Annotated in this window: 51 protein-coding genes; 34 read left to right on the top strand and 17 right to left on the bottom strand. The window is 60.5% G+C overall.

Annotation, left to right across the window (positions count from 1 at the left end; all coding sequences use genetic code 11):
* Window positions 1–335: 335 nt before the first annotated feature.
* From GPA21_RS02535 to GPA21_RS02525, 3 genes are read right to left on the bottom strand one after another with little or no spacing between them, the layout of a single operon-like run.
* Window positions 336–2,840 (bottom strand): S8 family peptidase, encoded by a 2,505-nt coding sequence (locus GPA21_RS02535; protein ID WP_168986642.1) that lies wholly within the window; start codon window positions 2,838–2,840, stop codon window positions 336–338.
* Window positions 2,818–3,876, bottom strand: a complete 1,059-nt coding sequence (locus tag GPA21_RS02530) for an AAA family ATPase (RefSeq protein ID WP_246261708.1) — start codon at window positions 3,874–3,876, stop codon at window positions 2,818–2,820. Before GPA21_RS02530 ends, GPA21_RS02535 begins: the two co-directional genes overlap by 23 nt.
* A gap of 48 nt (window positions 3,877–3,924) precedes the next feature.
* The gene (locus tag GPA21_RS02525; RefSeq protein ID WP_168986641.1) at window positions 3,925–4,227 is read right to left on the bottom strand and encodes a helix-turn-helix domain-containing protein; all 303 of its coding nucleotides are present in this window, start codon (window positions 4,225–4,227) and stop codon (window positions 3,925–3,927) included.
* 474 nt (window positions 4,228–4,701) lie between these two features.
* Here GPA21_RS02525 and GPA21_RS02520 point away from each other — a divergent pair, with 474 nt between their 5' ends.
* Together GPA21_RS02520 and GPA21_RS02515 are read left to right on the top strand one after the other, a co-directional pair.
* Window positions 4,702–5,736: an HD domain-containing phosphohydrolase gene (locus GPA21_RS02520; protein WP_168986640.1), complete on the top strand. Its 1,035-nt coding sequence runs from the start codon at window positions 4,702–4,704 to the stop codon at window positions 5,734–5,736.
* 54 nt (window positions 5,737–5,790) lie between these two features.
* Entirely contained in the window at window positions 5,791–6,405 is a 615-nt protein-coding gene (locus tag GPA21_RS02515) for a hypothetical protein (protein ID WP_168986639.1), read from the top strand.
* Here the strand turns inward: GPA21_RS02515 and gloA are convergent.
* Genes gloA through ffh form a run of 4 tightly spaced genes read right to left on the bottom strand, consistent with a single transcriptional unit; the run spans window position 6,389 to window position 9,685 of the window.
* On the bottom strand, window positions 6,389–6,772 hold the full coding sequence (gene gloA, locus GPA21_RS02510; protein WP_168986638.1) for a lactoylglutathione lyase: 384 nt from the start codon (window positions 6,770–6,772) through the stop codon (window positions 6,389–6,391). The genes GPA21_RS02515 and gloA overlap by 17 nt on opposite strands.
* Before the next feature lie 32 nt (window positions 6,773–6,804).
* Entirely contained in the window at window positions 6,805–7,566 is a 762-nt protein-coding gene (locus GPA21_RS02505) for a M48 family metallopeptidase (RefSeq protein ID WP_211163385.1), read from the bottom strand.
* Entirely contained in the window at window positions 7,563–8,312 is a 750-nt protein-coding gene (locus GPA21_RS02500; RefSeq protein ID WP_168986637.1) for a competence/damage-inducible protein A, read from the bottom strand. Before GPA21_RS02500 ends, GPA21_RS02505 begins: the two co-directional genes overlap by 4 nt.
* A gap of 14 nt (window positions 8,313–8,326) precedes the next feature.
* A complete protein-coding gene (gene ffh, locus GPA21_RS02495) occupies window positions 8,327–9,685 on the bottom strand; it encodes a signal recognition particle protein (protein WP_168986636.1) in 1,359 nt (452 codons plus the stop codon).
* A 143-nt stretch (window positions 9,686–9,828) separates the two neighbouring features.
* Here ffh and GPA21_RS02490 point away from each other — a divergent pair, with 143 nt between their 5' ends.
* The 12 genes from GPA21_RS02490 (at window position 9,829) to GPA21_RS02435 (ending at window position 22,172) form a co-directional block, all read left to right on the top strand.
* The gene (locus GPA21_RS02490) at window positions 9,829–10,662 is read left to right on the top strand and encodes a cytochrome C assembly family protein (protein ID WP_168986635.1); all 834 of its coding nucleotides are present in this window, start codon (window positions 9,829–9,831) and stop codon (window positions 10,660–10,662) included.
* Between the two features lie 19 nt (window positions 10,663–10,681).
* On the top strand, window positions 10,682–11,971 hold the full coding sequence (locus tag GPA21_RS02485) for a CNNM domain-containing protein (RefSeq protein WP_168986634.1): 1,290 nt from the start codon (window positions 10,682–10,684) through the stop codon (window positions 11,969–11,971).
* Between the two features lie 83 nt (window positions 11,972–12,054).
* Window positions 12,055–13,776: a type IV-A pilus assembly ATPase PilB gene (gene pilB, locus GPA21_RS02480; protein ID WP_168986633.1), complete on the top strand. Its 1,722-nt coding sequence runs from the start codon at window positions 12,055–12,057 to the stop codon at window positions 13,774–13,776.
* Between the two features lie 16 nt (window positions 13,777–13,792).
* Window positions 13,793–15,028: a type II secretion system F family protein gene (locus tag GPA21_RS02475; protein ID WP_168986632.1), complete on the top strand. Its 1,236-nt coding sequence runs from the start codon at window positions 13,793–13,795 to the stop codon at window positions 15,026–15,028.
* 67 nt (window positions 15,029–15,095) lie between these two features.
* On the top strand, window positions 15,096–15,950 hold the full coding sequence (locus GPA21_RS02470) for a prepilin peptidase (RefSeq protein ID WP_168986631.1): 855 nt from the start codon (window positions 15,096–15,098) through the stop codon (window positions 15,948–15,950).
* A gap of 351 nt (window positions 15,951–16,301) precedes the next feature.
* A complete protein-coding gene (locus GPA21_RS02465; protein ID WP_168986630.1) occupies window positions 16,302–16,583 on the top strand; it encodes an FmdB family zinc ribbon protein in 282 nt (93 codons plus the stop codon).
* Window positions 16,584–16,646: 63 nt separating this feature from the next.
* Window positions 16,647–18,446 (top strand): aspartate--tRNA ligase, encoded by a 1,800-nt coding sequence (gene aspS, locus GPA21_RS02460; RefSeq protein ID WP_168986629.1) that lies wholly within the window; start codon window positions 16,647–16,649, stop codon window positions 18,444–18,446.
* 182 nt (window positions 18,447–18,628) lie between these two features.
* Entirely contained in the window at window positions 18,629–20,311 is a 1,683-nt protein-coding gene (locus GPA21_RS02455) for a tetratricopeptide repeat-containing response regulator (protein ID WP_168986628.1), read from the top strand.
* Between the two features lie 39 nt (window positions 20,312–20,350).
* Window positions 20,351–20,782 carry a guanyl-specific ribonuclease gene (locus tag GPA21_RS02450; protein ID WP_168986627.1) on the top strand — a complete coding sequence of 144 codons (432 nt, stop codon included), beginning with the start codon at window positions 20,351–20,353 and terminating at the stop codon, window positions 20,780–20,782.
* On the top strand, window positions 20,779–21,192 hold the full coding sequence (locus tag GPA21_RS02445; protein WP_168986626.1) for a barstar family protein: 414 nt from the start codon (window positions 20,779–20,781) through the stop codon (window positions 21,190–21,192). The genes GPA21_RS02450 and GPA21_RS02445 overlap by 4 nt, the downstream gene beginning before the upstream one ends.
* On the top strand, window positions 21,189–21,653 hold the full coding sequence (nudB, locus tag GPA21_RS02440; RefSeq protein ID WP_168986625.1) for a dihydroneopterin triphosphate diphosphatase: 465 nt from the start codon (window positions 21,189–21,191) through the stop codon (window positions 21,651–21,653). Before GPA21_RS02445 ends, nudB begins: the two co-directional genes overlap by 4 nt.
* A gap of 99 nt (window positions 21,654–21,752) precedes the next feature.
* Complete coding sequence (locus tag GPA21_RS02435) at window positions 21,753–22,172, top strand: Hsp20/alpha crystallin family protein (protein ID WP_211163384.1); 420 nt, start codon at window positions 21,753–21,755, stop codon at window positions 22,170–22,172.
* A 211-nt stretch (window positions 22,173–22,383) separates the two neighbouring features.
* Here GPA21_RS02435 and GPA21_RS02430 read toward each other — a convergent pair whose 3' ends face one another.
* Window positions 22,384–23,727 (bottom strand): UDP-glucose dehydrogenase family protein, encoded by a 1,344-nt coding sequence (locus GPA21_RS02430; RefSeq protein WP_168986624.1) that lies wholly within the window; start codon window positions 23,725–23,727, stop codon window positions 22,384–22,386.
* A gap of 209 nt (window positions 23,728–23,936) precedes the next feature.
* Here GPA21_RS02430 and argB point away from each other — a divergent pair, with 209 nt between their 5' ends.
* The 4 genes from argB (at window position 23,937) to GPA21_RS02410 (ending at window position 28,840) form a co-directional block, all read left to right on the top strand.
* On the top strand, window positions 23,937–24,845 hold the full coding sequence (gene argB / locus GPA21_RS02425) for an acetylglutamate kinase (protein WP_168986623.1): 909 nt from the start codon (window positions 23,937–23,939) through the stop codon (window positions 24,843–24,845).
* A gap of 262 nt (window positions 24,846–25,107) precedes the next feature.
* Window positions 25,108–25,797, top strand: coding sequence for a GNAT family N-acetyltransferase (locus GPA21_RS02420; RefSeq protein WP_168986622.1), 690 nt, complete (start codon window positions 25,108–25,110; stop codon window positions 25,795–25,797).
* 204 nt (window positions 25,798–26,001) lie between these two features.
* Window positions 26,002–27,621, top strand: a complete 1,620-nt coding sequence (locus GPA21_RS02415) for an acyl-CoA ligase (AMP-forming), exosortase A system-associated (RefSeq protein ID WP_168986621.1) — start codon at window positions 26,002–26,004, stop codon at window positions 27,619–27,621.
* On the top strand, window positions 27,599–28,840 hold the full coding sequence (locus GPA21_RS02410; protein WP_168986620.1) for a pyridoxal-dependent decarboxylase, exosortase A system-associated: 1,242 nt from the start codon (window positions 27,599–27,601) through the stop codon (window positions 28,838–28,840). Before GPA21_RS02415 ends, GPA21_RS02410 begins: the two co-directional genes overlap by 23 nt.
* Before the next feature lie 104 nt (window positions 28,841–28,944).
* Here GPA21_RS02410 and GPA21_RS02405 read toward each other — a convergent pair whose 3' ends face one another.
* Window positions 28,945–29,400 (bottom strand): REP-associated tyrosine transposase, encoded by a 456-nt coding sequence (locus tag GPA21_RS02405; protein ID WP_168986619.1) that lies wholly within the window; start codon window positions 29,398–29,400, stop codon window positions 28,945–28,947.
* Between the two features lie 231 nt (window positions 29,401–29,631).
* Here GPA21_RS02405 and GPA21_RS02400 point away from each other — a divergent pair, with 231 nt between their 5' ends.
* Window positions 29,632–31,446, top strand: coding sequence for an asparagine synthetase B family protein (locus GPA21_RS02400; protein WP_246261706.1), 1,815 nt, complete (start codon window positions 29,632–29,634; stop codon window positions 31,444–31,446).
* Window positions 31,447–31,477: 31 nt separating this feature from the next.
* On the opposite strand, the gene GPA21_RS02395 is transcribed toward GPA21_RS02400, so the two are convergent.
* Window positions 31,478–31,726 carry an acyl carrier protein gene (locus tag GPA21_RS02395; protein ID WP_168986618.1) on the bottom strand — a complete coding sequence of 83 codons (249 nt, stop codon included), beginning with the start codon at window positions 31,724–31,726 and terminating at the stop codon, window positions 31,478–31,480.
* Between the two features lie 234 nt (window positions 31,727–31,960).
* On the opposite strand from GPA21_RS02395, the gene GPA21_RS02390 reads away from it, so the two are divergent.
* The 11 genes from GPA21_RS02390 to GPA21_RS02340 all read left to right on the top strand — a co-directional run bounded on the left by GPA21_RS02390 (window position 31,961) and on the right by GPA21_RS02340 (window position 46,386).
* Window positions 31,961–32,680 carry a class I SAM-dependent methyltransferase gene (locus GPA21_RS02390; protein ID WP_168986617.1) on the top strand — a complete coding sequence of 240 codons (720 nt, stop codon included), beginning with the start codon at window positions 31,961–31,963 and terminating at the stop codon, window positions 32,678–32,680.
* 43 nt (window positions 32,681–32,723) lie between these two features.
* The gene (locus GPA21_RS02385) at window positions 32,724–33,866 is read left to right on the top strand and encodes a VanZ family protein (RefSeq protein WP_168986616.1); all 1,143 of its coding nucleotides are present in this window, start codon (window positions 32,724–32,726) and stop codon (window positions 33,864–33,866) included.
* Window positions 33,863–34,978 carry a right-handed parallel beta-helix repeat-containing protein gene (locus tag GPA21_RS02380; RefSeq protein ID WP_168986615.1) on the top strand — a complete coding sequence of 372 codons (1,116 nt, stop codon included), beginning with the start codon at window positions 33,863–33,865 and terminating at the stop codon, window positions 34,976–34,978. Before GPA21_RS02385 ends, GPA21_RS02380 begins: the two co-directional genes overlap by 4 nt.
* A 300-nt stretch (window positions 34,979–35,278) precedes the next feature.
* On the top strand, window positions 35,279–35,419 hold the full coding sequence (locus GPA21_RS02375; protein ID WP_168986614.1) for a hypothetical protein: 141 nt from the start codon (window positions 35,279–35,281) through the stop codon (window positions 35,417–35,419).
* Window positions 35,416–36,360 carry a GNAT family N-acetyltransferase gene (locus GPA21_RS02370; RefSeq protein ID WP_168986613.1) on the top strand — a complete coding sequence of 315 codons (945 nt, stop codon included), beginning with the start codon at window positions 35,416–35,418 and terminating at the stop codon, window positions 36,358–36,360. The genes GPA21_RS02375 and GPA21_RS02370 overlap by 4 nt, the downstream gene beginning before the upstream one ends.
* Window positions 36,361–36,442: 82 nt before the next feature.
* Window positions 36,443–37,042 carry a hypothetical protein gene (locus tag GPA21_RS02365; protein WP_168986612.1) on the top strand — a complete coding sequence of 200 codons (600 nt, stop codon included), beginning with the start codon at window positions 36,443–36,445 and terminating at the stop codon, window positions 37,040–37,042.
* A gap of 876 nt (window positions 37,043–37,918) precedes the next feature.
* Entirely contained in the window at window positions 37,919–40,162 is a 2,244-nt protein-coding gene (locus tag GPA21_RS02360; protein ID WP_168986611.1) for a hypothetical protein, read from the top strand.
* Window positions 40,163–40,408: 246 nt separating this feature from the next.
* The gene (locus tag GPA21_RS02355) at window positions 40,409–42,250 is read left to right on the top strand and encodes an ABC transporter ATP-binding protein (RefSeq protein WP_168986610.1); all 1,842 of its coding nucleotides are present in this window, start codon (window positions 40,409–40,411) and stop codon (window positions 42,248–42,250) included.
* Between the two features lie 64 nt (window positions 42,251–42,314).
* A complete protein-coding gene (locus GPA21_RS02350) occupies window positions 42,315–43,409 on the top strand; it encodes a sugar-transfer associated ATP-grasp domain-containing protein (protein WP_168986609.1) in 1,095 nt (364 codons plus the stop codon).
* A 266-nt stretch (window positions 43,410–43,675) separates the two neighbouring features.
* Window positions 43,676–44,611, top strand: a complete 936-nt coding sequence (locus GPA21_RS02345; RefSeq protein ID WP_168986608.1) for a sugar-transfer associated ATP-grasp domain-containing protein — start codon at window positions 43,676–43,678, stop codon at window positions 44,609–44,611.
* Window positions 44,612–44,724: 113 nt separating this feature from the next.
* Entirely contained in the window at window positions 44,725–46,386 is a 1,662-nt protein-coding gene (locus tag GPA21_RS02340) for an asparagine synthetase B family protein (RefSeq protein WP_211163383.1), read from the top strand.
* Window positions 46,387–46,392: 6 nt separating this feature from the next.
* Here the strand turns inward: GPA21_RS02340 and GPA21_RS02335 are convergent, their stop codons facing one another.
* Entirely contained in the window at window positions 46,393–47,358 is a 966-nt protein-coding gene (locus GPA21_RS02335) for a glycosyltransferase family 2 protein (RefSeq protein WP_168986606.1), read from the bottom strand.
* A gap of 117 nt (window positions 47,359–47,475) precedes the next feature.
* Between GPA21_RS02335 and GPA21_RS02330 the strand changes: the two genes are divergently transcribed.
* Entirely contained in the window at window positions 47,476–48,435 is a 960-nt protein-coding gene (locus GPA21_RS02330; RefSeq protein ID WP_168986605.1) for a hypothetical protein, read from the top strand.
* Window positions 48,428–49,498 carry a polysaccharide deacetylase family protein gene (locus GPA21_RS02325; RefSeq protein ID WP_168986604.1) on the top strand — a complete coding sequence of 357 codons (1,071 nt, stop codon included), beginning with the start codon at window positions 48,428–48,430 and terminating at the stop codon, window positions 49,496–49,498. The genes GPA21_RS02330 and GPA21_RS02325 overlap by 8 nt, the downstream gene beginning before the upstream one ends.
* 11 nt (window positions 49,499–49,509) lie before the next feature.
* Here the strand turns inward: GPA21_RS02325 and GPA21_RS02320 are convergent, their stop codons facing one another.
* Genes GPA21_RS02320 through GPA21_RS02295 form a run of 6 tightly spaced genes read right to left on the bottom strand, consistent with a single transcriptional unit; the run spans window position 49,510 to window position 55,543 of the window.
* Window positions 49,510–50,916, bottom strand: coding sequence for a putative O-glycosylation ligase, exosortase A system-associated (locus tag GPA21_RS02320; protein WP_168986603.1), 1,407 nt, complete (start codon window positions 50,914–50,916; stop codon window positions 49,510–49,512).
* A 6-nt stretch (window positions 50,917–50,922) separates the two neighbouring features.
* The gene (locus GPA21_RS02315) at window positions 50,923–51,609 is read right to left on the bottom strand and encodes a tetratricopeptide repeat protein (RefSeq protein ID WP_168986602.1); all 687 of its coding nucleotides are present in this window, start codon (window positions 51,607–51,609) and stop codon (window positions 50,923–50,925) included.
* A 26-nt stretch (window positions 51,610–51,635) separates the two neighbouring features.
* Window positions 51,636–52,631: a polysaccharide deacetylase family protein gene (locus GPA21_RS02310; RefSeq protein WP_168986601.1), complete on the bottom strand. Its 996-nt coding sequence runs from the start codon at window positions 52,629–52,631 to the stop codon at window positions 51,636–51,638.
* A 28-nt stretch (window positions 52,632–52,659) separates the two neighbouring features.
* Entirely contained in the window at window positions 52,660–53,613 is a 954-nt protein-coding gene (locus GPA21_RS02305; protein WP_168986600.1) for a hydrolase 1, exosortase A system-associated, read from the bottom strand.
* Window positions 53,610–54,440 carry a hydrolase 2, exosortase A system-associated gene (locus GPA21_RS02300; RefSeq protein WP_211163382.1) on the bottom strand — a complete coding sequence of 277 codons (831 nt, stop codon included), beginning with the start codon at window positions 54,438–54,440 and terminating at the stop codon, window positions 53,610–53,612. The genes GPA21_RS02305 and GPA21_RS02300 overlap by 4 nt, the downstream gene beginning before the upstream one ends.
* The gene (locus tag GPA21_RS02295) at window positions 54,437–55,543 is read right to left on the bottom strand and encodes a glycosyltransferase family 4 protein (protein WP_168986599.1); all 1,107 of its coding nucleotides are present in this window, start codon (window positions 55,541–55,543) and stop codon (window positions 54,437–54,439) included. Before GPA21_RS02295 ends, GPA21_RS02300 begins: the two co-directional genes overlap by 4 nt.
* Before the next feature lie 341 nt (window positions 55,544–55,884).
* Here GPA21_RS02295 and GPA21_RS02290 point away from each other — a divergent pair, with 341 nt between their 5' ends.
* Both GPA21_RS02290 and GPA21_RS02285 read left to right on the top strand, forming a co-directional pair.
* Window positions 55,885–57,282, top strand: coding sequence for a phenylacetate--CoA ligase family protein (locus GPA21_RS02290; RefSeq protein ID WP_168986598.1), 1,398 nt, complete (start codon window positions 55,885–55,887; stop codon window positions 57,280–57,282).
* 5 nt (window positions 57,283–57,287) lie between these two features.
* Window positions 57,288–57,671 (top strand): polysaccharide deacetylase family protein (locus GPA21_RS02285; RefSeq protein ID WP_168986597.1); only part of this gene is annotated, 384 nt, incomplete at its 3' end.

Genomic DNA, 57,671 nt, shown 5'->3' with positions numbered 1-57,671 from the left:
TCTATGGGATTGACGTGAAACCACAGCATCGCCGAAAGGGCTACGCTTTGGGCTTTCTTGTATGGTTAAGCGAGGAATACAACCTGCCAATTACCCCTGTGCACATTGTTGGCAGCGCCAACAGCTTTTGGCATGCGGCACGCCAGCTTGGAGGAGGCAACCTAATAGTAAGAGATGAGCTTCGAGTCAGTGAGATGGATGAAGAAAAAGCTCGTTGGGCTCACTTAATCCCGGAACCAGAGCATATACGCCTCCAACGATTATGCGAGGCATCGCCGGACTGGAAGCCCTTGAAATAAACTTATTTCTGGCAGAAAAACCGACGCGCCAGCTCCTTACACAACGACAGCGACCTTGTTAGCTATGGCGTTATACAGATCCACCTCGGTCTGTTCAGTCCGGATGGACACGACAAGGCTGTATCGCGCTGGCAAGCTATAGCGCTCTAGTGCTGGACGTGTTCGCCACCACCCTGCCGCCGGGTACACCGCAAGAAAACCGCGACTAGCTAAATCGGCGGCCGTACCCTCCCATACATCCTGGTGCAGTGAGCCTCGATGTCGCTGCCTGTCGCCCAAGTACCAGTTAGGGTCGGCAGGATTGACCGGATCACCTTCATCCTCTCGCTGGGCAGCTGCATTGATGCGTGCAACAAAATCCTCTGTGGAAGCATCGAGGGGGCGCTGGACATCAAAGCGCAAACGATGGGATGGATAGTGATACTTGGATGCACTACCTCGCGTGGAGGGGTTAGGCTCAATGAAGTACGACAGCGTGACTCTCATCTGAACCTGTGCATCCTGCAACGCTTCCAATTCTGCGCGCGGCCACGGCAGCTCATGCAGGTTCATGTCACGACTCTTGACGGATTCACCCTTCTCTTTTTTGTATGGATGAAGCTCATCCTCAATTACAAGCGTCAGCGAATTATTTGCGCTCCATAACGCACGCTCTAAGTTGGGCTCTCCCCAGCCGCAATGCCTGATCAGTTGGGCATAGGATGCTTTATTAGCAGCACCTTCCGGCAGGTACATTGCTAGCATGCCATCGCTCCATTCAGCAGAGTGCACAATCAGGGCTCGGATCGTCTCAGGGCGCAGTGCTGGATACGCTACCGCAATTTCAGAGGCAATTTTGGCGCACAACGCCGAAGCGGCGCTGGTAGCATTGAAGGCTCGAAACAAACGCTCTTGCGGCCGATTGTTGGTTGATAGGAGTTGCAAGCTGTTCATCCCAATCGGTCCGAAGCCGTCATCCCCCAAATTACCACCTTCCAGAACAATATCGGGTTTTAGTGGCCAGGCCCTATCCCAAGAAGCTGATGTTGTCGTATAAGGACTAAGCCCGCCCTCTGGGGCCACCGCCTGATAATTCCGATGCTGAGTGTTCGTCTTACTTGTGCAAGCTCCGACGGTCAATGCGTTCCAAGCTTGACCGGGATCATGAACGAGATTGGTAGACAGGCTGGCCGGGTATTCAGCCCACGCCGCAGGGTCATCAGTATTACCTGCGGAAAGAATAAACAGCCGAGGAAACTGCCCCGCACCGTCTGGATCAGCCGCGAGACTATCGACCATGGCAGACCATGATGATGGGCGCCCCCTGTCTCGGTAATCGGATGCTGTCACAGCGGAGCAAAAGACCCGTTTACGGTGGGCGTGGGTGATTTCAGGTCGTGCCACTGCATCACTAAACAGTTGGGCATGCAGTGTGGCCGAACCTACGTTGGCACCTCCAGCAGCAACGAGCCGCACAGATTCCAGACGGTGTTCAATGCTGATCAAAGCTGACGATGCAACCGCCTCGGTCAAGTCACCATAGGCCGACAAGCCCGCCATCCCCGTACCGTGGTTAGCAGTGTCGTCCGTCAGCCCAGTTCGGTCGACAGTGTGCATGTCACCCGGCGCCATCAATGGCGAGAGCAATGGATGCCCACGGTTCACTCCCGAGTCGAGCAGACAGATACGAGGAACGGCATCACTATCGGAGGGGAAGCGCACCCGCTGTAACAATTCATCCTGCCACTCCCGCTGCTCGCCGACACCCATCTCATCGAAAAATTCTGCTGTTTCCTTAGCCCGCCTCAACTCAGCCACGCAATTGAGCGTCATAACCGAACCGGAGAACTGCCGTTGCGATGCATGCATCAGCACAACTGTTCTTTCAGGAAAGTGAACCTCTTGATCACTGACACGACATTCTGCAAGTCCGGCAAGTTTCCGAAAGTCCGCCAGAACAGCCTGCCGGTTTCCTCGAACTGGCAACCAAACTTCCCACCAGAAAGCTTCATCTGGATCGACCGGAAGTAACGTAGCGTCATCAGTCCACAACGCGCGCAACTCTGCTGCTCGTATTGCCTCAATTGTGTTCAGCAACGGCTTGTGGTCACGCGCGTTGCCGTTCCTGTCCTTCTTTTCCTCAAGATACTCAGTCACATACTTTTCAAAGTGAGCAAGCTTTCCATCTGGAACAAATACGTTGGCATAAGTGTACTCACCGTCCTGCCGCACACTCAGCAATTCAATTTTCTTGCTGTCATCCTTTCCGCGCTCCTCGGCCAAACTCTGGAAGGCGAGCTCCACATTGGGTTGACTAACAAACTGGATTTGAAGACCTATCCCGCTTTCAACCTCTTGCTGCCGCTGGTAAGCCGCAGCCGAGGTAGCCAGCGGCTTTAACGTGGCAAGCTGACGTTGAAGTGCTTGCCCATGCTGTTGACGCGGAAGCTCTGGAAGCGCCGGCTTTGAGCCTCCATTAGAAGAGTGTGCTGTGAATGGCTTGGAGGTGGATGTATCGCGCAGCAATAAATGAGGAAGCTTATCGCGAGGGGGTACCGGCATGAGCTGAAGAATCCCTGTTGGTTATTTTTTTACTGAGTTGCCGGCGCTCGGTCAATGCAACGCCTAGAGCCTCCGCCTTGACGCGATCTTCATCATGCATCAACGCTTCCTTGATAGCCTCGTCCACAGCTCGACGGATTTCCGCATAGCTCAAACCATCAGCTTTCTCAGTAACCTTCTTCATAGGAAATGGCTTAGGCACGAAGCGCCCCAAGCGTGAACGGATAAGGCTAGCCGCTTGATCTGCAGTTGGTAAGTGATACTCAATTACATCATCAAAACGTCTAAATAGGGCATAGTCCAGAATTTCAGGATGATTGGTCGCAGCCACAATCAGACTGTTTGATTGATCTTGCTCAATCATCTGCAGAAAGCTGTTAAGCACACGGCGGATTTCGCCGACATCGTTGGCAAGCCCACGCTGCGAGCCGATTGCATCGAACTCGTCAAAAAAGTAAACACCACGTACTTCCGTAACGGCATCGAAGACTTGGCGCAATTTGGCGGCAGTCTCGCCCATGAACTTGGTGATAAGTGCGTCCAGACGCACCAAGAAGAGAGGCAGACCGAGCTCACCTGCAAGTACCGATGCAGTCATTGTCTTGCCTGTTCCAGGAGGCCCCACCAACAGCAGTTTGCGACGCGGCGAGAGACCATGCTCCCGAATGCGGGCGAACATACGCTGCTCCTTCAAAATGCGCTCTAGCCGGGCATGGATACCAGCATCGAGCACCATATCCGCCAAGCGGTTCTCGGGATGACTGACATGCAGCAGATTCGCAACTTCACCCCGCGGGCGGGCCAATGGCACAGGTTGGCCTGCCCCCACCCCCAGGACACGACTCTTCGCTGCGTCGATCATGTCACGCAGTTCGACTGCTAGCTTGCCGTGCCCCACTTTCGCCTCATGCGCTGCCACCTGCATGGCGACGGAATAAAACTTTCCGTCATCCCGGTCGATGTGGGACTTCACAAGCGCCTTGAGTTGATCCGCGCTAGCCATGCTGTCCACCCGTATATTGTTTGCGGCGCCCATTGAGTATCACTCAGCCGGACACCGCACTCTAGACCTCTGGTCCAAGATTCAATCATTTGCGGCCTGCTCGGCAGGCATTGTCAGGGCTGCCATTGCAGACCTCGCCAGTTCACCGGACAGATGTTCATCAATTGCACCCATCTCCGACTTGTCCGACGCCAGAACAAAAAGCACACCGACTGGGACGTGCAATGCCTGGGCGATCCTGGTAATGGTCGACAACGTTGGATCTCGCTTGTTGTTCTCAAGCATCGAGAGGTACGACACAGAGCAGTTCGCCCGCTGGGCTACTTCGTTCTGCGAGGCACCTCGCTGCCTCCGACACAGGCGAATTGCACGCCCCACGTTCATTTCCGTTCGCCTCACGCCTCGTGACCAGCCAAATGCTAGCTAAATTTTACCACCAGTGAACCCTAAATGCAGCCTCAGCCGACTTACAACGGCTTGATCCCGGTACTTCTGCGGTACAGTGCTCAAGTCTGTCCTATTTCGCAAAACTGCGCTAAACTACTGACGCGCAAGTACTTTGTACTTGTTTGGATTACGCTCGCCTACGCTTGATTTTTCTAGGCATAGCGCGTTGGCGGCAAACTCATAATCGCTTGGTCGCGGGTTCAAGTCCTGCTGGGCCCACCATCCCCACCCCCGGTCCCTTCGACCGGGGGTTTCTTTTGTGCGATTGCGCCGCCCGGAATGGCCAGACTCGACAATTACCGCCTTCCAGAAATCGTCAGCGAATGAAAACCTTCTCGCGCGTGAACTCTGTTACGTTGACGATGCCGCTACACTGTCATTATGACGCTGTACCCGGCCAAGCAAACATCCATGCAAATCGCCATCATCGACGACATGCCGCTCAACCTTCTCCTGATGGAGAAGCTGGTCGCCCATGAAGCTGGCGCAATCCCGCACACTTTCGTAGACGCCTCGGAAGGCCTCAAGTGGTGTCTGGATAACGAGCCTGATCTCATCATCGTCGATTACATGATGCCAGGCCTCGACGGCCTCGAATTCATCAGTCGAGTCCGCGAACGTCACCCTCGCGAGGAAGTGCCGATTCTCATGGTGACCGCCAACAGCGAACGGACCACGCGTTACGAGGCGCTCTCTCGCGGGGCAAACGACTTTCTCACCAAGCCCATCGACAAACACGAGTTCGCGCCGCGCGTGCACAACATGCTCAAGCTGCGACAGGCGCACAAGCTCACCCGTGACCGGGCCGACATCCTCGCCGAGGAGGTCAGAAAAGCCACTGCCGACATTCTGCAGCGCGAACGAGAGACCATCGTACGCCTGGCACGCGCAGCCGAGTTCCGCGACCCCGAGACCGGTGCCCACATCCAGCGTATGGCCCGGTATTCGGCGCTGATCGCCGAACACCTGTCGCAACCGGGGAGCTTCGTTTCCGACCTCCTGCTCGCCGCGCCGATGCACGACGTCGGCAAACTGGGCATTCCGGATCACATCCTGCTCAAGACCGGCGCGCTCTCTCCCGATGAACGCGAGATCATGAAGCGACATACGACGATCGGTTACGACATCCTGAAGGACTCCGCATCGCGCGTCGTGCAACTCGGTGCCTCCATTGCACTGTCGCACCATGAAAAGTTCGATGGCACCGGCTACCCGAACCGCCTGAGCGGAAGGGACATCCCCCTCGAAGGACGCATCGTTGCAGTAGCCGACGTGTTCGATGCGATCAGCTCCAGCCGACCCTACAAGCAGGCGTGGCCAATAGAAAAGGCCGTCGACCTGCTTCTCGATGGTCGTGGCCGACACTTCGACCCGGACTGTGTCGACGTCTTCCTCGACAATCTCGACGACGTCATCGCCATACGCGACGAGTGTGCGGACGACTGAGACGCACCAAGCACGCGCCTACCCGCGTCCCGGTCGAGTGTAGTAGATTGACGCATGCGCTTTTCTTCGCAACCTACTCAAACACCGTTCGCAGGCACCGGCAGGCGGCGCGTCGTCAGCCCGACCATCATCGCGATCACCACCCTGCTGATCGTTGCGTACATGCTGATCGTGTCGATGGTTTATCGACATGTCGAGGAGACCCACCGGCTCATCCGCGCACAGGCAACCGAAATCGCTGCAACGGCCGCCGAGCTTGCCCGCTTCGAGGTCGCAGCCAACGACAGAGTCGCACTCGCCTTCCGCCTGGAAGCCTTCACCCGGTTTTCCCAAGTGCATGCGATGGTAATCATGGACCGCCGGGAACAACCTCTGGCTGCCGTGCAGCGAAACTCCGCCGGAAATCTGAGTGCTTCTCCGCATGCCACAATCGCACTCGAACGCCTGAATACTGGCGAATCGAGCCAGTCTGCACTGTCAAAACTCGATGACAGCTTCGTTGTCCGCGCCGCGATCGGCGAAATCGCGCCGATCGGCTGGGTCTATCTCGAGCACGACAATCGCTGGCTCCTGGCCGCACGAAAAGCCCTCGCGGCGGGAGTTGGCGGCGGCGCTGTATTACTCGCTGTGGCGATAATGCTGCTGTTGCGTCTCAGGCGCGCTCGATGAGTTCGATCTTGTAGCCGTCCGGATCCTCGACGAAAGCGATCACCGTAGTGCCGTGCTTCATCGGCCCGGCTTCGCGCACGACCTTGCCACCTCGGGTGCGAACATCCTCACAGGCCTGGGCAGCATCGGGCACCGCCAGTGCAATATGCCCGTAACCGTTGCCGAGCTCATACGCGTTGGTATCCCAATTGTGGGTCAGCTCCAGCACGGCGCCGTCGGCCTCGTCCTGATAGCCAACGAAGGCCAGCGTAAACCGCCCCTCGGGATAGTCCTGACGCCTCAGCAGGCGCATGCCCATCACCGTGGTGTAGAAGTCGATCGAGCGATCGAGATCGCCGACCCGGATCATCGTGTGGAGAATTCTCATTTTCTTACCGTTCGTGTTGTCAGGGAAAAGCCTCAGGCGTCGCCAGCGGGCGCCTCGGAGCCTGTATCGATCATGGGCAACTCCCGGCCTGCCTCGCGCAACTCGGCGCGCAGCGTACGCCAACCAGGACACAAGGCTTGAACCACGGACCAGAAACGCGGCGAGTGGTTCATCTCCACGAGATGCGCCACCTCGTGCGCGACGACGTAATCCGACAGTTCCGGCCGCAGGTGGATCAGGCGCCAGTGAAGGCGGATACCGCTCGAACTGCTGCAACTGCCCCAGCGGGTCCGCGCCGAGGACACGCGCACTGCAGGCATTGGCACGCCAAGTCGCAGGCAATACTCCTCCACCCGCCCGGTAAAGCGGGTAATCGCCCTCGCCTTGAGCGCGGCCACCAGCCGCTTGGGCACGTCGCCCGAAGACGGCAGCTTCAGCAGCTCGGCACCGTCGACATCCCCGGACCATTCGCTCCGACGCACGCCGGCAACCAGACGCAGGCGACAGGGCCTGCCCAGCACAGGCAGGGTGGCGCCATCGACCGGCTCGAAACGCACCCGATGTGCGAGCTGCGCGTGCCGTTCCAGCCGCTCCACCAGCCAGGCCTCATGCTGACGCATGAATCCCTCGATCTCGCCCAAGGGCGCCGCCACAGGCGCATTGACTCTTACGCCGCGCTCATCGACGTGAAGCGAGAACGTGCGTCGATGGGAGCGGCGAAGCAGATAATCAAGCTCACGCCCTTCAAGCGCAATGCAACGCGACTCGGGCGCGGACGGGCTGCGTCGGGTCAATCGAGCTCTCGCCAGGTGTAACCGCGGGCTGCGACCTCACGCCGGATCTCGGCCATCGCCGCCTCGACGCGCGCGCTCGGTCCTTTCATCCCCAGCTCGACCGAGCGACGCAACCCATCGCCGGCCACGGTCGGCAAGCTGAACAGGGTGGCGTCCGGGTACTCGATGGTGAGCCGCTCCATGAGATCGATCAACCGTCCCTCGTAGGCGTCTTCGACCGTGATTGCCCGCTCAATGTAGTCTTCGACGTGGTGATGATCCGAGTAGCAAGTATCGAGCACCCACTCCACCATCGGCCAGGCCATGACCGGGAAGCCGGGCACGAAATAGTGCTCGCGGATCGAGAAACCGGGAATCTGGTTATAGGGATTGGGGATAATCTCGCTGCCAACCGGGAACACCCCCATCTGCAGCCGATGCGGTGTGATCTCACCGCCAAAACGCTCGCGAATCGCCACCTCGGCCTCTGGGTGCAGGGCCAGTTCGACGCCGAGGGCGGCGGCCGCGCTCTGTCGTGTACGGTCGTCCGGCGTCGCACCTATGCCGCCAAAGCTGAACACCGGGTCCCCGGTGGCGAAGCTCTCGCGCAGCGTCTGCAGCAACATGCCCGGCTCGTCGCCCACATAGCGTGCCCAGGCAAGCCGCAGGCCACGCGCGCCGAGCAACTCGACGACCTTGGCGAGATGCTTGTCGGCACGGCGGCCGGACAGGATCTCGTCTCCAATGATGATGGCGCCGAACTTCATTGCAGTCCTCCGGCTCAGCGCGGCAAACCGGGCATCATGCCCTTGAGCCCACGCATCATCTTCTGCATGCCGCCCTTGGAGAACTGCTTCATGACCTTTTGCGTCTGCTCGAACTGTTTGAGCAGGCGATTGACCTCCTGCACCGACACCCCGGCACCGGTCGCGATACGCCGCTTGCGGCTGGCCTTGAGAATCTCCGGCTTGCTCCGCTCGGCAGGGGTCATCGAGTTGATGATGCCCTCGATGCGGCCGATCTGCTTCTCCTCGGCCCCTCCCTGGATCTGGCCGGCCATCTGCGCGAACTGGGCTGGAAGCTTGTCCATCATCGACGACAGGCCGCCCATCTTGCGCATCTGGGCGATCTGCTCCTTGAAGTCGTTCAGATCGAAGCCCTTGCCGGTCTTGAGCTTCTTGGCGAAATCGCGCGCCTTATCCTCGTCGACGCCGCGCCGCGCCTCCTCGACGAGACCGAGAATATCGCCCATGCCGAGAATCCGGCTCGCCATGCGCTCCGGATGAAACTCCTCGAGCCCGGAGAGCTTCTCGCCGACACCGGCAAACTTGAGCGGCTTGCCGGTGACATGGCGCACCGACAACGCCGCACCACCGCGCGAATCGCCATCGAGCTTGGTCAGCACTACCCCGGTGAGCGGCAAGGCTTCGTTGAAGGCCCGCGCGGTATTGACTGCATCCTGACCGAGCATGGCATCGACCACGAACAAGGTTTCCACCGGCTTGACGGCGGCATGAAGATCCTTGATCTCGGCCATCATCGCTTCGTCGATGGCAAGACGGCCAGCAGTATCGAGAAGCACCACATCGTAGTAATGGGTTCGCGCGTACTCCAGCGCCTTGCGGGCGATATCCACGGGTTTCTGATCTGCCGTCGACGGGAAAAAATCAATCCCGGCCTGGCCCGCCACAGTGCGCAGCTGCTCAATTGCCGCCGGACGATAGACGTCGGCCGACACCGCCAGCACCTTCTTTCTCATCCGGTCGCGCAGCAGTTTGCCGAGCTTACCGGTGGTGGTCGTCTTGCCCGCACCCTGCAGGCCTGCCATCAGGACCACGGCCGGGGGCTGGGCCGAGAGATCAAGCCCGGTGTGGGCGCCACCCATCAAAGCCTTCAGCTCGTCATGCACGACACCGACCAGCGCCTGACCAGGTGTCAGCGAACCAATGACCTCCTGGCCCACCGCCTTTTCCTTGATCCTGGCGATGAGATCCTTGACCACCGGTAGGGCGACATCGGCCTCGAGCAGCGCCATCCGCACTTCGCGCAGCGCGTCCTGGATGTTGTCCTCGGTGAGACGAGCCTGACCACGAAGGGTCTTGACGACTTTCGAGAGGCGTTGGGTAAGGTTGTCGAGCATGGTATCCGCTTGCTTGTATGGGGCCGAACAGACGTCGTCCATCGAGTCCCGACGTGACGACGAGGGTACGCGGACCGACACCCGCGCACTCGAGCATTCAAATTATCCAGATGAGCCCAGCCTGGAGTACACTTGGCTGATCTATGTACGTCATTCTACTTCATCTGGCTGCGGCCCTGCTCTATGGGACGCTCGGGTTCTGGTTCTGGCGCTCCTGCATGCGTGACCCTGCAGCTGGGCGGGTCCAGTGCATGTCGACCAACGAGCGCGCCATACTTCTTGGCGCACTCATCGTGCATGGGCTCGCGATTCACGCTGCGATGTTCCCCGGGGACGACATGCGTTTCGGCTTCGGGCTGGCGGTATCGCTCATCGTCTGGTTGGCGGTGTGCTTCTACTGGATCGAGGCTTTCTACGCACGGCTCGAAGGCCTACATGCGCTCGTTCTGCCCGCCGGCCTGATCGGGAGCCTGCTACCCGTCCTCTTCCCGGGGCCACATGTATTGATCAACGCGGCGTCACCCGCCTTTCGCGCGCATTTCATCATCGCAATGCTCGCCTACAGCCTGTTCACGCTCGCCGCCCTGCACGCCATGCTGATGGCAGTGGCCGAGCGGCAGTTGCACAGCGGTCGCCTTAGTCGCACGATCGCCAACCTGCCGCCCCTGTTGACGATGGAGTCACTGTTGTTCCGTCTCATCAGCATCGCTTTCGTGCTGCTTACACTCACCCTGGTTTCCGGCATCGTCTTCTCGGAAACCCTGTTCGGCAAGGCATTCCGGCTAGACCACAAGACCGTGTTCGCAATCACCTCGTGGCTGCTCTTCGGCGCCCTGCTGTTCGGACGACGGGTGTGGGGCTGGCGCGGACGGGTCGCGCTGCGCTGGACACTCGCCGGCTTCATCGCACTGGTACTCGCATATATCGGCAGCCGTTTCGTCATCGAAGTGCTGCTGGGTCGCGCCGGCCTGATCTGACAAGCGGAATCCGCGTTTTGTGAACACTCTGTCACTTAGCACACAGTTCGGCGCGCTCGTCGTACTGCTCGTGCTTTCCGGCCTGTCGTCGATGACCGAAACGGTCATGATGGCATCCAATCGCTATCGGCTGAAGGCACTGGCCGGCAAAGGCCACCGTGGCGCACGCCTCGCGCTCGACCTGCTCGCCAAGACCGACCGGCTGCTTGGCGTCATCCTGCTGTTCAACAATCTCGTCAATGTCGCCGCGGCCACGCTCGCCAGCGTCATCACCATCCATCTCGTCGGAGAAGAGGGCTGGGCGCTGGCCACTGGCACGGTGCTGCTGACCTTCCTCATTCTGGTCTTCTCGGAGATCACGCCAAAGGTCATCGGCGCGCACCATGCAGACCGGCTCGCACTGATCGTGAGTTATCCGCTCACCGCCCTGCTCAAGATCTCGTACCCCGCGGTCTGGTTCGTCAATCTCTTCGTGTCGGGGATACTGAAGCTGGTGCGACTACAGCCTACCGGGCAAGCGTCATCCCAGCTGTCGATAGAGGAGTTGCGCTCGATGGTACTGGAGTCCGGGCAGTACATCCCGCAAAAAAACCGCGACATCCTCGTCAACCTCTTCGATCTGGAACACATCACCGTCGAGGACGTCATGACGCCCCGCGGTGCGATCGAAAGCATCGACCTGCGTCTGCCCGCGGAGGAAATCCGCCAACAGATCGCCACCTGCTACCACACCAGACTGCCTGTGCTGGACGGTGACAACGAACAGGTGATCGGCGTACTGCACCTCCGACGCATGCTCGCTCAGTCGCTGGATGCCGGTTTTTCCGCCGAAGCCATTCGCGACCTGGTGGCCAAGCCCTATTTTATTCCGGCCGATACTCCGCTCTACTCCCAGTTGCAGTTCTTTCAGGAGAATCAGCAGCGTCTTGCTATGGTCGTGGATGAATACGGCGAGCTGCTCGGTCTCCTGACACTGGAAGACATCATCGAGGAACTGATCGGCAAGTTCACCACAAGCCTCCCGGATAGCAGCGACAGACTCTCGTGGGGTGAGGACGGCACGGTGATGGTCGACGGATCGCAGAACCTTCGCGAACTGAACCGCCGGCTGGGACTTGCACTCCCGGTAGCCGGCGCCAAGACCCTCAATGGCCTGATCCTCGAGCACCTGCAGGATATTCCCGAGGCTGATCTCTCGATTCGCATAAACGGCGTCGCGATCGAGGTCATCCAGGCCGAGGACAAGATGGTGCGCATGGCCCGCCTCTATCGTCCGAAAAGCACCCACGGCGCCCACCGCGAGATCTGAAGCCGCCTTCACTGCGCGGCCTATGCACTTTACAAGCAGCGACCACGCGTGCAAGATCAAGCGTCAAATCAAACTCGATCTCCATGGCAGCCAATCCGCAGACACCTCTGAGCGGTCTCGCCCGCGCGCTGATCCAGCAAGGAAAGCTTTCCGAAGCCGATGCCACGGCATGTTCGGCAGCCGCGGCGAAGGGCCCCTACGGCTTCATTCTCGAGCTTGCACAACGCAAGCTCATGGCGACCCGCCAGGTGGCATGTTTTGCAGCGGACACCTTCGGATATCCGGTGATTGACATCTCGGCGCTGGACCCTCAAATGGTCGAGCGTGACGCAATCGACCGGAAGCTGATGAGCAAGCATCAGGTCATCCCGCTTTCCAAACGTCAGAATCGTCTCGTCATCGCTACCGCCGATCCGGCGAACATGCGAATTCTCGACGAGATCCGCTTCCAGAGCGGCATGCAGCTCGACATTGTGGTCGCCGAGGCAGACAAACTCGCTAAGATCATAGAAAAGCTTTCGGAGTCGGCTGAGCAGTCACTCAAGGAACTGACGGGCGACGACTTCGATATGGATCTCCTGGACCAGGAGGCTCCGGGGGGCGAAAAAGACGGCGACGACAGCACGCAGCAAGAGGTCGACGACGCGCCGGTCGTCAAGTTCATCCAGAAGGTGCTCATCGACGCAATCAACGAAGGCGCGTCAGATGTCCACTTCGAACCGTACGAGAAGTTCTATCGCATCCGCGTGCGCACCGACGGCGTGCTGCGCGAGATTGCGCAGCCACCGCTGGTGCTGAAGGACAAGATCGCCGCCCGCATCAAGGTCATCTCGCGACTGGACATCTCCGAGAAGCGCGTCCCGCAGGATGGCCGCATGAAGCTTGTGCTGTCCCGCAACAAGGCAATCGATTTCCGCGTCTCGTCGCTTCCGACCCTGCATGGCGAAAAGATCGTCATGCGTATTCTCGACCCGTCCTCTGCAATGCTCGGCGTAGACGCGCTCGGCTACGAGCCGGAGCAGAAGAAGGCGCTTCTCGAAGCTGTCGAGCGTCCATACGGCATGGTGCTGGTCACCGGCCCAACCGGCTCCGGCAAGACGGTGTCCCTCTACACCTGTCTGAACATCCTCAACACGGCGGGTGTGAACATTTCCACTGCCGAGGATCCAGCCGAAATCAACCTGGCCGGCATCAACCAGGTCAACGTGAACGAGAAGGCTGGCCTGACCTTTGCCGCGGCGCTGCGCTCTTTTCTGCGCCAGGATCCGGACGTGATCATGGTCGGCGAGATCCGCGACCTCGAAACCGCCGAGATCTCTATCAAGGCAGCACAAACCGGTCACATGGTGTTGTCCACACTGCACACCAACGACGCCCCCGGCACGCTGGAACGTTTGCGCAACATGGGCGTGGCGCCGTTCAACATCGCATCGTCGGTCATCCTCATCACCGCGCAACGTCTTGCACGCCGGCTTTGCACCTGTAAGCAGCCCGTCGACATTCCGGTCGAGGCCCTGCTCCAGGCAGGTTTCAAGGCAGAAGATCTGGATGGCAGTTGGCAGCCCTATGGCCCGGTCGGGTGCGAGCGCTGCGGTGGCACCGGCTACAAGGGGCGGGTCGGAATTTATCAGGTCATGCCCATCAGCGAGGAGATTGCGCATATCATAATGACAAACGGCAACTCCATGGACATCGCCGAGCAGGCTCGGGCCGAGGGCGTCAAGGACTTGCGTGAGTCCGGCCTGCTGAAGGTCAGACAAGGCGTCACCTCGCTCGAAGAAGTATTGGCTACGACTAACGAATAACCAGCGGAATCCACATATGGCAACAGCAACACGGGTTCGCAGCGCCGCCCCACGCGGCCCCAAGGAAAACCTTTACCACTGGGAAGGCAAGGACAAGATGGGTCGCATCGTTCGCGGAGAAGTCCGCGCGGCGACCGAATCCGTAGTCCAGGCCAACCTGCGCAAGCAGGGCGTGATGACCACCAAGATCAAGAAGCAGCGCATGTCGCGCGGCCGCAAGATCACGGACAAGGACATCGCCCTGTTCACCCGCCAACTGGCCACGATGATGCGCTCGGGCGTGCCGCTGTTGCAGGCCTTCGATATCGGCATCAAGGGTGCGACCAACCCGAGTCTCGCCCGGCTACTCAACGACATCCGCTCCGACGTCGAAACCGGTGCCAGCCTGTCACAGGCCTTCAGCAAACACCCGGTGCACTTCGACCGCCTCTTCTGCAACCTTGTTGCCGCTGGCGAACAAGCCGGCATCCTCGACAACCTGCTCGACCGCCTGGCTACTTACAAGGAAAAGATTCTCGCGATCAAGAGCAAGATCAAGTCGGCGCTGTTCTACCCGATCGCGGTCGTCATCGTCGCCGCACTGGTCATTTCGGTGATGATGTTGTTCGTCATCCCCGAGTTCAAGAACGTTTTTGCGAGCTTCGGCGCCGATCTGCCCGCGCCGACCATGATCGTGATCGCAATGTCGGACTTCTTCGTCGAATGGTGGTATCTCATCTTCGGCACCATCATCGGCGCGGTGCTGGTCATCAGCTACCTGTATAAACGATCACCCAAGATGCAGAACTTGGTCGACCGCGTAGTGTTGCAGTTGCCGGTTGTCGGCGACATCGTGCGAAAGGCCACGGTCGCGCGCTGGGCGCGGACCCTATCAACCATGTTCGCTGCTGGCGTACCGCTGGTCGAGGCGCTCGATTCAGTTGGCGGCGCCTCGGGCAACCATGTGTACATGACCGCCACCAAGCAGATCCAGACCGAAGTCAGCACCGGCAGCAGTCTCACGGTGTCGATGCAAAACGCCAGCGTTTTCCCCACGATGGTGGTGCAGATGGTCTCGATCGGTGAGGAATCGGGTCAGCTCGACTCGATGCTGGGCAAGGTGGCGGACTTCTTCGAGCAGGAAGTCGATGACGCAGTCGCCGGCCTGTCCACCCTGCTGGAGCCCATCATCATGGTCTTCCTCGGCGTGGTCATCGGCGGTCTCGTCGTCGCCATGTACCTGCCGATCTTCAAGCTCGGCGCGGTGGTCTGACCCGCCCCGCCTCCCGCTGCCCGGACGCCCGGCCACGGTCGGGCGTCACCTCGTCTAGAAGCCGCTCATGCCTCAGTTCCTGGAAGATCCGCTCGTCTTCATCCCGCTCGCCACGCTGGTGGGTTTGTTCGTCGGGAGCTTTCTGAACGTCGTCATCCATCGCCTTCCCAAGATGATGGAGCTCGAATGGGAAGCGCAGGCTGCAGAGCTGCGCGGAGAGGAGCTGCCCGCCGATCGCGAACGTTTCAATCTCGCCATGCCGCGCTCGCGCTGCCCTCACTGTGGCGGCGGCATCGGTGCGCTCGACAACATTCCGCTGTTCAGTTATCTGTTGTTGCGTGGCCGCTGCCGACACTGCGGCGCCTCCATCAGTAGCCGCTACCCGGTGGTCGAGCTGCTCACTGCAGCCCTCACTGGCTTCGCGGCCTGGCATTTCGGCTTTGGGCTCTCGGCGGTCGGTGCCATTTTGTTCATCTGGGCGATGATCGCACTCGCGTTCATCGACCTCGACACCCAGCTGCTACCAGATCAGAGCACGCTCCCCCTGCTCTGGCTCGGTCTCGCCTTCAACCTTGCCGGCACCTACACCGAATTGTCCAGCGCGGTGATCGGCGCGATGGCGGGTTACCTCTCCCTTTGGTCGGTTTATTGGCTGTTCAAACTCGCCACCGGCAAGGAAGGCATGGGCTACGGAGACTTCAAGCTACTTGGCGCCATCGGTGCCTGGCTGGGGTGGCAGGTGCTTCCGCTGACCATCCTGCTGTCATCGCTGGTCGGTGCAGTGGTGGGCATCGCCCTCATCACTTTCGCCCGCCACAAACGCAGCGTTCCGATCCCCTTCGGCCCCTACCTCGCCGCAGCCGGCATCATCGCGTTGTTCTGGGGTGACGCGATCACTGCCACGTACCTGAGCAGTTTCTGAGCGAGATCCGGTCTTTCGCCATGGTGCGGTTCGTTTCGCTGAACACGCCCTATGGCACTGAAGGTGCAAATGGCGTTGTTCGCGGCTCACGCCGCTCCTACAGGCAGTGGCTATGCACCTGGCGCGGCGACAGCCATCGCCTGTAGGAGCGGCGTAAGCCGCGAATCGGTCCGTGGATCGTCCACGGCGCCGGATCTCGCGCAGGCGTTCGCCACTCACTCGGCTCAAAAGGGGGATGAAAGCGTGGTTGAACCGTCCAGAGTGACCGCTTGAAAAGCGGTCTCTCCACCCCCATATCCCCGGCACCAGTTGGTATCTGCTAAAATTTCGCGCTTGCCTGTGGAGACGTCCATGCCGATTTACGAATATCGCTGCAATGCCTGTGGCTTTCAGAAAGAGCACCTGCAGAAAGTGAACAGCGAACCCCTGAGCACCTGCCCGACCTGCGGCGCCGACAGCTATGTCAAGCTGCTCTCGGCAGCCGGTTTCCAGCTGAAGGGCAGCGGCTGGTATGCCACCGATTTCAAGAACAGCGGCTCCAGCAAACCAACCACCCCCTCGGAAAGTGCACCGGCCTCGTCCGACACGCCCGCGGCGGGTTGCGGCGGGTCCTGTGCCTGCCACCCGGCCTGACCGTCACCCTGTTTGAAACAGCTGCACGGCCCACGGGCCGTGCTTTAGTTTGGAAAATTAGCGATGCGAACTCATTACTGCGGCCAGGTCACCGCCGCCGATCTCGATCAGACCGTCACCCTCTGCGGCTGGGTACTGCGCCGCCGCGACCACGGCGGCGTGATCTTCATCGATCTACGCGACCGCGAGGGCCTGGTACAGGTCGTGTGCGACCCTGACCGCCCGGAGATGTTCGCCACCGCCGAATCCATCCGCAACGAGTTCGTGCTCCAGATCACCGGCAAGGTGCGCCGACGTCCGGCGGGCACTGAGAACGCCAACCTGGTGTCGGGCGAGATCGAAGTCTTGTGCCACGAGATCGAAGTGCTCAACGCATCGGTCACGCCTCCGTTCCAGATCGACGACGACAACCTGTCCGAGACGGTCCGCCTGACCCACCGCGTACTCGACCTGCGTCGCCCGCAGATGCAGAAGAACCTCATGCTGCGCTACAAGGTCGCGATGGCCTTCCGCCGCTTCCTGGATACCAACGGCTTCATCGACGTCGAAACGCCGATGCTTACCAAGAGCACTCCGGAAGGCGCCCGCGACTATCTCGTGCCCTCGCGCGTGCATCCCGGCCAGTTCTTCGCGCTGCCCCAGTCGCCGCAGCTCTTCAAGCAGTTGCTGATGGTCGCCGGTTACGACCGCTACTACCAGATCACCAAGTGCTTCCGCGACGAAGATCTGCGCGCCGACCGTCAGCCCGAATTCACCCAGATCGACCTCGAAACATCGTTCATGAACGAGATCGAGATCACCGGCCTGGTCGAGGAGATGGTCCGCTTCGTATTCAAGGAGTCGCTGGACGTCGAACTGCCCAACCCCTTCCCGCGCATGACCTACGCCGAAGCCATGCGACGTTACGGCTCGGACAAGCCCGATCTGCGTGTCACGCTCGAGCTGACCGAAGTCACCGATGCAGTGCGCGAAGTCGCCTTCAAGGTGTTCAGCGGCCCGGCGAACAGCGGCGGCCGTGTGGCGGCCATGCGCGTGCCCGGCGGCGCCACGCTGACCCGCGGAGAGATCGACGAATACACGCGTTTTGTAGGCATCTACGGCGCTCGCGGGCTGGCCTACATAAAAGTAAACGACGCCTCCCAGCCCAACGAGCAAGGCCTGCAGTCTCCGATCGTCAAGAACCTCAGCGAGGACGCGCTGCGCGCCATCCTCGAGCGCACCGGCGCGCAGAGCGGCGACCTGATCTTCTTTGGTGCCGACAAGGCCAAGGTCGTGAACGATGCGCTGGGTGCCCTGCGGGTCAAGCTCGGCCATGAGAAGGGCTTCGTCACCGGCGAGGCCTGGACGCCGGTCTGGGTTGTCGACTTCCCGATGTTCGAGTACGACGAAGAAGACAAGCGTTGGACCGCCTGCCACCACCCCTTTACGTCCCCCAAGGACGAACACCTCGATCTGCTCGAAAGCGACCCGGGTGCCTGCCTCGCCAAGGCCTACGACCTCGCGCTGAACGGGTGGGAAATCGGTGGCGGCTCGGTGCGTATCCATCGTGCCGACATCCAGAGCAAGGTCTTCCGCGCGCTGAACATCGATGAGGAAGAAGCCCGTATCAAGTTCGGCTTCCTCCTCGATGCGCTCAAGTACGGCGCGCCGCCGCACGGCGGTCTCGCCTTCGGTCTGGACCGCATCGTCACGCTGATGACTGGCGCAGAATCCATCCGCGACGTGATTGCGTTTCCCAAGACCCAGCGAGCCCAGTGTTTGCTCACCGATGCGCCGGGCGACGTCGACGAGCGCCAGCTCCGCGAGCTCCACATCCGTCTGCGCCAGAAGGTCGAGACTCAGGTCGAAATCGCCAAGAACTGACATCTCGAAGCTTCACGCTCGAAAACGCCCGCATTCGCGGGCGTTTTTGCTTCAGAATGCCTCTGTAACAGCCGTAAATCTGATGGTAGGCTTTTGCTCAGGGATTAACCCGGCGATCCGACCCATGAGATAAGAAACAGGCAGATTATTCTCGCCGGTTGAACGAACACAGCGCCCCACACATGATTCAGCTCGAAAACCTCGTAGTCCTGGTCATCGAAGCGCGCCAGAGCATGCGCGGGCAGTTGCGCACCATGCTCACGAACTTCAACATCACCGAAGTTCAGTATGCGACCAGTGCCGGCGCCGCGGTGCGCAAGCTCAAGCAAGAACGCTTTGACGTCATTCTCTGCAATCACGACCTCGGTGAAGGACAGGACGGGCAGCACCTGCTCGAAGACTTGCGCACTCGTGACATCATCCCGCGCGAAACGGTTTTCCTGATGATCTCGAGCGAGCGCAACTACGAACGCGTGATCGGCACCGCGGAGCTCGCCCCGGACGACTACATCCTTACGCCGCTTACGCCCGGAACATTGCTCTCGAGATTGCAGCGCGTCATGATGCGTCGCGAGATCTTTCTGCCCGCCTGGAAGATGATCGACGCAGGCGAGACCACGCGCGCCATCGACTACTGTGAAGAGCAGGAAGCACTCCATCCAAGGCATCGTCGCGACTTCATGCGGCTTCGGGCGGAACTGCATGAGAGCCTGGGCGCCATCGATCAGGCCGAGTCCATCTTCCAGGCTATCGTCGCGGAGCAACCGGTGCCCTGGGCCCAGCTCGGTATCGCCCGGCAGCTCTACCGCCGAGCGGACTATCCAGCCGCGGAAGCGATTCTCACCACTCTGGTCGCTGAACGCGATTACTACATCGAGGCCTATGACTGGCTAGCCCGCACCCGCGAAGCCATGGGTCAAGTGCAGCAGGCACACGAAGTCATGCGGGGTGCGATCGAATTGTCGCCCCACCGCGTGGGCCGGCTCCGTGAGTTCGGCCAGATCGCCATTGGTGCCGGTGACTACGAGGGGGCCGAGAAGGCGCTCACCGAGGTGGTGCGCATGGGCAAGTACTCGGACTTCCGCGACCCGGAGGATCACGTGCGCCTGGTAAAGGCCCAGCTTATTCAGAAGAAATTCAACGACGCCCAGACGACCGTCGGCGACCTCGAGCGCAGCATGAGTGGCGACGACGCCACGCGAGCCTGTACTGCACTCGCCAAAGCAATGGTTCTGCAGGCATCTGGCAACCGCGCCGAAGCGCGAGAGATCCTGGAGAAAGCCGCAAAGGGGGCGACGTCCGCTGCACTGGCAACTTCGCTCAAGCATGAGCTGATCAAAGCCTGTCTCGAGAATGGTCTCGAGACGGAGTGCAAAGACCTCGTGGGAGACGTCCTCCGGAACGCTGAAGACGAGGAGACGCTGGCCAAGACCCACAAGCTGTTGCGCGATCGCGGCCGGCAGGACATCTCAACCGCCATCGACGCCGGCATTCAAGAAGAGGTCAAGCGCCTGATTGGCGCTGGCGCAGTCAAGGCGCAGGCCGGCGATTTCGACGGTGCCGTGAGCGAGATGATGAACGCCGCACGCCGCCTGCCAGGCAATCCGCACGTACTCTTCAACGCCGCGCTCGCGCTGCTGCGGCACATCGAGCGCAACGGCTGGAACGAGCAATTCGCCGCCCAGGCGCGCAAGCTCATTCTCCGATGCCGCAAACTGGATCCCAGCAACCCGCGCCTCGAAGCGATCGTCACCTTCCAGCAAGGTCTGGTCAAGAAGTACGGCATTCGTGCCGGCGCAGCCACCGCATCCCTCACCGAGGCGAGGCGGGATGCGGCCGCGTCGGTGCTCATGGGACGATCCTGACACCAGTCTCGAACATCCCGCCTCGAATCAAGTGAATCCATGATCAGATCAAGAGCACTCGGCGTCGTCGCAGTAGTTGCCGCCCTTGCCTATGCCGCCATCCAGGGTCACTTTCCGGGGTTGCTGCCCACTCAGCCCGGCCAACCTGTGCCGACGGTCAGCCAGCCGCCTGCGAACAGCGTCGACACCCGTGCCGCGAGGTTCGGCGTACCTCGCGAGGCAATTCATACGCTCGACCTGATATTCGCCGGAGGCCCCTTTCCCTACCGTCAGGACGGCACCACGTTCCAGAACCGCGAGCGCCTGCTGCCACAAAAGCCGCTCGGCTTCTACCGGGAATACACTATCGAAACCCCGGGTTCATCAACCCGAGGCGCACGACGCTGGGTAACCGGCGGCGACCCCCCGGAAGTTTTCTACTACACCGACGACCACTACCGTAGCTTCAGGCAGATCGAGGTCCGACCGTGAGCCTGAAGCCTCCCGGCACGGTTGCCGGGCTGGCCCCCGGCATTCATTCGACCGATATCGACAGCCCCCAATCGCTCGCGTCAGAAGCGGCCGAACGCGGCTTGTTCTTCGCTCGAATCGATCTGACCGACTGCAGCGACAAGGCTGGTCTGCTGCAAGCCTTCGGCAGCGCACTGGCGTTCCCCAGCTGGTTCGGCGAAAACTGGGATGCCTTCGCAGACTGCCTCGCCGATCTCGACTGGCTGGGGGCCGCCGGTCATGTGCTCCTCATCGAAGGCCGCACCGCGATCGCCCGCCACGCGCCCGAAGCACTTGAAACCTGCGAAGAGATCCTGGCAGAAACAGTCATCGAGCGCGGCGAACACGGCCTGCCGATGTGGGTCTTCTGGCGCACAACCGACGCGCCATGAGCACATCCGAGTTAAAACGCCCGGAATCTGTACTGGTGCTGGTTCACACCCCGGCGCTGGAAATCCTGCTGCTGGAGCGCAAGGACCCACCCGGTTTCTGGCAGTCGGTCCCCGCCAGTCTGGAAAATGGCGAAACCCCGCTGGACGCTGCCCGGCGCGAACTCGTCGAAGAAACCGGCCTTCAGGTCGGAGCCGACGCCCTGCAGAACTGGCAGCAGACCAACCGCTTCGAGATCCACCCCCGCTGGCGTCACCGCTACGCGCCCGGCGTCCACCACAATACCGAGCACGTCTTCAGCGTCAGCATTCCGGCCCCTCGGCCAGTGCGGCTCGCCCCCGACGAGCACACAGCCCAACTCTGGCTCCCGGCCGACGCAGCGGCAAACAAGGTGTTCTCGTGGACCAACCGCGATGCCATCATAGAACTCGTTCGTCGCCTGAGCGGGCATTCCCGCTCCTGAGTCGGCGCAAGAGGCCTTACCCCCTTGAAATCCCGGTTGCCGAACCTATATTCGTATTGAACCCGAAAGGGCAACCCACACGAAACAAGGAGGCTGATCATGGCAAACATCACCCGTCGCGATCCTCTCGACGATTTCTTCCGTGGCTTCTTCGTTCGTCCCGTCGAATACGGCAGCGGCGGCGCGGTTGAGGCGCCCGAGATGCGGGTCGACGTCAAGGAAGATGCCGATGGCTATCAGGTGCATGCGGAGCTACCCGGTGTGCGCAAGGAGGACATCCATGTCCACATCGACGGACCGGTCGTTTCCATCTCCGCAGAGCGCAAACAGGAGAAGGAAATCAAGGACGGCGAACGCGTACTGCGCACCGAGCGCTACTTCGGCAAGGTGTCCCGCAGCTTCCAGCTCGGCCAAGAAGTCGATGAATCCAAAGCCAACGCCCGCTTCAACGACGGCGTCCTCGAGCTCACCCTGCCCAAGAAAGCCGCCGCACAGGCCAAGCGGCTAGCCATCGACTGAGCCGGCAGCCGCGCTTCGCGGCTTACGCCGATCCTACAGGCCGTGGAAGCGTTTGCGGTGCGGGTAGGAGCGGCGTAAGCCGCGAAAGCCTGCGCCCGATCCGAATGCGGGCGTCCGACTCCACCGCTGCTGTTCGCGGCTTACGCCGCTCCTACAGGTAGTGGACGCGTATGCGGCTGGGGTGGGAGCGGCGTAAGCCGCGAATCGACTCTCACATCACCGGCTTGAGCGAATCCGCACGGCCGATGGCGTAGTACATCAAACCCGCGGCCTTGACCTGGCGGGGGTCGTACATGTTGCGGCCGTCGACCAGCACCGGATGCTTGAGCTTGCTCTTGAGCCAAGTGAAATCGACGGTGCGGAACTGCTTCCATTCGGTGCACACGACCAGCGCGTCGGCACCCTCGACGGCCTCATTGGGGTGCTCCACCAGCGTGAGGCCGTCGCGTTCGCCGTAGATCCGGATGGTCTCGTGCATGGCCTCCGGGTCGAACGCACGTACCCTCGCTCCCGCATCCCAGAGAGACTCCATCAGGACCCGGCTGGGCGCCGCGCGCATGTCATCGGTGTTGGGTTTGAAGGATAAGCCCCAGACAGCGATCGTACGACCCGTCAGATCACCGTCAAACGCCTGGCTGAGTTTGTCGAAAAGCACTTGCTTCTGGCGATTGTTCACAGCCTCGACTGCATTCAGCAGTTCCGGCTCATAACCCACCTGCACCGCGGTCCGAGCTAGCGCCTGCACGTCCTTTGGGAAGCACGAGCCGCCGTAGCCACAGCCAGGGTAGATGAAGTGGTAACCGATGCGCGGGTCGGAGCCGATGCCGAGGCGAACCTGCTCCACATCCGCGCCCAGCCTTTCCGCAAGGTTCGCGATCTCGTTCATGAAACTGATCTTGGTCGCCAGCATCGCATTGGCTGCGTACTTGGTGAGTTCCGCCGCGCGCACATCCATGAACATGAGTTTGTCGTGGTTGCGGCTATAGGGCGCGTAGCATTCGCGCATCAGTTCGCGTACCCGTTCCGAGTCGGTGCCCACGACGATGCGGGCGCTCTTCGTAAAGTCCTCGATCGCCGCACCTTCTTTGAGGAACTCCGGGTTCGAGCACACGTCGAACGGCAGATCCGTGCCGCGTTCGGCCAACACGCCGGCGACCACAGTGCGCACCTTGTCGGCCGTTCCCACCGGCACGGTGGACTTGTCGATGATCACCTTGTAGTCGTCCATGTGCTCGCCGATCGTGCGCGCCACTGCCAGCACGTACTGCAGATCGGCCGAGCCGTCCTCATCGGGTGGCGTACCCACAGCGATGAACTGCAACGCACCAAATTTCACGCCCTCGGCTGCATCCGTCGTGAAGTGCAGGCGGCCTTCCTCATGGTTGCGCAAAACCATTGGCTCGAGGCCGGGTTCGTAGATCGGAATCCGCCCTTGTTTAAGCCCCTCGATCTTGGCTTCGTCGATATCGATGCACATGACGTTGTGCCCAACGTCGGCAAGACAAGCACCCGTTACGAGACCAACGTAACCCGTGCCGAAAACCGTGACGTTCATCCGCAATCCTTTTCCAAACGCATACTTCGCAGAACAGGCGCGATGCTACCATCACGAGGCTCAGTTTCCCGTGAAATTATGCGGGCGCTGTGCTGCGTTGAACCCCGCGAAACGCACCATCTCGGCGCACCGGCCATTCGGCGGCGCAGCAAATCGTGCCGGGTTTCCTTAGAATAGACCCCTACGAAGAATCACCACCGGACCCCGCCATGTCAGACACTGCCAAGCCCAGCACAAAGAACGTCGCACCCGCTCTCAAGGCCGAGATCCTCGCCGAGGCGCTTCCGTACATCAAGCGCTTCTTCGACAAGACCATCGTCATCAAATATGGCGGCAACGCCATGACTGACGCCCACCTCAAGGATTGCTTCGCACGCGACGTGGTGCTCCTGAAGCTGGTTGGTCTCAACCCGGTGGTGGTGCACGGTGGCGGCCCGCAAATCGAGAACCTGCTGACCCGCGTCGGCAAGAAGGGCGAGTTCATCCAGGGCATGCGGGTAACCGATGCCGAGACCATGGAGGTGGTCGAGATGGTGCTCGGCGGCCAGGTTAACAAGGAGATCGTCAATCTCATCAACCAGCATGGCGGCAAGGCGGTCGGTCTGACCGGCAAGGACGCCAACTTCATCCGCGCGCGCAAGCTGCTGATGCAGAAGAAGGACGCCCCCCTTGGAGACCTCGTCGATGTCGGCCAGGTGGGCGAAATCACCAGCATCGACCCCAGCCTCATCGCCTTTCTGGACCAGGGCGATTTCATTCCGGTGATCGCGCCGATCGGCGTCGGGGAAAACGGAGAAACCTACAACATTAACGCCGACGTGGTTGCCGGCAAGCTTGCCGAGATCCTCAAGGCCGAGAAGCTGGTGCTGCTGACCAACACGCCGGGCGTGCTCGACAAGAACGGGAAGCTGCTCACCGGTCTCACGCCGCGCGACGTAGACGACATGGTCGCCGACGGTACCCTGTCCGGCGGCATGCTGCCCAAAATCGGCTCTGCCCTTGACGCCGCCCGCAGCGGCGTCAAGTCGGTGCACATCATCGACGGACGGGTCGAGCACTGCCTGCTGTTGGAAATCCTCACCGACCACGGGGTCGGCACGATGATCAAGAGCAAGTGAAGGCAGCTACGCACGGATGATGCGCAACCTGAATGAGCACACCACACGGCCTTTCGCGGCTTACGCCGCTCCTACAGGTGCTGGAGGCGCTTGTGGGAAAGGTAGGAGCGGCGTGAGCCGCGAAAAGCTGCCTGAGAGGCGCGCGCTAGTGCCCAATGGGGCGCTGGCATTCGCGGCTTACTCCGCCCCCATAAGTGCTGGAGGCGCTTGTGGGAAGGGTGGGAGCGGCGTAAGCCGCGAACTGCGGCGCTAGACGCGGGCAATGCTGGCGCGCCTTCGACACTCGATCGCCGAGCTCGGGCTCGCAAACGGCCTGTGGTATGCGGCAGCGCATGCTCTGTCGCGGCTGACGCGGGACCGGGCGCGGATCATCCGCTATTACCTCGTCGCCCAACCGGTCGGCGAGCCCCCCCCCGAGAAGGAACGCCCGGGTGCGGCACTCGTCATTCGCCCCGTGCCTGAACACGATCCGGCGGTAGCAGCCTTCCCACGGCCACCCGAGGTGATCGCCCGTCGCTATGCGGACGGCGCCTTGTGCTTCGGCGCATACATGCGCGAGGAGTTCGCCGGTTTTCTCTGGCTGATGGAAAACGCCTACGAAGAGGACGAGGTGCGCTGCCGTTACGAGCTCGCCTCGCCCGATACCTGCGTTTGGGATTTCGACGTGTATGTCGAACCGCGCTATCGCATCGGCCGCACGTTCTCACGCCTTTGGGACGCAGCCAACCGCCACATGCTCGACACCGGCAAGCGCTGGTCGGTGTCCCGGATATCGGCCTTCAACCCGGCATCGCTTGCTTCACACAAGCGCCTCGGCCTGCGCGATATCACCACTGCGACATTCGTCGTCATCGGTAAGTGGCAGCTCTCCCTGCTCGGTCAGCCTCCCTACCTCCATTTGAGCGCCAGCGCGCCCAGCCGCCCGACGCTCAGGCTTGCACCGCCGGGCTGACTGCCGGCGATCGAACACAAGAGGCGCGGTCACACGAGTTCTTCGCCTTTTACATGGGGCGACCGGGAAGAATCAGCCCAGCGACGCCGCTCAATCGCTAGGCAGGAGGCGGGTGAACAGGCCGCAAGCCAGCAATTTGCCACACCCACCCGGGAGGCGATGCTCTAAACTTCCACAGACTTGTCATAAAGACTCGGACAGACCATGAACCACACCCACCTGCTGCACCAGCTGATCCAGGCCTCCGCATCGCGCGCGCCCGACGCGTCGGCACTGACCTTCGCCCAAGACACCCTCAGCTACGGTGAGCTCGAAGACCTGGTGGGCAGCGTCGCAAACGGCCTGCTCCATCTCGGCCTGTCTCGCGGCGAGCGGGTCGCGATCTATCTCGACAAGCGCTTCGAAACGGTAGCAGCCTTCTTCGGCGCCAGCGCGGCCGGTGGCGTATTCGTACCGATCAACCCGATTCTCAAGCCCGAGCAGGTAGGCCATATCCTGCGTGACTGCAACGTGCGTGCGCTGATTACCTCGCCCGAACGCGCGACCACACTGGTAGAAACACTCGCCGAATGCCACGATCTGCGCCATCTCGTCGTCACCGGCGCCGCCGACAGCCTGCCCGAAATCGCCGGCACCACGACCCACGCCTGGGCAGCGCTGCTCGAGGCGCCATCGGCTCAAGGCCATCGCGTCATCGACACCGACGTCGCAGCCATCCTCTACACCTCCGGCAGTACCGGCCGCCCCAAGGGCGTGGTGTTATCGCACCGGAACATGGTCACCGGCGGGAAGAGCGTCGCGCAGTACCTCGAGAACCGCGCCGACGATACCTTGCTCGCCGCGCTGCCACTATCCTTCGACGCAGGCTTCTCGCAGCTCACTACCGCATTTCACGCCGGGGCCCGCGTCGTGCTGCTCAACTACCTGATGCCGCGCGACGTCATCAAGGCAATGGAACGCGAACAGATTACCGGTCTCACCGCGGTGCCTCCGTTGTGGATTCAGCTCTCCCAGCTCGAATGGCCAGCGTCCATCGCAGAGCACCTGCGCTACATCGCCAACACCGGCGGCCGCATGCCGCTCGAGACGCTCACCCGGCTGCGTGGCATGCTGCCTGCCACACGCCCCTACCTGATGTACGGCCTCACCGAAGCCTTCCGGGCCACCTACCTGCCGCCCGAAGAGGTCGACCGCCGGCCGGACTCCATCGGCAAGGCCATCCCCAACTCCGAAGTGCTGGTCTTGCGCGACGACGGCAGCCCCTGCGCACCGAACGAACCCGGCGAGCTCGTCCAACGCGGCGCTCTGGTGGCCCAAGGCTACTGGAACGACCCGGAGAAAACCGCCGAGCGCTTCAAGCCACTGCCGGCCGGCGTCGGTGGACGCGAATCCGGGCTGGTTCTGCCCGAGATCGCGGTCTTCTCCGGCGACAACGTGCGCATGGATGAAGAGGGCTACCTCTACTTCATCGGCCGTCGCGACGAGATGATGAAGACCTCCGGCTATCGCGTGAGCCCCACCGAGGTCGAGGAAGTTCTCTACGCCACCCGCATGGTCGGCGAATGCGCCGCCTTCGGCGTACCGCACGACACCCTTGGCCAGGCCATCTGCATCATCGTCACGCCGCCGGAAGGTGGCGATCTGGATATGCTTGCCTTGCTCGCCGAGTGCCGCACCCGCATGCCCGCCTACATGGTGCCTACCCATGTGCAGGTGCGCCCGGGCCCACTGCCGCGCAATCCCAACGGCAAGATCGACCGCAAGACACTTTCCACCGAATACCTGGAACGGCTGCAGAACAATGACCGACCGCAAGACGCCTGAACACGCCCCGATCGCCCAGTTTCAAAGCGCCGACGGCGAACTCCTCATCGGCGGCCAGCCGTTGAGCCGACTCGCCGCTCGTGTCGGCCGCACCCCCTTCTACGCCTACGACCGCCGGCTGCTCGATGCCCGCGTCGCGACGCTGCGCGCCGCGCTGCCCGCCAGCATCAAGCTGCATTACGCGATGAAAGCCAACCCCATGCCGGCGCTGGTGTGCCACATGGCCAGGCTGGTGGACGGCATCGACGTCGCCTCGGCCGGAGAGCTCATGGTCGCGCTCGACGCCGGAGCCAACCCACAGGAGATCAGCTTCGCCGGCCCCGGGAAAACCGACGCTGAGCTTCGCCAGGCGGTCGCCGCCGGCATAATGGTCAACATCGAATCACCGCGCGAGGTGCCGATTCTCGACGCCGCGTCGGCCGAGCTGGGTTTGCCCGCAAGGGTGTCGGTGCGCGTCAATCCGGATTTCGAGCTCAAGGCTTCGGGCATGAAAATGGGCGGCGGGCCCAAGCAGTTTGGCGTCGACGCCGAGGCCGTGCCGGAACTGCTGCAAGCCATCGGCCGCGCCGGCCTCGCCTTCGAGGGTTTCCACCTTTTCGCCGGCTCGCAAAACCTGCGCCCGGAGGCCATCGTCGAGGCCCAACGCAAGTGCTTCGACCTTGCGCTACGCCTGGCCGAACATGCCCCGTCACCAGTGCGTTTTCTCAACCTCGGCGGCGGTTTCGGCATTCCGTACTTTCCTGGCGAACAACCCCTTGACCTCGCCCCCATCGGTGACAATCTCGCCACCATCGTCGCGGAAGCAGCCGACAAGTTGCCCGACGCCGAGATCGTACTCGAGCTTGGTCGCTACTTCGTTGGCGAGGCGGGCATCTACGTCGCCCGCGTGCTCGACCGCAAGATCTCGCGCGGCCAGACCTTCCTGGTCACCGACGGCGGTCTGCATCATCACCTCTCCGCCTCCGGCAACTTCGGCCAGGTCATCCGCAAGAACTACCCGGTCGCCATCGGCAACCGCATGACCCCGCCAGACGGCGTCGAACCCGCCTCGGTGGTCGGCCCGCTGTGTACACCGCTCGACCTGCTCGGTGACAAGATGCCGCTCGGCCATGCGCAGGAAGGCGATCTCGTCGTGGTCTTCCAGTCCGGCGCCTACGGCGCGAGCGCCAGCCCGCAACGGTTTCTGGGGCATCCGGAGGTGGTGGAGGTGCTGGTGTAAGTGTTGTCGAGCATTCGCGGCACACACCCCTGCCACAAGCGCCACCACCACCTGTAGGAGCGGCGTAAGCCGCGAACTCCACCGTCGAGCGCGCCGCAACACGCTCAAACCCAAAAGGCATCCCAATGTGGATACTCACCGGGTCTCCGCACCAAGCCAGCCCGAACGGGATTCATCACGACGTACCGGGCCAGATCAAGCAGACTCTCCTCCCGTCGTAGCGCATGATCATGAAAGCCCTTCTGCCGTAAAGCCTGCCCATTCATTCGAAGCCTGAGATTGACCTGCCGAGCCGAGTTTGCCTTGAATGCCCCGACTGCTCGCGACAACTCGGCCCGGTTCAACTGCACCAACCAGTGCAGATGATCTGGCATGAGCACAAAGGCGAGCGTCTCGCACGCAAAGGCATTTGTCACATGACGTAACTGGGCGATGGCAGTTCGTGCAATCTGCAAGTCGCTGAATACGGGCGCTCTTTCACGTATGACGGTGGTCACGAGATAGATACGTCCAGTTTCAGAGAAGCGGCCTTTTCGGAGAAGATGAGACTGCGCATTCATGACCACAGCATTTTATCGGAAACCTTCGCGGCTCACGCCGCTCCCACCCCTCCCACAAACGCTCCCACTACCTGTGGGAGCGGCGTAAGCCGCGAAAAAAGCCCAACACCGGGCACTCACCATCGTCCGCCACAAAACGCTGTTTCGTGACTTCCTCGCTTGATATGTCATCCAATTTGGCCGACCATTCGCCGATGATGATTCGGCCTCGTGCCGACTATGGAGCAGCTCTTGTCCGCACGCATCTTCGGCTCGATTGCCGCCACTTCTGCCAAAGCCCAGACTGACCTCAGCGCCATAGACCGCGCCGAATATGCGCTGATCGAATTCGAAGGCGGCTTCGTCGCGCACGACAAGCACGTCTCGGCCCACCGTGCCGGCCCGATGATCTGCCTGGTCGGGGGGCTGCCGCTTTTCGGTTCCGACGAGCTCGACGCCCTCGCCCGCCGTGTCGGTCCGGCTGCCGCATGGCTGGAGGCACTTGAACGCTGGGGCGAAGCCACACCCACGCACGCCAAGGGACGATTCTCGGTGGTGCTGCTCGACACCGCACGGCCGCGCGCGACGCTCATCACCGACCGTTTCGGCACCCGGCCACTCTGCTACTCGGCCCTGAACAGCACCCTCGCCTTCTCCGACCGCGCCGATGCGCTACCCGGCGGCAATCGTGAGATCTTGCCGCAAGCGATCTACGATTACCTCTACTTTCACGTCATCCCCGCACCCGAGACCATCTTCCAGGGTGTTCGCCGGCTGGATGCCGCCCACCAACTCGACTGGTCGCCCGAGGCCTGCGAAGCCGCCCGCTGGTGGCAGCCGCGCTTTTATGAGCACGAATTCGGCGACCTGGAAGCGCGCAAGCAGCAGTTTCTCGACATCGTGCAAGCCTCGGTGGCACGTGAGGCCGAGAGCGGCGAAGTGGGGTGTTTTCTCTCCGGCGGCACCGACAGCTCCACGGTCGCCGGCATGCTCACCAAGGTGCTGGGTCAGCCCGCACGGTCCTACTCCATCGGATTCGATGCGAGCGGGTACGACGAGATGGAATACGCGCGTATCGCCGCCAAGCGCTTTGGCGTGGACCACCGCGAGTACTACGTCACCCCGGACGACCTGCTCGACGGCATCCCCAAGGTCGCCACCCACTATGACCAGCCGTTCGGCAACTCTTCCGCGGTGCCTGCATGGGTCTGCGCCAGTCGCGCCCAGGCCGACGGCATCACCAAGCTGCTGGCCGGCGACGGTGGCGACGAACTCTTCGGCGGCAACGTCCGCTACGCCAAACAACGCATCTTCGGCTGGTACGAGCACATCCCCGGCCTGATGCGCAAGGCCGCGCTCGAGCCCGCCCTGCGCCTGCCCGGCATGGACCGCGTGCCGCTGATCAAGAAAGGGGTGAGCTACGTCGAACAGGCCAGGGTGCCGATGCCCGACCGCCTGAACATGTACAACCTGCTCGAACGTCTTGGCCCCGCCAATCTGTTCGAACCGGACTTCCTCACGCGCATCGACCGCCAGGCCCCGCACGCGCTGCAACGCGCAACCTGGGCCGCATCCGGCACCGACAACCTGGTCAACCGCATGCTCGAGTGGGACTGGAAGTACACTCTTGCCGACAACGACTTGCCCAAGGTCGTCGGCACCACCGAACTGGCCGGCGTGGATGTCGGTTTTCCGCTGCTATCGGATGAGCTCGTGGAGTTCTCGCTCTCCATCCCACCAGACTGGAAGCTCAAGGGCCTGACCCTGCGCTGGTTCTTCAAGGAAGCGCTGCGCGGCTTCCTGCCGGACGAGATCATCGCCAAGAAAAAACACGGTTTCGGCCTGCCCTTCGGCGTCTGGACCTGCCAACACCCCGGCCTCAGGGCGCTCGCCCGCGACACCCTCGCCAGCCTGAAGACCCGCGGCATCATCCGGCCGGGCTTCATCGACGAACTGCTCGACACGCACCTGCCAGCCCACCCCGGCTATTACGGCGAGATGGTGTGGGTTCTGATGATGATGGAGTTGTGGATGGCCACCCACGAGGCGCGTCTCAAGCAACCCTGACGCTTTGCGCCTATTCGCGGCTAAGCTCTGCTCAACCCAGCTTGCCCTCGACAAACGCTACCAGCGTGCCCACTGTCTCGAAGGTCGCGCCGTCGATCTCGTCGTCGTCCACGAAGAAGCCAAAGCGCTCCTCCAACATGTTGATCACACCGACCACCGCCATCGAATCCAGCTCCGGCACTGCACCTAGCAGCGGGGTGTCGTCACCGAAGGCCGCAGCACGACCGTTCAGGCTGAGCACATCGTCGAGTATCGACAGCACTTCCTTACGAGCATCCAAGATCTTCACTCCCTTTTGTTTATCGTCTCTCGGCGAGCGCCCCTGCAGTGCACGCCACCGGTGTGGGGCCGCCGGGATCGGGCGCAATTATAGTTGGACATGACGCGTTTGGTCGCTTCCCGCAACATGCGATTTACCGACATTGTCTCGCCACTTGCAAGGGTGATCCCGCCCGTACAGCCATCGCCGGCTACAATACCGCCATGCCGCTCACATCCCGCGCCCACCACTGACATGCCTCGCTCCCAGTTCGAAGAACACTGGCGCCGTCGCTTCACCGAGCGTGGCCAGGCGCTCGACCACGATGCCGGCATTGCCGGCTGGAGCGAGAGCGGGTTGCAGACGCGCATCCGTGCTTTCAAGCGACACTGGACCGGCGCCCCGGCCGGCTCGCGCTGGATCGACATCGGCTGTGGCGCGGGCAGTTACAGCCGCATGCTTGCCGACGAGGGGCTTGAAGTCATCGGCGTGGATTACTCCCAACCCAGCGTCGCCAAGGCCGCGCAACGCAGCCCAACGGTGGGCGGTTGGGTGGTCGGCGACGTCACCCGGCTGCCCCTCGCACCGCAAAGCGCCGAGGGCATCCTCTGTTTCGGCGTGCTGCAGGCGCTGTCAAGCTCAGACCAGGCGCTGGCCGAGATGGCCGCCGCCATCAAACCTGGCGGCACGCTATGGGTAGATGCCCTCAACGCGCACTGCGCACCGCACCTGCTCAAGAAGCTGCTGCGCCGCCCTGCCAATCTGCGCTACGAAACCGCCGACGCACTGCGCCGCCAGCTCGAGCAAACCGGCTTCGCCGTCGAAACCCATTGGGTTCCAATCGCCCCCGGTCGTCTGCAGAGCCTGCAGCCGCTGCTCGAGTCCGCGCCGTTGCGCGCCATGCTCAAGCTCATCCCGCCACTGGGTGCGCTGCTGAGTCACTCGGTGCTGATCGTGGCCCGCAAGACCGCCTGACATGAAACTTGCAGCCAAGCCCTTGCGCCACTAGGGTCCACGCATGCGTTCATTGCTGCTGATCCTGGCCGTGCTCGTAAGCTACGGCTCGCTCTACCCCTTCGGCTTCCGGGCCGACGATATCAGCTGGCCAGAGTTTCAAGCCTTCATCAGCGACTGGAGTTTCCTCACGAGCCGGGGAGATCTCATCGCGAATGTGCTTCTTTTCGCGCCGATCGGGTTCATCGGCTTGCTCGCCGCCGAACCGGGCCTGCGGCAACGCGTGCCCTTGTTCCTCACCGTGGTCCTCGCGCTCTTGCTCGCGTTCGCCCTGCAAGTCGCCCAGTTGTGGATTCCCGGTCGCAGCCCGGAGGTAGGCGACGCCGTCGTCAACGCCATCGGACTCGCACTCGGCATTGGCGCGGGCTACGCGGCGCGCACGCTCAGCTTGTCATTGGGATCGAGCCATCACAACAAGGCGCTTGCTGTGCCACTGCTGCTCGCTGTGCTGTGGGTCGGCTACCGCTGGTTTCCACTCGTTCCAACGCTCGACCCACAAAACGTCAAGAACGCCCTCAAGCCCCTGCTGCTCACGCCCGGCCTCGACCCCACGCGCGTAGCAGCCAACGCCGCCGGCTGGCTCGCGTGGATGCTCATCCTGCTCCGCTGCAGCATTCCCCGCTTGGGTGTCTTCACAGTCGGCGCCGTTGCAGTATTCGTCGTTGCGTTGCAGCCGCTCTTCGTCAACAAAACGCTCAGCGCCAACAACCTTGCCGGGCTCGGAATAGCGCTCGCGCTGCTGCCCGCACTTCGACACCCCGAAGCACCAACGGGCGTCACGCTCCTATTGCTATTTTCGCTGCTCGCGAGCGGCCTTCACCCCTACCAGTTTGCGCCTTGGGCAAACAGCTTCGAGTGGCTTCCCTTTGCCGGCTTCCTCAGCGGCGGCATGGAAGGCAATGTACTCAACCTGATCTACAAGTGCTTCTTCTACGGCAGCGTGCTCCATCTCATGCACCTCAACGGCGCGAGCTGGCGATCGGGTGCAATCACCCTCGCAATCTGGCTTTCACTGATTGAAGCCGCCCAGGTCCACGTCGTCGGCCGCACCGCCGAGATTACCGACCCCTTGCTGGCAATGATCCTCGCCTTTGCCCTTTCACGCATCGTCGCACTGGGCAGTGACCGAAACAGGCGGCATCCGTGAGAGCGGCGATACGATGGCTTCTTCTGCCGCTGGGCCTGTTGGTCGCCGCGTCAGCGCTCGCCCAACGCACCCTCTTCGTCACCCCCGACGACTACCGCCAGGCACTGCCCCACCTCCAGGCTGGAGACATGCTGATATTCGCGCCGGGCGAATACACCCGGGGCCTGCCGCTGCGCAACCTGGCCGGCACCGCAGAAGCGCCGATCATCATCACCGGCCCGGACTCCGGCCCGCCTGCGGTGTTCGTCGGGCGCGACGGCCAGATCACCGTCAGCCTCATCAATGTCGGCCACATCACCCTGCAACACCTCCGGCTGGAAGGACGCGGCACCCGCTCGCACGGCATCGTCGCGGAAGGGCGCGGCCGCTTCGCCCACGATGTCACGCTGCAAAACCTTGTCATCACCGGATTCGACGCCGCCCAGGCCTTCAACGGCATCTCCACCAAAACCCCCGCCTGGGGCTGGGTCATCCGCAACAACCATATCAGTCACGTCGGCACCGGGCTCTACCTCGGCAATTCCGACGGTCGCGCCCCCTTCGTTGCCGGGCTCATCGAGCACAACCACATCGAGCACACCACCGGCTACAACATGCAGATCAAGCACCAGTTGCCCCGACCGGAACTGCCCGGCATGCCCACCGAACCCAGCCGGACCATCATCCGCTCCAACGTCTTCGACAAATCCGCCGGCGGCGCCACCGGCGAGCGCGCCCGCCCCAACCTGCTCCTCGGCCACTGGCCCCTGCAAGGCCCGGGCAGCGACGATATCTACCTCGTCGAGCACAACCTCTTCTACCAGAACCCCACCGAACGCCTCTTTCAGGCCGAAGGCAACGTCACCGCCCACTACAACGAGCTCATCAACCAGCACGGCGAGGCCGTGACCTTTCAGCCCCACAACCACCTGCCCCGCGCAATCGATTTCAGCCACAACACCGTCGTCGGCCGCGGGCCTGCGGTGCGGATAACGAGGGGCGACCCGGGTTACCAACAGCGGGGGGAACGCAACCAGATCTATAGCGAATCCGCCCCAATCGGTCTGGAAGAAACCAGCAACACCCTTCATTCGCTGCGCACGTATCCCGATTCAACCGCCCAGCCCAAGTGACAAGCAGATTGGCGGCTGACGCTGACGCCGCTCCCACCCCACCCACAAGCGCATCCACCACCTGTAGGAGCGGCGTCAGCCGCGAACCCCGACAGCCAACAGAACCGCCTCCGCAGGAATCAAGCGATGCCACTTACCCTGGCAAGCAAGACAGGGTGCGCGCCACACGCAATACCAACCGATCTTTCGAAGTCCGCAACCGCCCCTCGCGACAAAACCTTCATCGCAATCCCGCCCCGCTTATGCTAAAACCTCAGCACCACGCGTGCATGTCGCACGCATGCAAATGAAAGGTTTTTTTTGAACATCCTGCTCACCTTCGACGTCGAGATCTGGCGCAACGGCATCGAATTCCATAGAAGCCTCAACGCGTCCAGGACGGTCAGCGTCATTGCGACCACCATTCGCCACGGCGAGCAAGTCTTGCGGAGGCTGCATTGAGCACCGATTCCGCCGAATGGCAACGCTTTCAGTTCTACCTGACCTTTCGTTTCGGGGAAATCGGTTTGGCCGAACGCCAATTGCCTGTGATGCGAAAGGTGCACTCAATGGCAGAGATCGCAAACGGCGTCACCGTCTCTCTGCCAACCGAACTTCCGGACGACTGCGCTGGCCTTTACCTCGCGCGATTGCCTGAGAGCGGGTTGTCTCAAGTGCTCGCCAACAGCAAAGGGTTGATCGCTTATCCGACCAAGCACTATCTCCACAGCTACATCGACATGTCCGGTGATTTCGAAGGCTACGCCACGCAGTTCTCGAGCAAGACCCGCTCGACGATCAGGCGCAAGATCAAGAAATTCGCCGAACACACCGGCGGTCTCGACTTCAGGGAATTCAGACGGCCTGAGGAAATGCCGCAGTTCCATCGGGAGGCGCGAGCCGTCTCGGCCCTGACCTACCAGGAACGTCTTCTCGACGCCGGTCTGCCCGACAGCCCGTCATTCGTCGAACGCCTCCACCGACGCGCAGCCCATGACCAGATCCGCGGCTATCTTCTGTACGATCGAGGGCGGCCCGTGTCCTACCTCTACTGCCCCATCAAGGACGGCAGCGTCAAATATGCCTTTCTCGGCTATGACCCGGAATATGGGAAGCTCTCGCCAGGCACGGTGCTGCAATGGCTGGCGCTGGAGCAGCTTTTTGCCGAAAAATGTTATCGCTTCTTCGACTTTACCGAAGGCGAAGGTGATCACAAACTGCTCTTCAGTACCCACCAAGCGAACTGCGTTAATTTGCTACTTCTGAAACCAACGGCTCAAATCCGCATAAGCCTGCAAGCACATCGATCGCTGAACGCCTTCAGCAGTTCAGCCGCCAGCTTCCTCGACCGAATGGGGCTGAAAAAAGGGCTGAAGAAACTGATCCGTCGTAACGCCGCGTGAATGCACAACCTCGATCTACATAACGACCTTGACCGCACCCGGTAATAGTTTCTCAGATCGGATTCGAGCCCGGACCCGTGGAATGGGCCCGGGTGAGTTCCTGCGCTTCGCGGCCCGACGCGTTCTGCGCTATCAGTCGCATGTCGTGTTCGGGCATGATCTAGCCGACCTCCCGCCACCGGAATGGCCCGTTGGGTTCGAGCCTCTTCTGCTCCACTGCAACGAAGAGCTGCCTGAAACCGTTGTCGCGGATCTTGTCGCTGCCGCCCCATCTAACCAAGCCTATATTGACGATATCCGGCAAGGTTCAGCCATTGGACTCGTGGCTTACCACAAGGGCACGCTGGCCCATTTCGCCTTCGTTATGAAAGGATCTCCAACCCTCAGAATGTTGGGTTTCAACGCCGATACGGCGCTTCTCGGCAACGCCAGAACGTTTCGACGCTTCAGAGGCCGTGGCTTACAGACGCAGTCGATCCGGGCTCGCCTCATCGCCGCCAAGCATGCCGGCTTCGCGTCGGCCGTCTCAGAAACAGCGCTGGATAACCACGCCTCCCAAAAGGCCCTTGAGCGGGCCGGGCTTGCCCGCCTCGGCACGGTCCGCTTCGTAGTCGCGCTTAACCGATTGATCCTCAGACACAAGTCATTCGGAAAGCCGACGCTCAGCATAACGTTGCTTTAACGAACGAGAACACCGAACAACAGGGAAACGACCTCTCACTCGCGTCTTTAACGCCAAGTGAATGCCTTCGCTACCATTCGAAAAGGTTGCCAGCACTACGGTGTTCCCCTATGGCAAGCCGTGCCGGCGGTGCTTTGGTTGTACGGCGCAAAGCAATTCTCCCTGAAGGAGATCGTGGGCTGCGGCTTGTACGTTCCATCCCTCAGGGCTCAGAAGCCGGTCATGATCAGCAAAGCGGTCTCGCAGAAGGATGGCAATGCCTTCGATCTGGACGGGTCCATCGGCGACGTTTTCGCCAATCCGTCGAGGGGCAGAGTCATTCAAGAAAGGCTCTTTGATCACCCGAGGCTTTTTTGCCTAAACGGTTTGCGAGGGCCGCAAGCAATGCGGGTCAATACTCTGCCGAGCGAAGGAAGCGTGGTCGAAGTCCTCAACAGCTTCGTCAGAAGTCGTGCGACACGCTCTACCACCTCATGACAAATACGTTCGTCGAAGAGAATTCGAACGCCATGCCAGGCCACACCCGTGAGATAGAGCACAGTCGCCCGCGTTTGGCGATCCCGCAGACTCAGCCGCGCATCTGTACTATGCTGAAAGCAAAAGTCATTTGACTGCAGACGAGCAGCACTCTTGTCAAGTTCACCGACCCTTCAACCCAACTCCCGATACCCACCAGGGCAGTTGCAGACCGCTCAAGAACATGCTCCCGCCGTGCGATACCGTGCCGCATTAACGCTCACAATCGGTCTGCTGCTGGCCGCTCCCCTCCAAGCCGTCCGAGCCACAAGTCTCATTCTTGAGCAAGCAGCGCTGATGGCCCCCGGTGAGTGGAGGAACCTTGCACACCTAACAACCTGGCCGGGCAAGGATGAGGGCGTGTCGTTCAAGAGTTTCCAGTACGTGGTTCCCATCGATGGGGAATCGGGCGGCGCCGATGGCATGGGCTGGACGCAGCAGCTTGTCGAGCACGACGGCAAGCTGATGATGATTCTTTCGCGCTCACAGTTCGAGCGGGCGCTGATGGTCATGGAGGCGGACGGGCGATTCTGGCGCATCAATCAGCCAGAGGGGTTCGACTCGAATGCCGGACATCCTGGCGGGCGGCGACCGTTCAACCGCTTAACCAAAGATGACGATTACCTGTACTTCGCCCCGTCGGACTCTCCGCGAACCGAGATGGGATGGTTCATACGGACGCCGCTGGATAACCCCGGGGTTTTCGAGCGCGTAGGCCCCTCCTTCGGCGACACGCAAGTGGACGGCGTCGGTAGCTTTGCCATCACCTACGTCCAGGAATGGGGCCGCTTCTACGCTTACACGCCCGGAGGCAAGATCTGGTCTCGCGCGCCCGAAGACAACGAATGGCATTTGCACGAACGCCTGCCGCGCAATGATGACGGCCGCCGCCTCTCCGGTTACGCGGGTCTGCTATTGTGGAACTCGGTGAAACGCGAGCTCGCAATCGTCGGAGGGCAAAACTTCGGGTCTAGGCTCAGAACATCGTACATGCAATACCGTATGACCGAGCCGTTTGGCGCTCCCGAACTGATGGCGGATCGTGTCGGGCCTGACGGTGAGCGAATGCTTTGGGGGTCTGGCTCATCGAAGCTGATTGTCGATCCGCGTGACGGCAGCTATCTCTTCCTGAAGTCGAACGTTCTCTACCGAGCGCCCGATCTGGCAAGCCCATATACAGTTTATGAAGACCTGACCGGCAGTCTACCGTTCGGTCGCTACGAACCCTACTGCCCGTTCGCGCTTGTACCGGGAACGGACGTAATCGCATTCATCTCGCACACTCAGGGTCTTGTGCTGCACCGGCTCAAGCCTCTTGTCGCTGAGGCTCCCGCGCGGAAGCCGGGAGACGAAGCAGTGGAGAGCGAGAACAAGGTTACAGGCCAGCCGATGCCGCAACCGGCGCGGGACCTTCCCATAGCGCCCGCTCTGGCGCAATCTGCTATCGGGCAGCTTGCGGCATCGACGCAGCCGGGAGAAGTTGCAGAGATTCCCGGCGTGGCCTTCCCGCCCGGACATGCAAATTTCCGCGCATGGTTCACTCAATCGAGCCAAGCGGATGTGTGGGGCGATGTTGCACACTGGCATCCAGACACGGCCAGCATCTACTTTCAGGGGCTGAACCAGTCAAACGTATTCTTTCGTTACGACGCACTGCGCAATGAGTGGAGCGAGCTGCCGCTGGAGGGCGGTCCGGTCAAGGAGACCAATTACTACCACGTCTATAACAAGATCGCGCTCGACCCCAAGCGAGGTCATTACTACCGCCTGTGGCTGCGAGGGAGTCGACAAAACGCACTGTTGCGGTACGTGATCGCTCAACGCAGATGGGAATTCGCTGCTGACCCGATGCCGCTTGCCCCGGTAGGGTCGTCCTCTGCGTTGAGCTTTGTTCCCCTTGAGTGGCACTCCGGGCTTGACCGGTTGGTCATGGTCCGCAATCGCAGGGCTTGGGCGATTGATCCTGCCCGCCCTGACGCCCTGGACGGCTACACCGACCTTGGCCCAATCGAGGTGCATGGATATCATTCGACTTCTCGCTACAACGTCACGCGTGGCGACATGCTGGTTGCCGGTGGGACTTACAGTCCGCGCAAAGCGTCCCTGATCGCCGCCGATGGCAGTATCGCGCCCGTTGCTGATCTGCCATTCGATCATCGCATCTCCAACGACAATCTTCTTTATGACCCGGTATCAGGCGCATACCTCATTTACCGCGCCCCAAGTCGTGAGCTTTGGGAGCTGAGCGCAGACCTGACCGAGTGGTCGATGGTAAGAGTCTTCGACCAGGAAGTGTGGCGCGGGCGTTATGCGGGGGTTCGCACGGCACCGATCCCCGAACTTGGCGCGATCTTCATCCAGACTGAGCATGGGGCGAGGTTGTACAAGCACAGTAGCAATGGAACCGATGCGACCATAGCCCGTCCCACACCACCCAAGGCAGTGCCCCCACCCATCGGGCACCAACCGGAAAACCCATCGCCAAGCGTTCGCGCCTCCCGTCTGTCGCAGCCTGTCGAAGCTCCCAGCGGGATACGCCCAGAGCCAGCCGCCCATGCAAGAGACCTCAGTCCGGCAATGATTCGCGCTATCAGAAACCGCTAGGTGACCGACACACAGCCAACCAGCGCCCCAGGGTCCTAAGTCCTACGGTCCGCGGTTGGGCCATCCAGTCAGCTCTCGTCTGGCAAACCGCCCCTGTCGTCCATTCCCAATCAGCTCGCCACAAAGGTTGCACTCGCTACACTGGAACGGATCGATAATCTGCAACAGATCGTACGCTTACCCTCAGGGCATTTGCTGCTATCGTGCACGCTACTTGTCATCCGAAATCTCCGAAGACCAAGGCTGATGCTCCAAACTGCCAAGAAGCTCTACGCACTGCTGCACCCAGGCGACCGCAGCAAGGTCATCTTGTTGATCCTGCTCATGATTGTTACCGCTTTCGTGCAGACAGCCGGGGTCGCCTCGATCATGCCCTTTCTCGCGGTGCTATCCGATCCGGGCATGATCGAAGCCAAACCATGGCTTAGTCACGCCTACAACAGCCTTGGCTTCTCCAGCAGCACCGCTTTCCTTCAATTTCTCGGGATTGCAGCTTTCATCGTGTTCGTAACGGGCACAGCCCTTCAGGCATTCACCCAATGGGCTGTCACACGATACTCGAGTTTGCAGCAGTATCACCTGTCCTATCGGCTCATGGACGAGTACCTGCGCCGACCTTACGAGTTCTATCTGCTACGCAACTCCGGCGACCTGTCCAAAACCGTACTTCAGGAAACCGGCCAAGCCGTTGCAACTGCGCTACTGCCCGCAATGCGTTTGCTGAGCTACACCCTCCTGGCAGTTTCGGTCGTCACACTGCTCATCGTCGTCGAGCCCTGGTTGGCGCTCGGCGTCGCCACTGGCCTGGGCGCGGCGTACGGTACGATCTACCTCCTTTCAAAGCAATGGCTGAGCCGTATCGGCAAGGACCGCGTAGCCGCAAACCGCGAACGCTTCACCACCGCTTCGGAGGCATTCGCGGGCGCCAAGGAGATACGTCTGCTCGGTCGAGAGCGCAATTACCTCGAACGCTTCGGCAATCCATCGCGTCGCTTCGCAATGCATCAGGCGAACGTCACGCTGCTGTCCAACCTGCCCCAGTACGCAATAGAAGGTGCCGCTTTCGGCGGCGTGCTGCTACTTGTTCTCTACTTGATGAGCGACGGAGGGATCGCAACAGCACTTCCGCTCATCGGCCTGTACGGGCTTGCGGGCAAACAGCTTATTCCCGCCTTTCAGAAGATCTTCAGTACGATCGCTGTGCTCCGCTTCAACATGCCGGCAGTCGACGCCGTCCTGGAGGATCTCGACACCACCGCGACGCCGTCACCCGCTCAGTTCGAGCCGGACCCCACACCGCTGAACCCACAGTGTGCAATTGTTCTGCAGGACGTCACTTATCGCTACCCGGAGACGGACAAGGCCGCTCTCGAGGATCTCAATATCAACATCCCGGTGAACACCACCATCGGGTTGGTCGGTTCCTCCGGCGCGGGAAAGAGCACGCTTGTAGACCTCATTCTCGGTTTGCTGAAACCAGAGTCAGGTGAAGTTCGCATCGACGACACCGTCCTTGGTCCGGCGAACATTCGCAACTGGCAGGCGACACTTGGATACGTGCCCCAGAGCATATTCCTCGCCGACCAGAGCATTGCCGCCAACATTGCACTAGGCTTGCCTGCCGACCGAATTGACAGGCAGGCTGTCGAGCGCGCTGCACGACTGGCCAATCTCCACGACTTTGTGACACAAGAACTTCCCGAAGGTTACGACACCATCATCGGCGAGCGCGGAGTTCGCTTATCGGGAGGACAACGCCAACGGATTGGCATTGCGCGCGCACTCTATCGTGACCCTTCAGTACTGATCTTCGATGAAGCTACCAGCGCCCTCGACAATACGACCGAACGTGCGGTGATGGAAGCAATTCATAACCTCAGTGGCAGCAAGACCATCATCCTGGTTGCGCACAGACTCACAACCGTCCAGTCGTGCGACCGGATTCTTGTCCTTCACGAGGGAAAGATTGTCGAGCAAGGGAACTGGGAAAGCTTAATCAGCCAAGGCAGGATTTTCCAACGTCTCGCGACCGGCGCGCTAGGTGCAGCGCACGGGCAAGAGCCCCACGCTTCGGCTGCCGAACGATAAGAAGTGCTCCTTATAGCGCCCAGCATTTACAGTTTAATTACAAGCTATTCGGGATTGACAGAAAATGAACCTATCAAGATCAATCTCTGACTACCTCCGCGCGATACGACAGAGTGCTGAGGCAGCTCCTCTCAAAATACCGCGGGAAACAATTAGGGTACTACGCGCTCGATTTACGCACAAGATAGGGCCCCGCTATTATTCTCTCTTCGAGCTCGATAAGCGCGCACCACAAGAATGGAGCCGCTACATCCAAGATCCAGAATCAAACCCCCAACTCCGGGAAGTTGCAGGCGAGAATCTTATTCTCGCCCGGGACAAATTGTTGTTTACAGAACACTGCCTTAACGCAGGCCTCCCTACGGTTCCTATAATCTGTTACATAGACAACGGCGCCCGGCGAGCATTGCCTGAGAAACGGATTGCAAGCATCGCTGCGTGGGAAAGCGCGCTCGAAAATGCACCTAATCGAATCTTCGTAAAACTTATCGCAGGCGCGCACGGCACCGACGCTTTTTCTGCAACCCGATCGGACGGCCGTTGGCACTTTAGAGCGTTTAGTCTCACAAATCGTGAACTCTACGACTACCTTCGTGACAACATTGTTGATCGGAGCGGTTGGCTGATTCAACCAGCCATAAGCACCCATGACGACCTTACCGACATAATGCCTAATGGCGCCCTGGGTACGATCCGTATTCTGACATACAGAACCAGCGACGGAGTTGAGACTCTACTGCCGGTGCTTAGACTCCCGGCCAACGGCAACTCTACAGACAATTTCTCGGAGGGTCGCGGCGGAAACATCGTCGCCCCCATAAACTTCGCTGATGGCACGATCGGCTTAGGGCGAACCTCGCTTTCACCTGACTGGCCCCAAATCGTCGGGATTACTCACCACCCGGAAACCAAAGCGCCCATTGAAGGAAGAAGAATTCCCTTTTGGAAAGAAACACTCGACTTAGTTCGACTTGCTCAACTTGTAACGCCGAAGCTTCCAACTGTAGGGTGGGATATAGCGATCACGAACGCGGGCCCCCTTATCATCGAGGCTAACACCGCATTCGGCCCTAACGTGCTTCAGGTTGCATATCAGCGAGGCGTGAGGGCTGAGTTCTCCAAGCTTTTGCGCTTGGCAGCGACGACGGACGGCCCCTAATCCGCACACCCACCTTCCTTGTCCGGAAAGCCCGAAATATTCGGCAGTCATCATTGGCAGGCCTTGGGGACTCTACGGGAGATTCGCTGTCAGATTATTGACAAACCGACTTCATAATACCGTCGCAACTCAGAGCATGGGAAATTATGCGATTCTTCCTTAGTGCACTCTGGAGAAAGAGCGAAAATAATTTCGCTCTATTCTCTTATAGCTTTATTAAGTTTGTGGTCTTGTTCTTTTACAGGTCCTTAGGACCGAACTATTTTATGCTTGCTCGCTTCTGGCGAGAACGTATCGGGACGCGGACTATCCTTCTACACGTCAATTCAAAACAGTACGAAAGGAAGCTGTCCCAGCTCAATCCGACTTCATTCCGCAAACTATCTCAGCACAAGCTGGCAGAGAAAGCGCTTCTCAGTTTGAGAGGGCTCCCTACTGCCGCTTTTCTCGGCTTCTACCATCCCGACAGAGGGGGCGACACAAACGACAAGCCACTACGCAATGCACTCGATCTCACTGCATTACTTCAGGGTCACATCGAAAAGAGGCTTTGCTTCAAGGCGGCCGAGGGTTCTGGCGGTTCAAAGTTTGCCGCGCTGAACGTTGTCATGAACGAAGGTCGGCTTGAGTTACATCACCCACTTTCCAACGAGGTTTACTCAGTTGCGGAGTGGACAGAGCGGCTCAAGAACTTCCGCAGCGGTACGATTATCGAGGAATATCTGACTCAACACTCCGCGCTAGCACGGCTTAACCCCGATTCGGTCAATACCTTGCGCCTGATCGTCATTCATACTAAAGACGGTTTCGTCACGCGGGGAGGGATGTTGCGAGTTGGTCGCGCTGGCAGCCAGGTGGACAACACCTCCACTGGAGGGCTGGCTTGCCCAATCGATATCGACACTGGCCGCGTGGTTGAGGCGCTGGACCTCAGCATTGAACGCAACTCTTATGATGCTCACCCCGACACCGGCGCGACCCTGAAGGGTTTTGAGATCCCTTTCTGGCCGGAGTGCATCGAGCTCGCGAATCGGGCGGTCGCAGCCTTCCCTCAGATGAACTTTTGCGGGATCGACATTGCGGTCACGCCTTCCGGACCGATCGTCATCGAGTTGAACAGCGACCCGGATCGGCGCTTTGCTGCACACATGGATCTTCCTCATGCGAAGTTGTTCGCCGAAGGTGTCAAATGTAGCAGTTGAAGCAATGAAAGCCCCCAGTATCCAGACCGTTCAATTAAGCTGGTGAGCCTCCCTGCTGGCCAGGGTGCTCACCAAGCTCACCCCTCAACTCCAACGAGTTTCTTCCTTCTCACATGATCGTTCTCAAAGGCATGGTCTTCCCTGAGGCTTTCGGCTCGGGTCGCGAAACAGCGGAAATCCACTCCTTGGATAGAGTCACGGACACCGTAAAGGGCTGTTTTGAGCTGGACAAGACGTATCGCAGTGAATCCGCTGATGGCTTGTTGCTTATCCATGACGGGCGGGCGCGCCTGTCACAGAACAGCCCACTCGAGCGGAACGGTTCGTGGCTCGAGATTTCGTTTGCTGACGAAGGCTGCGTCGTCCTGACTTCGGACCGACTCGGGACCGTTCCAGTTTTTTGGGGGCTGCGTGATGGGAGGGCGTTTTTCGCGAGCCGACTAGTGGACATGGTGCGCTTCGGTTTCGACAAACCCGATCCGATCGGGGTGCATCAGTTCGTGCTGCAGAACCACTCAAACTGGGAACGCACGGTTCTGGCGGGAGTGTCGCTGATGCCTCCCGCGACTCGCCTGCGGCTGGCTCCGGGAGGGGCAGCGATACTCGAACGCTACTGGGCGCCGACAGCGAACGATTCCAATGAGACCGAGAGTGCGCGCTGGCTTGACGAGGGGATCGAAACCGTTCGGGGAGCAAACCGCCGGGCACTTGAGACCTCGCAGCCAGGTCGAATCGCTTGGCCGATTACCGGCGGACTCGACTCACGATGCAATGTGGCGAGTTGCATCGACCTCCTGAAGGAAGACGACTTGTTCTTCCATGTGGAAGACCTGGGTGACTACGAGCTTCCAATAGCACGACAAATCGCGGCCACGCTCGATCGAAATCTTGTCGAGTTTGACGCAAGCGACTGGATGTCCGATGTTTCGTCCTTCGATTTGAATCTCGACTCGGGCGATTTCAACGTTGGGCATTGGAGGCTCGCAGGTGCATCAAGAGTGCTCGCACAAGAGCATGGCTGCGGCGCGACGGTGGATGGATTCTTGCAGGGCATACTCATGAATCCAGCCATGTTTCTCCATCCTGTGGGGATGCAGGAGGCTTGCGACAAGCGCTTTGCGCTGGCGCAACACCGGGCTCGGCGACTTGAGTTGGACAACGAGTCATCCGTCTTCAAGGCCTTCACCGAAGACTTCATGCAGCGCTACGCGTGTGGAAGGCATGGGCTGGACGCCAGCCAACAGTACATCATGGAGAACCGCAGCAGACGCATGGTGTTTGGCATCGTACGCCTGAACGCAAACCATCTGGACGTGCGTACTCCTGGCCTGGACAACGAGTTCATTGACTACGCGACACGGCTACCGTGGGGTTTACGGAAGGATGCGCGAATCTACAAACAGATCATCAACGCAATAAATCCGGCTCTTGGGGCAATCAAGCACGACAAGACCGGGTTGCCGGTGTCCGCGGGACCAGGGCTGGCTCGCAGCCGAAAGCTCGCAAAGCTGTTTCGCTACTACCGCAACAGGCTATTGCCATCCAGTCTGCGCAGGCCCGAGAAGGAAACCGCCTTCGAGCGGCTGTTGCGAACAAATGGCGGCTTTCGCAACAGCGTGTTCCGGATAATCGGGCACTCGGAATGGATACGCGAGGTTTTCGGCTCTGGCATGGTGGACCTGTTTGAGAGGCAGCACACGGGGAGAGGAATGCAGGACGATTGCATCGGCGCAATGCTAACCATCGCCTTACTCGAAAAATCCGGCCGGACCTAAGCGCCGTCAGTGGGTCTTGCTCAACCTTGACCGAAGCATGCCTACTGATGATAGCGCGAGGTAAAGCCACGATTTCGCCGACAGAGGACGTAGCTTGACGCAAGCACCAAACTCACTCACGGCCCTTTGCATGCGCCCATTGTGATAACAACCGTAGCCCGCAGAGTGGTGTATGGAGTAGAGCCGTTCGTTAAGGGCCTCGGGGGAGACGCTTTCACCGTTTGGACTCGTTCGACCCCAACGCGTCAATGCGGTTTCGATCACGCGCGCGGCAAAGTTCTCCGTGGCGGTGCCCCGCATTGTGGCGCTACCATCGTGCTTCCGATAGAGCGCGAACGCTCCTTTGAGAACGTGTATCTCGGTTACCCTCGCGGCGCGTAGCCAGTAGTCATAGTCCTGCCCCAGCCGAAGAGATTCATCGAAAAACCCGACTTCGTCGATCAACGACCGGTGAATGACCACCGTAGACGTCCAAACGAAGTTGCTCAGTAGCAACTTGTGATAGTTCCAGCCCGATTGCTCCGCATCGACGACTGCGTGGGAAACCGCCTCATGGAGAGTCGCGGGCTCCGGGAAGGCACCGGACTCATCCGGATGCCAGAAGGAGAACCCTCCACAAACCAGCCGGACCTGATCATGATCGCGCATGTAGTCGAGCTGGGCGAGCAGCTTGCCCGGCAGCCATACGTCATCTGCATCGAGGAATGCGATAAACGTACCGCGCGCCTCGCGCATGCCATGGTTGCGGGCTGAAGCCGCACCGCCGTTAGGCTTTCGAAAGAGTCGGACATCGGGAAACGATTGCTTCACGAACTCGGCGGTGCCGTCGCTTGAGCCATCATCCACGACGATGATCTCCATCGAAGGCAGCGCCTGGAGCACGACGCTGTTGATGGCATCAGCGATATGTTCCCGCACGTTGTACGCTGGCAGAATGACGGACACCAAAGGCGATTCGGACGTCATGCTCATACTTAGTTTTCTGAACGCCTGTAGATACTGGAGCCGACATTATAGGCATCACGACGTGCGCCCGTGTCAGAATGGCGACAGTATGAATCGGGGTCGCTTTGGTCTAGGACACGACCGATGAATGAGCAAACATACCTCTCCTCGCAGGCCGAGCTGGACGCTTTGTGTGAATCGGCACTCGATGCCGGCAGGCTCCTCAGGGCTGAGCTCGGCAAGCGAGATGCGCCGCTGAGCGAGATGCTCACCAAGGCGTTGACGGCTATGTCGCTACTCGGCAGCGGGTCGTTACCTTCCAGCTATCGTCACCTTCCCCAAGCATTTCACGATTTTGCTCGAGCATCGAACGCCAAGAGTGCAGCAACGGCTCAACTGGCTGCACGCGCACTTGTTGCATCGTCCTTCACTCACCCACGCAACATGCGGGCGGTGAACCTGCCGCCTTCGATCTTGCCTCTCTATGCCAGGGAGTTTCGCAGGATTCTGGAAACCATTCGCGACGAGGGAACGACGATTGCCCTCACTGAGGACCGGTGGCGCAAGAACTTGTCAATTCTCGTGGGGCGCCTGATACCGGTAGGCGCAGAGTTCGCGGACGTCGGCTCGGGCCTGCCGCGCAGTACGCTTATGCGTGGCAGCTTCATCCAAAGGCTTAGGGTGTTAAGGTGCGTAATGACTGGAGCCCGCGGCTTCAGGCCCATGCTCGAGTTGCACGCACACCCCGACAGTCTGGATGATTTCAATCCAAACGGTTGGCTGGCCAGTTACAAGCGCCTCGCGGAAATACTCGCGATCAACCCTGGATACAAAGGTGTGATCGCTTCAAGCTGGTTTCGTGACCCGGCGCTCTCGCAGATCAGCCCCCGCCTATCCTACCTGCGGGAGTATCCTGAAACTCACGGCGCGTTGATGGTCAAGGTGGGCACGGACAAGGAAGGCCGTTCAGGCGCTCTTACCCGCTCGCCCACGCGACGCTCATTGTTCGAGCAAGGGCGCTATATACCAGCGATCTACCTGATGATCTGGCCGCGTAGGACGATGCTCGCATGGGCCGGAATCAGTGGAGAGGCGATTGACTGACTACAAGCAAGGAATACTAAAGTTGCTGAAAGGGCTGGGTCTGTTCCAGCTCGCAAGATATGTAACGCGCAAACGGTTGCGAATTCTGTGTTACCACGGCATCTGGATGGATGACCGACAACCCAATCCGTTCAACTTCTTGTTCATGCGCAGCGAAACCTTCTCGCGACGGATGGACCTGCTGGACCGGCTTGGCTATCCCGTATTGCCGCTGGAAGAGGCGCTGAAGCGATTGGGCGATGGCAGCCTGCCCGATTCCGCTGTTGTGATCACCATCGACGACGGTTGGTACGGCACCTTTCGCAACATGGTGCCGACGCTGACCGCGCGCGGCTTTGCTGCCACGATTTACCTCACCACGTACCATGCGGAAAACGGCACCCCGGTATTCGGTGTGGCGCTTCAGCACATCCTCGTCACATCACCACGACGTGTGCTTGACGGCAACACCACACGCATCGAGTCATTGAACGGGCGGAGTCATGACCTGGATGATCCGGTGGCACGCGACTTCGTCTACGATCAGGTCGCGGCATTCGCCGAATCCCGGCTGAGCGCGCACGAACGCGTCGACCTTCTAGCAGAAATCGCTTCGACACTTCAATACGACTGGGCGTGGGCCGCATCGTCTCGCCAGTTCGGCCTGATGTCGTTGACCGAAGCGCGCGAATGTTCGGCAGACGGGCTCCTGACGTTTCAGTTGCATACGCACCGACATCGGGTAAGACACAACGGCGCAAGCTGCGCCGCACTGGAAATTGCCGAGAATAGGCAGCGACTCTTGCGCGTCAGCGATGCACCCACCAGGCATTTCTGTTACCCCAGCGGGAAATGGCAAAGCGAGGATTTCGCTCCTCTTGAAGCGGCGGGTGTCCGAAGTGCCACCACAACCGACACCGGTCTGTGCTCACATAAGACGCACCGTCTCGCGCTCCCAAGAGTTCTCGACGGCGAGCGAATCTCGGATATTGAATTTGAGGCCGAACTCTGCGGGCTGATGGAACTCCGCCGTACAGTGATTGCGGCTCTGCGAGGCCAACCACGCACAGCTAAGATTTCCTAGCACACCGGGTATTAGTCTCGCCTGACGTGCATTCCACCCACTGCCGCGACCCCTTGAGTCCGTGCGCCTGCGCCAATCGCCTGAGTACCGGCGGGTAGTGAGACAGGTCGGTACTGAGCCGGACTGAAGGCCGCAGTTTCGTCCAGTTCGCGACGCATGATAATTGCGAGCGCAATGAAGGCGTACACAAGGTTGAAATAGGCAACGTCCAGGAACGCGCCTGACACCAGGTAACCGATAAAGGCAATCTGAATCGCCCAAGCGTACTCCGACAGCCACTTTTGGTCGGCCTTTTTCGCTTGTCTCTTGATTCGTCCCAGCGTCAGCCAAGTAAACGCGATCAAGGTTAGGAACACGAACAGACCGCCGAAACCGTGCTGGCCGAGCATCTGGAAATAGATGCTATGGGGCGACAAGGCGTGCCGCCAGTAGCCCTCGAAATTCGCGTACGAAATCCACCACGCGTACCCCATCTCAACGTTTCTGAAGCCCATCCCAGTCAACGGGCGTTCGACCGCCATGTTCCAGTTGGCGCCCCAGGACTGGATACGTTGCATTGCGGAAGTGTCTTCCTCGTAGCCACCGATGGTCTGCCACCGCTCGACCATTCGGTCGGGCGCCGCAATTCCGACCACACCCAGAGCGAGCACGGCCGCTGCGACGATCGCCCACTTTCGTCGCATACGCAGAAAGACGAAGGGCGCAACTGCGAGCAAACCCAACCAAGCCCCACGCGAATAGGTGGCGATGATCGCCAGGCCCGTAAGCCAGAACATGGCATAGAACCCGAGCCCTATTCCCTTGTACCAGCTCTGTTTCAGGGGCCAGCCCAAATCGAACCAGCGTTCATTGAAGAACCGCGCGGTAACCAGAATGAGCGGCAGCACCATGACCATGGCGAGCCCAATGTACGTATTGCCCGAGATGAACGACCTGGGTGGCCCGAGCACCATGTAGCTGCCCCCGGTGGAGATGGTAAAAAGCCCGCCCTTGAAACCATAGAACCCCAGCGACACCACCGTAACCAGAATGACCCACACAATCCGTCGCGGCCCAAAAATCAACATTGGTGTGACGAAGGTCATCAGCAAGATCTTCATCACGCTCTCCCACTGAGCCCACGCACCGGAGCGGTACACCGCGAAATAGGTGGTCATCGTCATGTAGGCCGCCAGCACGAACATCATGACCATCTCGCGCGTCATCGGCAGATTGCGCCGATCACGGTTGACGACCAACGCGGCGAGCGTTACCCCACCGATGAGCATTGCCAGAGGGAAAGTCCGCATGAAACCCCAGGTGTGTGCCTGTGGAACCATCAAACCGATCCAGAACCAGGCCACGACACCGAGCCACGGTCGCCGCAGGATGAAGGGAATAAGTCCGACGATGATGCCGAAGAGCAGAAGGTCGCGCATCGAGGCTCAATCTCCAAGAGGATAACCGGCCCGCCGTAACTGATCTCTCAACCCGGGGAGCGGAAAACCCAATGCATAGGCTGCACGCGCCTGCTCCCGGGCCTCTTCGAAGCGCCTGGCCTGAACGAGGACAAGGCCAAAGTTGTATCTGACCGTTGCATTGTTGGGCCCGAGAACCACCGCCTGTTCAAACTGCCTGATGGCGTCGCTGTTGCGGCCAAGACGATGGAAATAGAGCCCTTGAATCATCGGCACCATTTCATCACGCGGATTAACCTGGCGTGCCCACTGAAATCGACAGTCGATGTGTGCGCTAGCGCCCAGCGGCTGGGGGTTTTGCTCACGTACCGCCAGCCGGGCGAAGAGATCCAGTGCCTCATGATGATTTGGAAACCAGTTGAGCGTGTACTGGATGTCGCCGATTAATGAACCGGTATCGCCCCGCGGATTCATGTTCCTGACTCGATCCGTGAAATGATGTCTTTCCACAAGATTGAGAAAGCGCTGGCGGGAGGAAGGGTTCAGATAGTCATGCGGCCCAAACCTCCGCTCCAGCGGCGGGCAGACCACACTCGTCTGGGCAAACCCGACCGACGGCAGCGCCCATGCTGCGAGCAGGAGGAAAAGAAGCCCGAGTACCCTGACCCTGCGCAGTGCAGGCGCGCCGAGTCCCATCGCGGAATCATTTTTCATACTGGAGAGTCCCATTCCGAGGTTTCTCAAAAGCGCATCACAGCGTGGTTCACCGCATTCGCCACCATGCGTGGCAGTGCGTATCTGACGGGGGTACGCAACAATGGATTCTGCCCTTTTCGCAGCGTGGGCGCCGGCGCTCCCATGGTAGCGACCTCGAACTCGGCATTTCCGGCGAGATAATCACACAACCTCAGCAATCGCTCTCGGTTAATCCTGTCCGGAAACAGCTTCTCGTAGGTGCGGTCTCGATGCTTCACAAACTCGAAGGGATGCGTAAGCAGAACCACGTCCGAAAGCCCGGACCTTCTCGCCTGTAACAAGACCGTCCGAATCTCAGGCCATGATGAACCGGTCAGGGTCAGACATTTGAGATGTCGCCGCCGCCACACCGTGAAATCAGTATAGGTTGTGACCGGTGTTTCCAGTACGTGTTCGACGTCGTGATTGCCTGCATAGAGTTGAAGGCTTGAGTCATCCGGGCGGTATATTCCGACTCCAACGTTTGACGCTCGTAGGAGGCCGCAGCGGCCCATCGCGCGATAGACGGCCTCGTTGACCTTCAACCCCCCGGTTCGCAAGACGGTCGGGGCCGGAATACCCCAGCGACTGAAGGCCGCAAGTCCATGTTGAATAAGCTCGACAATTTCATCTTCGGTCCGACGGCATATGTTGTCATTTGGTCGCTCGACTTGCAGCCGGGACGCCCAGTCTTCGTGACGGAAGTAAGTCCAGCATGGATGAAGATGAAGCTGAACATCGTGGCCCGATGCATGAAGACTCTTTGCGATCCCCCCCATCGGTTCGTCTCCGAAATAGATGGTGTTGAGCGCTTCGACAAAGAACGTTCCCTTGTGACCGAAGCGATTCAGGGTATCCAGAAGATAGCCGAGCCCATGTGACTGTTCGTTGGTTCGACAATAGACCGACTGCGGACCGACTGGCCTGCAATTCACGGCATCGCTGAACGCGCCGGCTATGTTGAACTCAGTATCGACGGTGATATGAACGCGAGTTTTCATGGATATGGCTTGTTCATCCGGATATCGTTCATGCCCTGGGTTCGACCACGGATGCCGTCGTCCAAGCGACCGCCGGTTCGGCGCCCAGCCATTCCAGAGTCCAGTGCTCGACCTGCGCACGCCACGCATGACAGGAGAAGGTGTGCGTCGCATCGGGAAGGTCACGGCGACTGACATTCGGTGCCTCGAGCAAGCCGCTCCAGGCGTCGGATGAGCCCACAGTCTCGAGAAACTCGGCGGCAGTCAGGTCATTGCCGCTCAGGATCAGCAGTATGCGGCCCTTGAAGCGCCGCCAGCCCTCGGCCATTCGCACCGGAAGTGTTTCGCCGGGTTTTAGTGGCGTTTGTTCGATGCGGCGGTCCTGGCTATCCGATGCTGGCACCAGCATGGTGTCGAGCCCATTGGCCGGGGACTCGGACTGACCTCCCGCAGCCTTGCGGACGTGAATGAGTAATGAGCGCAGCGAGGTAAGCGGATTCACCCTGCCCCGGCACAAACCCGACCAGAAGGTCAGGCTCGTGAGTCGCTGCAGGTAGTAGTGCTTGAGAAAGGTCTTGGCCAGCCCTTCTTCCGTTCGCACCCAAGGATTGAGCAGTACAAGGCCCGCCACACGGGGGTCGCGCCAACCGTAGTCGATCGCAGCGGATGCAGCGTCGCATAGCCCCCACAACACCACCTTTTCCAGTGTCGGCGCACTCCCGACGAAGCTGTCGATGGCCGCGGCGATATCGTCTTGCACCTCCTCGAAGCTACGCATTGTTCCTGAGGCGTCTCCCATCCCGCGATAGTCGAAACGGAACGCAGGGATACCGGCGGCAGCAAGGGCTCGCGCCAACAGTACGAATTGCCTGTGACTGCCAACGCGGTATTGGGGGCCGCCTACGATGACGAGCACACCTACCCGTGCTTCGGACTGACCGGGATGGAGTATGCCGATCAGTTCGTCACCCTGGCGGTCGAAAATGATGGCACGTTCCGTCATGCTGGCACTCCGCTTTCGGCGTCAGCCACCGCTGCCCGCGTGAGCTCGATCAAGCTCGGCACCTCCCGAATCTCCTGGGCACTCCAGAACGGCTCACCTGTGCAGGTTGTGGCATGCACCTCTATGCCTGAGCTTCGCCATTCGTCGATGCACTTGCTGCTCTGGACTGACAGACCAGCATCGTCCGAGGACACGACTTCGAACCAATGCACCGGCCCCGTTCTCGGCGCTTCCAGCCGTGATTCCGCAAGGCCTGAGGCCAGCTTGGGTGAAAGCATGTAGCCGGCAATCTCCAGCGACTCGCCTGCCGTAAGCCTCGCGCGCAAATCCCTGGTACTTTCCTTATTGCCGCCAATCATCCCGGCGGCCACGCGCAAACGAAGAAACTGCATCAGAAAGAGGTTTCCGTCCAGCACCGGTTGCCAGAAGATGGTAGCCACAGGCTCAAGCGCATCTCGCTGCTGCGCGAACTGCGACAGCAGCAGGCAGCCGGCGCGAACCCCCAGACACACCACCGGACCTCCGTGAGTCCGGCGCAGATGGGTGAGGCAAGCGTCGAGGTCGTCCAGCCATCCTTGCCAGTCGGCCTCGCCGAAGTCGCCATGACTGTCGCCGCATCCGTAGAGGTCCGGCACCATCACGACCCAACCGTCCAAGGCCAGGGCGCGTGCCTGCAACGCAACCATTCTGCGGGATTTGTTCTGCTCCTCGGCAAAGGGCTGCGCAACGAGCACTACACCACGGCACCTCGGACTTGTTGATGTTGAGTGCAGTGTGTAAAACAGGGGACCGCGAGACCCTTTCAGGAAGCCAGCAGACAGGCTCATGCCGCCCCCCTGATCAGTTCCTGCATCGAGGCAGCCTGGTACACATCGGCCAGCTTCGTCCGAACGTCGCTCCATCGATACTCCCTGGCCGAGGCGACCCCTGCCCGGGAGAGTCGGGCCCGGAGTTCCGGGTCACGCAGCAAGCGCAAAGTCTCCGATGCCAACGCATCCTCATCGTCCGCTGGCACAAGCAACGCTGTCCTCTCATGTTCTACGATGAACGGCACTCCGCCAACGGACGTTGCTACCACCGGCAGGCCGCTTGCCATCGCCTCGAGCACGGAGTTGGGCATGTTGTCGACACGGGTAGGGTTGAGCATTACGTCGGCCTGCCGGTAGAGCGCAGCCATCTCATCGCGGTCGAGTCGTCCCGTGAAGCTGACTCTTTCGGAGACGCCGAGCTGCTCGGCCAGAGCCGTCAAACTGGCCAGCTCCGGGCCTGAGCCCGCAATCGATAGTCGGGCGCCGGGAATCACCTCAAGGACTTTGGCAAACGCCTTCAACGCGATGTCGTTGCCGTAGATGTGCTCGAGATTGCGTGCCACGACGAGATGAGGCGCGGAGGGATCGAGTGAGTGCTCGGCATCTGGCTGAAAGCGCTCCACATTGACGATGTTCGGCACGATCCTGCCCCGCATCCCATGACACGCGAACACCTCGAGCAAGAAGCCCGAGGGCAGCACCAACGATGAAGCCCGACGCATCGTCGCCCTGACAATGGACGCATGCTTCGAGAGAAAGCGATCGGCTTCTCCACCCCGGTAGTTGACGACAACCGGGACCCCTCTTAGCGAGGCGACCCACACAGCAGGTGCCGCAAACAGATGCCAGGACCAACCTGAATTCGCCATCACGTGCACCAGATTGGCTCGGCCGGTGGCATTCCACAACCGGAAGAAGTAGGGAATGAGGCGAAAAACGGCGCGGAGTCCTTTCAGGTTGGCCACCCACGCCGGCTTGTAGGGAGGATTGACCTGCACCACGTCCACGTAAGCCCCCTCCCCCTGCAGCAACTCGGCGAGTTGACGCGTCTGGTTCGCCATACCACCGGCTGGGGGCGGCAAAGGTCCAACGATGGCTACCCGCAAATCCGACCAGTTCATGAACGATATCACCCGAAAAAGCACAGAGCGGCTCTTCACCTGACACTTGGGCGACAAGCCACAGTGCATAATGCTAACGGTTATTGGAGATGGTGGGTGCGACTTGCGTCCGCAAAATGACTGTGTTGTCGAATATCAGCACATGCTGCTTTCCGATTGGATCATGGTGCTTCTCTCGACGTATTTCCTGTGCCTTCCGACACCCGGTTTGGCAGTGCGGTCAGGCCGTGTGTCAGCAAGACCGGTCGTGATTGCTGAGCATGCCGGCTCGGAGTTCGCGGCTCACGCCGCTCCTACCGGCTCGACTGAGCTCCGCGACAACATAATGGAGAAAGTTTGATTTGGGCACCGCGTACACCCACCTGGTTTCGTTACTACTGTTCCCGCTGCACGAGCGTTTGAAGCGGCATGACACGGTTGCGATTCTGCGCGAGATAGAGCGCACTCAGTGGTTGTCGCCCGAGGCCTTGCGTGCCGACCAAGGGAGGCGATTGGTCGATTTCATGGCGCAAGTCAGTGCCCAAGTGCCGTTTTACCGGGAGCTCTTTCAAGCGCGTGGCTTGAGCGCCAAGGACTTTGCCGACCCGGCCCTTCTGGCAGCGTTGCCGACCAGCGACAAGGAGCTGATCCGCGCGAATTTCGGCCAGCTGAAAGCCGAAGGTGCAAGCGGACTGGCGGTGCAGCGCACGAGTGGTTCTTCCGGCGAGCCGCTGACCTTCTTGCTGGCGCGACATCGCGTGGCCTTTGATATCGCCGCCAAGTGGCGTGCTACCCGTTGGTGGGACGTGGACTTTGGCGACCGCGAGGCAGTGCTGTGGGGTTCGGCGATAGAGGCCGGCCATCAGGACCGGGTGCGGGCGCTGCGCGATGCACTGTTACGCTCGTGGCTAATTCCGACACACGGGCTCAACGTGGCGCGGATGGACGAAATTCTCACCAGAATGCGCGACTTTCGCCCACGGATGCTGTTCGGCTACCCGTCCGCGCTTGCCCAGCTGGCATTCCGCGCCCGCGAAACTGGCAAACGCATGGACGATGTCGGGATTCGGGTGGCGTTCTGCACCTCCGAGGTGTTGCGCCCGGAGTGGCGCGAAGCGATCTCCGGCGCGTTCGGTTGCGGAGTGGCCAATGAATACGGCGCCCGTGACGCGGGCTTCATCGCCCGCGAGTGTCCGCACGGCGGGCTGCACATCACCGCCGAGGAGGTTGTGGTGGAGGTGGTGGATGACAACGGAAGGCCGCTTGCCGACGGAGAGGAAGGCGACATCGTCGTCACCAACCTCGCAGGGCCGGAGTTTCCGTTCATTCGCTATCGTACCGGCGACAGGGGCGTGCTCGGTGGCGCGCCCTGCCCCTGTGGGCGCAGCTTGCCATTGCTGCAAAAGTTGGCCGGCCGGGCAAACGACGGGCTGGTCAGCGCGAACGGCGCGTGGATTCACGGGAGCGCGGTCAACCACCTGATGCGCGACATCCCCGGTTTGCGGGCCTACCGGATCGAGCAGCAGACAATTGACGCTGTAACCGTGCTGCTCAGCCTTGAAGGGCGGCTGACGAAGGCCTGCACGGACACGCTGACTTCCCATCTGAAACGCTTGCTGGGCGAGTGGACACGGGTCGACGTGAAGCAGGTGGAGACGATTCCCCCTCTGCCCAACGGCAAGTTCCGACATATCATCTGCAATGTTCCCCGCCCTGACAGCACAACACAGCAGGTCAAAACTGCACGCACCGAGGCATGAGGACAATGTTTCATCCCCTGACCGCTGCATTGGCCTTGGCCTCGCCCGCTGGCACGCGTGGGCGACTGACAATTCTGATCTACCACCGGGTGCTGGCGGCGCCGGATGCCTTGTTGCCCGATACGCCCGACCGGGCGGCCTTTGACTGGCAGATGGCCCTGGTCAAGCGCCATTTCCAGGTCCTGCCGCTTGCCGAAGCGGGGCGTCTGCTGCAAGAGGGGCGCCTGCCTGCACGCGCGGCGTGCATCACTTTTGACGACGGCTACGCAGACAACCTGACCGAAGCCTGGCCGATTCTGAATCGCCACGGCCTGCCGGCGACGTTTTTCGTGGCAACCGGCTTTCTGGACGGCGGGCGGATGTTCAACGACACCCTGATCGAGCTGGTG

The sequence above is a fragment of the Azoarcus taiwanensis genome (genome assembly GCF_012910885.1).
GTDB classification, from domain to species: Bacteria; Pseudomonadota; Gammaproteobacteria; order Burkholderiales; family Rhodocyclaceae; genus Azoarcus_F; species Azoarcus_F taiwanensis.
Note: the sequence above shows the minus strand (reverse complement) of the source record. Positions and strands in the feature narration are given on the sequence as shown.

Excerpts from the sequence above, each read along its gene's own strand:
- GPA21_RS02435 (WP_211163384.1), top strand. The coding sequence starts at position 21,753 with ATGGCAAACATCACCCGTCGCGATCCTCTCGACGATTTCTTCCGTGGC.
- GPA21_RS02410 (WP_168986620.1), top strand. The coding sequence starts at position 27,599 with ATGACCGACCGCAAGACGCCTGAACACGCCCCGATCGCCCAGTTTCAA.
- GPA21_RS02430 (WP_168986624.1), bottom strand. The coding sequence starts at position 23,727 with ATGAACGTCACGGTTTTCGGCACGGGTTACGTTGGTCTCGTAACGGGT.
- GPA21_RS02310 (WP_168986601.1), bottom strand. The coding sequence starts at position 52,631 with ATGAAAACTCGCGTTCATATCACCGTCGATACTGAGTTCAACATAGCC.
- GPA21_RS02300 (WP_211163382.1), bottom strand. The coding sequence starts at position 54,440 with ATGAGCCTGTCTGCTGGCTTCCTGAAAGGGTCTCGCGGTCCCCTGTTT.
- GPA21_RS02365 (WP_168986612.1), top strand. The coding sequence starts at position 36,443 with ATGGGCCCGGGTGAGTTCCTGCGCTTCGCGGCCCGACGCGTTCTGCGC.
- GPA21_RS02420 (WP_168986622.1), top strand. The coding sequence starts at position 25,108 with ATGCTGGCGCGCCTTCGACACTCGATCGCCGAGCTCGGGCTCGCAAAC.
- argB (WP_168986623.1), top strand. The coding sequence starts at position 23,937 with ATGTCAGACACTGCCAAGCCCAGCACAAAGAACGTCGCACCCGCTCTC.
- GPA21_RS02500 (WP_168986637.1), bottom strand. The coding sequence starts at position 8,312 with ATGAAGTTCGGCGCCATCATCATTGGAGACGAGATCCTGTCCGGCCGC.
- GPA21_RS02315 (WP_168986602.1), bottom strand. The coding sequence starts at position 51,609 with ATGAAAAATGATTCCGCGATGGGACTCGGCGCGCCTGCACTGCGCAGG.
- ffh (WP_168986636.1), bottom strand. The coding sequence starts at position 9,685 with ATGCTCGACAACCTTACCCAACGCCTCTCGAAAGTCGTCAAGACCCTT.
- GPA21_RS02295 (WP_168986599.1), bottom strand. The coding sequence starts at position 55,543 with ATGAACTGGTCGGATTTGCGGGTAGCCATCGTTGGACCTTTGCCGCCC.
- GPA21_RS02530 (WP_246261708.1), bottom strand. The coding sequence starts at position 3,876 with ATGGGCGCCGCAAACAATATACGGGTGGACAGCATGGCTAGCGCGGAT.
- GPA21_RS02405 (WP_168986619.1), bottom strand. The coding sequence starts at position 29,400 with ATGAATGCGCAGTCTCATCTTCTCCGAAAAGGCCGCTTCTCTGAAACT.
- GPA21_RS02455 (WP_168986628.1), top strand. The coding sequence starts at position 18,629 with ATGATTCAGCTCGAAAACCTCGTAGTCCTGGTCATCGAAGCGCGCCAG.
- GPA21_RS02450 (WP_168986627.1), top strand. The coding sequence starts at position 20,351 with ATGATCAGATCAAGAGCACTCGGCGTCGTCGCAGTAGTTGCCGCCCTT.
- GPA21_RS02475 (WP_168986632.1), top strand. The coding sequence starts at position 13,793 with ATGGCAACAGCAACACGGGTTCGCAGCGCCGCCCCACGCGGCCCCAAG.
- GPA21_RS02465 (WP_168986630.1), top strand. The coding sequence starts at position 16,302 with ATGCCGATTTACGAATATCGCTGCAATGCCTGTGGCTTTCAGAAAGAG.
- GPA21_RS02490 (WP_168986635.1), top strand. The coding sequence starts at position 9,829 with ATGTACGTCATTCTACTTCATCTGGCTGCGGCCCTGCTCTATGGGACG.
- GPA21_RS02355 (WP_168986610.1), top strand. The coding sequence starts at position 40,409 with ATGCTCCAAACTGCCAAGAAGCTCTACGCACTGCTGCACCCAGGCGAC.
- GPA21_RS02330 (WP_168986605.1), top strand. The coding sequence starts at position 47,476 with ATGAATGAGCAAACATACCTCTCCTCGCAGGCCGAGCTGGACGCTTTG.
- GPA21_RS02345 (WP_168986608.1), top strand. The coding sequence starts at position 43,676 with ATGCTTGCTCGCTTCTGGCGAGAACGTATCGGGACGCGGACTATCCTT.
- GPA21_RS02320 (WP_168986603.1), bottom strand. The coding sequence starts at position 50,916 with ATGCGCGACCTTCTGCTCTTCGGCATCATCGTCGGACTTATTCCCTTC.
- GPA21_RS02390 (WP_168986617.1), top strand. The coding sequence starts at position 31,961 with ATGCCTCGCTCCCAGTTCGAAGAACACTGGCGCCGTCGCTTCACCGAG.
- aspS (WP_168986629.1), top strand. The coding sequence starts at position 16,647 with ATGCGAACTCATTACTGCGGCCAGGTCACCGCCGCCGATCTCGATCAG.
- GPA21_RS02535 (WP_168986642.1), bottom strand. The coding sequence starts at position 2,840 with ATGCCGGTACCCCCTCGCGATAAGCTTCCTCATTTATTGCTGCGCGAT.
- pilB (WP_168986633.1), top strand. The coding sequence starts at position 12,055 with ATGGCAGCCAATCCGCAGACACCTCTGAGCGGTCTCGCCCGCGCGCTG.
- GPA21_RS02525 (WP_168986641.1), bottom strand. The coding sequence starts at position 4,227 with ATGAACGTGGGGCGTGCAATTCGCCTGTGTCGGAGGCAGCGAGGTGCC.
- nudB (WP_168986625.1), top strand. The coding sequence starts at position 21,189 with ATGAGCACATCCGAGTTAAAACGCCCGGAATCTGTACTGGTGCTGGTT.
- gloA (WP_168986638.1), bottom strand. The coding sequence starts at position 6,772 with ATGAGAATTCTCCACACGATGATCCGGGTCGGCGATCTCGATCGCTCG.
- GPA21_RS02305 (WP_168986600.1), bottom strand. The coding sequence starts at position 53,613 with ATGACGGAACGTGCCATCATTTTCGACCGCCAGGGTGACGAACTGATC.
- GPA21_RS02340 (WP_211163383.1), top strand. The coding sequence starts at position 44,725 with ATGATCGTTCTCAAAGGCATGGTCTTCCCTGAGGCTTTCGGCTCGGGT.
- GPA21_RS02415 (WP_168986621.1), top strand. The coding sequence starts at position 26,002 with ATGAACCACACCCACCTGCTGCACCAGCTGATCCAGGCCTCCGCATCG.
- GPA21_RS02385 (WP_168986616.1), top strand. The coding sequence starts at position 32,724 with ATGCGTTCATTGCTGCTGATCCTGGCCGTGCTCGTAAGCTACGGCTCG.
- GPA21_RS02515 (WP_168986639.1), top strand. The coding sequence starts at position 5,791 with ATGCGCTTTTCTTCGCAACCTACTCAAACACCGTTCGCAGGCACCGGC.
- GPA21_RS02350 (WP_168986609.1), top strand. The coding sequence starts at position 42,315 with ATGAACCTATCAAGATCAATCTCTGACTACCTCCGCGCGATACGACAG.
- GPA21_RS02335 (WP_168986606.1), bottom strand. The coding sequence starts at position 47,358 with ATGAGCATGACGTCCGAATCGCCTTTGGTGTCCGTCATTCTGCCAGCG.
- GPA21_RS02520 (WP_168986640.1), top strand. The coding sequence starts at position 4,702 with ATGCAAATCGCCATCATCGACGACATGCCGCTCAACCTTCTCCTGATG.
- GPA21_RS02470 (WP_168986631.1), top strand. The coding sequence starts at position 15,096 with ATGCCTCAGTTCCTGGAAGATCCGCTCGTCTTCATCCCGCTCGCCACG.